Genomic DNA, 46642 nt, shown 5'->3' on the forward strand with positions numbered 1-46642 from the left:
CTATGCTGAGAGCTCGACACTTCAGACAACAGACAGGAGCATCACATGGCTACGCTAGCCACCGAGTCGCTCGACTCTTCAAATCGGGGCGCGAAGCGTCTTTCAGAACAGGAAATAAACGATCTACTGGTCGGATTGGCAGGATGGACCCTGGTAACCGTAGAAGGTGTGCCTCGAGTTGAGAAGGTCTACTCATTCAAGGATTTCCAGCAAGCTCTGACGTTTACCAACCAGGTGGGGGCTCTCGCTGAAGACGTCGGGCACCACCCGGCATTGCTCACCGAGTGGGGCAAGGTAACTGTCACCTGGTGGAGTCACGACCTGGGCGGCGTACAGCGCAATGACCTGATCATGGCCGCCCGAACCGAGCGGCTCAGGAACGGATAATCAGAACAGCGCGCCTTCGCATTCCTTCTGCAGCAGCAGCGGCGGTGGCGCAAAGCGCTCGCCGTACTGCTCGGCCAGATACCGTGACCGCGCCACGAAGCTGGATACCCCATACTGATTGATGAATTGCAGGGCACCGCCGGTCCAGGCAGCAAAACCGATGCCAAAAATCGACCCTACGTTGGCATCCGCCGTAGACAAAAGCACGTTTTCCTCCAGGCAGCGCACCGTCTCGATCGCCTGGATAAACAGCAAACGGTCGCGTACATCCTCGACCGCTATCGACGCATCTTCGCTTCCGAACCGCACTCCCAGCTCTGGCCACAAATGCTTTCTGCCCCCAGCAGGGTATTCATAGAAACCTTTCCCGGCGGCCTTGCCCGGACGCTGGAGCTCATCGACCATGCGGCTGATCACCAGGTCCGCAGGGTGCTCTGGCAATGGCTTGCCCTCTGCGGCAAGATCCTTGCGCGTTTGCTCGCGTATGTGGCTCATCAGGCTCATCGACACCTCGTCCGACACCGCCAGCGGCCCCACCGGCATCCCTGCCTGACGCGCCACATTCTCGATCAGTGCCGCCGGTATACCCTCACCAAGCATTGCTATACCTTCACTGGTAAATGTACTGAACACCCGGGAGGTAAAGAACCCGCGACTGTCGTTGACTACTATCGGGGTCTTGTTGATCTGCATGACAAAATCAAAAGCGCGAGCCAGCGTGGCATCATCGGTCTGATCTCCTTTGATGATCTCCACCAGGGGCATCTTGTCCACCGGGCTGAAGAAATGCAGACCAATGAATCGCCGGGGGTCGGCGATCGCGTTCGCCAGGCCGGTAATCGGCAGTGTCGAGGTATTGGAGGCAATCACTGCATCAGCCGCTGCCTGGTCCGCCGCTGCGCGGGTCACTTTGGCCTTGAGGTTGCGGTCCTCGAATACCGCTTCAATAATCAAGTCACAACCAGCAAAATCGGCATCATCTATCGTCGGCTTGATCCGCTCCAGAATGGTGTCGCGCTTGTCAGCGGACATCTGACCCCGGCTGACCTTCTTGTCCAGCACAGCTGTGGAGTAAGCCCTACCCTTCTCCGCCGCTTCCAACGACCTATCCTTGAGCACCACATCAATGCCTGCCACGGCCGACACATAGGCAATACCGGCCCCCATCATGCCAGCCCCGATAACGCCAACCCGGGTGGTTTGACGGGTTTCAAAGCCTTTGGGTCTGGAGCCGCCAGCCTTGATTTCGTTTAGCTGGAACCAGAACGTACCGATCAGATTCTTGGCTACCTGACCGGTAGCCAGCTCGGTAAAGTAACGCGTCTCGATGATCTGGGCGGTATCAAAATCGACCTGGGCACCCTCGACCGCAGCGCAGAGAATCTTTTCCGGTGCGGGCAAGCAGCCCTGAGTCTTGCTGCGCAGCACCGAGGGCGCTATTGGCAGCAGCTGCGCGAGCGCTGGACTGCTCGGCGTGCCCCCAGGCATCCGGTAACCATTGACGTCCCAGGGCTGGAGCGCTTGCGGAGCGCCAAGGATCCAGATCTTTGCCCTGGCCAGCAGGTCTTCACGGTCACTTGCCAGCTCATGGATCAGCCCTGCCTCCAGCGCTTTGGCCGGCCCTACCTGCTTGCCCTCGACCAGATAAGGCAAGGCCTTTTCAACGCCGAGCAGGCGCACCATGCGCACCACGCCGCCGCCCCCGGGCAACAGCCCCAGGGTGACTTCAGGCAGGCCAAGCTTGACCGCCGGCTGATCAATCGCAACACGGTAATGGCAAGCCAGAGCCAGTTCCCAGCCGCCCCCCAGCGCTGCACCGTTAATCGCTGCAACCACTGGCTTACCCAAAGTTTCCAACCGGCGCAATTGGGCCTTTAGCCCGAGCACCATATGATAGAAAGCCTCAGCATCAGACTGCGTTACCTTGATCAGTTCGTTAAGGTCGCCGCCGGCAAAGAAGGTTTTCTTCGCTGATGTGATAATAACACCCGCTATTTCCTCCCGCTCTTTCTCCAATCGATCCACTGTCTCTGCCATCGCCTGACGGTAGACACCATTCATTGTATTGGCGCTCTGGCCGGGCATATCCATGGTCAGGATCACGATGTTGTCCTGGCCCTTGTCGTAACGGATTGCGTTGCTCATGTTCGGATCCTCAGACGCGTTCAATAATGGTGGCGATACCCATGCCACCGCCGACGCAGAGCGTCGCCAGGCCAAAGCGCAAACTGCGACGCTCCAGCTCGTCCAGTAGCGTGGCAAGGATGATGCATCCGGTTGCGCCCAACGGATGCCCCATGGCAATGCTGCCGCCATTCACGTTGATTTTCTCCTCGGGTACCTGCATCTCACGCATGAAACGCATAACCACTGAGGCAAAGGCTTCGTTCACCTCCAAAAGATCAATGTCGTCTATGTTCATCCCCGCCCGTCCCAGCACCTTGCGTGTGGCCGGAGCCGGCCCGGTCAACATGATGGTGGGGTCGGTACTGGTCACTGCCGTGGCGACGATCCGGCCCCGCGGTTTGAGACCCAGGGCTTCTCCCTTCGCCTGCGAGCCGATCAGCATTGCCACGGCGCCGTCAACGATTCCGGAGCTATTGCCCGGTGTATGTACATGATTGATGCGCTCCACATGGGGGTAGCGCTGCAGCGCAGAGGCATCAAAACCCATCTGCCCCATGGCCTCAAAGCTCGGCTTCAACGCGCCCAGGCCCGCCAGAGTGCTGTCGGCACGAATGAACTCATCATTATCCAGTAGCCTGATGCCATTCTGATCCGTCACGGGCACCAGCGTGCGGGCAAAGGCGCCTTCAGCCCTCGCCCGTGCGGCCTTTTGCTGAGAGCGCAAGGCGAAAGCATCAACATCTTCACGACTGAAACCCTCAAGGGTGGCAATCAGATCCGCCCCTATGCCCTGGGGCACAAAACGTGTGTGCATGTTGGTTTCGGGATCCATGGCCCAGGCGCCACCATCAGAGCCCATGGGTACCCGCGACATGGACTCGACACCGCCAGCCACGACCAGATCCTCGAAGCCCGAGCGTACCTTCATCGCGGCCAGATTGACTGCTTCCAGACCAGAGGCGCAAAAACGGTTGATCTGCACGCCACTGACACACTCATCCCAATCCGCGGCCAGCGCCGCAGTCTTGGCAATATCGGCGCCCTGATCGCCCACGGGTGTAACGCAACCGAGCACGATGTCGTCGACCTGACTGGTATCCAGATCGTTACGTTGCTGCAGCGAGCGCAACACGCCCGCCATCAGATTGGTAGGCTTGACGCTGTACAGCGAGCCATCCTTTCTGCCCTTGCCACGGGGCGTGCGCACCGCATCAAAAATCATCGCCTCAGTCATTGTGTATTCTCCATTGTGACCATGATCCCTACCCTACCTTGCCAAGCTGCCGGAACAATGACCAAAACGCTCAATTGCGCTGACCAAAGCTCGAGCATAAAAGCATGTCAGTTTGATGGCTTATCCATTCCCGTTCGCGAATTACGCCACGACGCATGTAGCCAATTGGTCTAATGCCCCATTGCTGCAGCATCTATCATAAAGTCAGAATAGCGTCGCAGAAGGTAAGGCGGCGCAGGCGACAACGCAGGATCAGCCTATACCTGCATACAACAAGAATAATGGCGACAAGAAGGCGCTTGCGATGAAAAAGCCGATAAAAGCCCGCTTTTCAGCAGTTGGACTGGTATTTGTAGCCACATGGCTGCTCCTGATTTTGCCCAATATCAATTGGGGCGGAGCTGCCTGACCCGCAGGCAACGCCCTCGCGCATGCATCGCGGCGGACTGCTTCGCGGTACAATGCCCAAGCATTGCTTGTGCCATTGGAGACCATGTGACCCCGCCCCCCCTGCTTGCCGATCTTGAGTGGACTGATGACGGTCGTCCCGTTTCGTTGCGTTTCGGCGATATATACCCCTCCTCGCACCTTGATGCGGGAGAAGGCGGCCGATTGTATCTGCTGCATAACCGGCTGGAGTCTCGCTGGCGCGCACTGAATCCAGACGCCCGTTTTTGTATTGCCGAGACAGGTTTTGGTACAGGCCTGAATTTTCTCTGCGCCTGGCAACTCTGGGCTAGTACGGCGCCGGCCGATGCTCAATTGCATTTTATCAGTGCTGAACAGTCCCCCTTTTCCGCTGCAGACCTTCGTCGTGCGCAGGCGCTCTGGCCCGAGCTCGCAATCTGGTCTGAACAGCTCCTGGAGCAATACAGTTCTCCGACGCCGGGCTGGCACCGTTATGTTCTGAATGGCGGCAAAGTAACGCTCACGCTGCTGGTCGGCGATGTTCTGGATACGCTGAAACAGCTGGAGGCGGTGGTAGATGCCTGGTTTCTGAGCGACCTCGCACCACAAACAAACCTGTCCATATGGCAGTCAGAGCTATGCCGGCAGCTGACACGTCTGTCGCACCCGGGCACAACCCTGGCCACTGGCATTGTCGCTGACACCCTGCGCATGGGGCTCTTTCAGGCAGGTTTCACGGTAGCTGAGTTGAGCCAGGCGCAGCAAGGATCAGCCACGCTCGCCGGCGAGACGGACCGCCTGCCTCCTCGGGAATGGACCCCACCCTGGTACAGATCACCAGAGGTCGACTTACCTCCGCAACGCAAGGCAATAGTCATTGGTGCCGGACTGGCGGGCTGCAGTACCGCCTACGCTCTGGCACAACGGGGCTGGAAGGTCACCGTTATCGAACGTAACGCCGGCGAAGCTCGCGAAGCATCGGGCAATCCTCAGGGGATTCTGTACTGCAAACTCTCGCCCCATCAGACACCTCTCTCACGCTTCGTGCAGAGCAGTTATGGCTACAGTGTACGTCTTCTAAAACTGCTGCTTCCCCAGGATGGCAGTAACTGGTCAGCCTGCGGTGTGCTGCAATTAAGCGACAACGAAAAGGAGTCAGCGCGGCTCCGCGCTCTGGCCGGACAAGGCTATCCTTCAAATTTCCTGCACGGTGTAACTGCCGAACAGGCTAGCAAGATCGCCGGAGTAGGCGTGAGCGCCGGCGGGTTATTTTTTCCCGAGGGTGGCTGGGTACACCCTCCTGCCCTCTGCCGATCACTACTGAAGCATCCGGGTATCACCCTTGTCACGCACCAGGAAGCCCTTAAGCTAAGCTACCGAGAAACGCTCTGGCATGCCACCGATGAACAGGAACGGGATATTTGTGCGGCGCCCGTCGTGGTTATCTGCAGCGCCGGTGACAGTCAACGTTTTGATCAGACGGCTCATCTGCCCCTCAAGACCATTCGCGGTCAGATCACCCACCTGCCTGCCTGCCCTGAGAGTCAGGCTTTGCGCACCGTCCTCTGTGGTGAAGGTTACGTTTCTCCGGCTCGCGAGGGGGAACACTTCGTGGGCGCCAGTTTTCGCTTTGACCGGTCTGATACCGAGCCCAGTGAGGAGGAGAACATCAGCAACCTGGCCCTCCTCACCAGCCTGTCAGCGGAACTCGATCAGGCCATACGCCGCTCGCCGGACTGGAATCCGGACAACCTCTCGGCGCGAGCCGCACTGCGCTGCACCTCGCCTGATTATCTGCCACTAATAGGTCCGATCGCGGATGCCAAGCGATTCAGACAGGATTTCGCTGTGCTGGCCAAGGACGCGTCGAAGCGTCCCGACATTCCGGCGCCCTGGCTACCCGGCCTGTATATCAACACAGCACACGGTTCCCGGGGGTTGATCAGCTGTCCCTTAAGCGGCGAACTGATTGCAGCGATGCTCGAAAATGGACCTTTGCCACTGCCCCTCGATCTGGTCCAGGCGGTGCACCCGAGCCGCTTTATGTTGCGCCAACTGGTGCGCGGCAAATGACCAGACAGCCAGTCGGGCCTGCACACCAGCAGCCCAATCAAGGTACCCTTTTATTATCGCTGTGCTAGCATCAATGCAGGTCCGCCGGTAAAAAAACCCAAGATTCGGCGCACCCGCAAGGTATGCATCTGATGCTTTCGTCCCGGTGGCGGTCTCTTTGCTGTCTCTTCCTGCTGTCGTTGTCAGCACAGGCTGGTGCGCAAGCTGGTTTTGACAAGGATGGCTTGGTACTTTCAAGCATCACCGTTCTTGAGGATGCCAACCAACGCATCAATCTCTCCAGTCACGCGCGGATACTTGAAGATCCCGATCAGCGACATCGGCTTGCTGATCTGCTTGCCAACCCCCCGTTACCCTGGAAAACCGTATCAGGCACCCATATCAATATGGGCAAGAATGGATCGGCGTGGTGGGTTGCGGTAGCTCTGGACAACCGCACAGGCGACGATCTGGCGGGCGTTCTGGAAATCAATTACCCGATTCTCGACCGAGTCGAGCTGTTTCACATCGACCCACTGCAGAACCTCGAATACCAACGCAGCGGTGATCACCTGCTGCTTGAGCAGCGGCCCATGCAGGTGCGCAACCCTTGGCTGAGCCTCAACCTGCCCCCCGGCATCAACCGGATATACTTGCGAGTCGAATCCAGCAGTACCATCTTCGTACCTCTGTATTTTGCCACCTGGCCGGCAGCGGTTACTCGGCTGGAGATGGACTCCTTGGCACAGGGGTTGTTCTATGGCGTGATGCTCGGCCTCTTTGCCTACAACCTGTTCTTGTACATATCGCTTCGTGAGACCAGTTATCTCTGGTATCTGGTCTACAACTTGAACATGCTCCTGTTCATGGCGGCTTTTGATGGCTTGTTGTGGAAATGGCTGTCGATGGGCATTGCCTTTCAATCAGTATCGATTTACTGCCTGATGTACCTGCACTGTATCGTCGCCACCCAGTTCAGCCGGCACTTCCTGCACACAGCCGAGCATTTCCACCGGATCGACCGGCTGCTGCGCACCCTCATTCTGCTGGTCGGCATAACGCTGATAAGTCTTCCTGTGATTGGCCTCTCGCTCTACAACATGTTGGCCAGCTTGTATGTTCTGGGCACCTCGGCCCTACTGCTGGCAACCGGAATCTATGTCTGGAGACAGGGCTTTCGCTACGGCTCCTATTACACCCTGGCCTGGGGAGTGCTGCTGTGTTCGCTGATGCTATCTACAGCAGGATCATTGGGCTTTGAGCTGGGAGTGTCCTATGGCACAGACTGGGTCAAGCTGGGCATCTGCATGGAACTGTTCATCCTTTCCCTTGGCCTAGCCGATCGCATCAACGCTCTCAAGGAAGCACGCTTCAAGGCAGACGAGCAGGCTCGCCAGGCGCGCCTGGAGTCGCGCGCACAGGGCCGTTTCCTGGCCAAGATGAGCCACGAGATTCGAACGCCGCTAAACGGGGTGCTGGGCATGGTGGAGCTTCTGCGTGATACACCAATGAGTAGCGCTCAACAATTCTACGTGCGAACCATCAGCAATTCGGGTAAGACGCTGATGTCGGTCATCAATGCGGTACTGGACTACGCTCGTATCGAATCCGGGCATGTCCGTCTTGAGCGTATCGAGTTCGATATCGAGGAATTGGTCTCTGATACCTGCAGCCTGTTTACTGCCCAGGCATTGGCCAGGAATCTGGATTTGTACTGCAGCATCGATCCGGCAGTGCCCCGGAGGGTAATCGGCGATCCTACCCGACTCAAGCAGATACTCCTGAACCTGGTAGGAAATGGCCTCAAGTTTACCCACCGCGGCCACGTGACACTGCATGTGGATAGCGCAGAGATCGCTGACGCCAAAGGACATTACCGCATAAGCTTCGAGGTACGCGATACCGGCATAGGTATCGGAATCGACGCTCAGCGGGACCTGTTCGACTCCTTTACCCAGGCTGACAGCACAACCACCCGGCGGTATGGAGGTAGTGGTCTAGGGCTGGCAATCAGTCAAGAACTGGCATCGTTGATGGGCGGCCGGATCAAGGTATACAGCGCACCCGACGAAGGGGCGCAGTTTTCGTTCAGTCTGGCCTTGAGCGCTCCTGGCCAATCAGACGGTGCCGAACCTCCACTGCCCTGGGCCAATTGTGCAATGCTGGTTGGCTGCGACCAGGCGGCACTGGATTGCTACAGTGCGCTGCTACTGCGTTCAGGTCTGATGGTGCAGGTTCGCTCGGCAAGCATGCCGGTGACAGCCCCGCCGGATGACTGCCTGCTGGTTATCGCAACCGCCGGAATGAACGAAACAGAGCTTGAACGCTTTGCCCTCATGGTGGCCGAGCGTCGACCACCTTCACTTGTCCTGAGGTCGGTCAGCACGATGACTGAGGGCAAGACCACGTTCGGCGTCCAGGTAGTCACCTGCAATGCGCCCGTCACGCCGACCGATCTGCGAGCCGCTCTGCAGGGTTTGGCGCAACGCCCAGAGTTCGCATCGGAGCCAGACGCGCATCAGCTAATCGAGTATCCGCGCTCGCCCGCAGAGATCAGGGTCCTGGTTGCGGAGGACAACCCCGTTAACCAGATGGTCGTACGAGGATTGCTGGAACGCTATGGCTGTAAGGTGGTACTGGCCGCAGATGGCGCAGAGGCGGTAGCTCTCTACCAGGCAGAGCCAGATCACTATCAGCTGATACTCATGGACGGAGAAATGCCCAGGGTGGATGGATTCGAGGCTACAAGGCGCATTCGTGATTTTGAAAGCAGGCATGACTTACCCGCCGTGATCATAGTGGCGCTCACCGCCCACGCGCTGGACATTCACCGTGAAGCCGGTGCCAGTGCCGGCATGAACCATTATCTGGCAAAACCAGTAGAAGCCAAGGCCCTCTATGCAGTAATAGATAGCCAGCTCAACCGTGATAAAGACCTGTAGCGCCCTGATACAACAAACGCCCACCGGTTAGAAAAAGAAATACATAACACAACTGATAGATCAGCTTCTCATTGCTGCGTTGCAGGAGCCAGAAACCCATGCGCACGCCAATGGGCGCCAATGGCAGCAAGACCAATGCCGTCAACAAGTTGGTCTGGTCAAATTGCCCCAGATAGATATAAGCCGGTAGCTTGGCCAGGTTAACGACCGCAAAGAAAACGGCTATCGTGCCCATCAGCAGGGTCTTGTCGAGCTTTTGTGGCAACAGGTACACATTGATAGGCGGTCCGCCGGCATGGATGCCGAAGCTGGTAAAGCCAGCAACCATGCCCCAGAAACTGCCCCGCACACGACTTGCCTCCCGAGGTGCGGGTTCCCCGCGACGCAGCCATATATTCAAGGTGAAAACCAACGCGATAGCACCGATCATGAGCTGTATGTGCGCATCATTAAGTACCCGGAACATCAGTCCACCGAGCACTACCCCCACCAGTGAAGCCGGCAGAATAATGCGCAGATTGGCCCGGTCCCAACGGCCGCGAAAAGTGCGCAGGGCCATCATGTCCATCGCGATGAGAATCGGCAGAAGAATGGCGGCGGCTTGCTGCGGCGACATCACCAGTGCCATCAGCGGTACCGATAGAATCGCGATATTGCCGCCAAAGCCGCCTTTTGCAATGCCATAGAGCAATACCGCGGGAATGGCGCAGAGATAGAAAAGCGGGTCAGTAATCATGTCAGGCCAGCAGCTGCAAAACGGCTGCGCAGTGTATCATTAGCGCCACTGTCATCCGGGAAGTAGACATCATGCTGATACCCCATACCCTGCTGGAGCCGGAAACCCTGGCGCGCCTGCTCGAAGATTTCGTCACTCGTGACGGCACCGACAACGGCTACGAAGCCAGTCTTGAGCAGCGTACCGAACGCTTGCTCAGACAGCTTGACAAGGGTGAGGTGGTGATCGTCTACCATCCTGATACCGGTGACACCAGCCTTGCCCACCGACGCGATGTGCCGGCGGACATGCTTGAGCAATACGACGCTTAACGTAACATGTCAGCCAGGGCGGCAAGCGCCGGTCGGGTGATCGGGAAGGTGACGGCAGAGGTGGCAACGGGGTGGGAAGACAGTCGAACCACCACCAGACCCACTGCAGGGTTTACATGGATCATCTGGCCGTGCACTCCAAGTGCCTCATAGGCACCATCGGCATTGTGACTGATCCACCATTTGTTGCGATAAGAATAACCGGGCTGGTAGTCCCGACCCGATGCCTTGAAGGCTTCGCGGTCGGCGCCCTCACGAATACTCGCTATCACTGAGCTGTCGATGATCTGCTGACCATTGAATCGTCCGTTGAGCCGCAGCATTTCAGCGAAACGCCCCAGGTCGCGCAGGGTCGCATTCAAGCCGGCGCCTGCCCATTCAGTACCCTTGCTGTCGAGCAAAAGATAGGCGTCCTGTTCGGCGCCCAGCTTGCTCCAGATCCGCTCGCTGATCAGATCGGCAAGGTGCTTGCCAGTAGCACGGCGCAGGACCCATCCCAGGACTTCGGTATGCACAGTGCGGTAGATAAAGCGCTCACCGTGTTGGCCATCAGCAGGAATGGTCGGTAAATAGCTGTACAGATCACGTTCGCCGGCAAAATCTTCAGGGGTTGGCAACATGCCCGCCGACATCGCGTATTTCACCACATCCGATTCCTGGTCGGCATATACCTCGCTGTAATCGATATCTGCAGTCATATTCAATAACTGCTGGATAGTCGCGCCACTCCAGCCACTGCCCTTGAGCTCTGGCACATAATCCGTTATCAGGGCGTCTGCCTTGAGGATGCCCTCTTCCAACAGCTGCGTGGCAATGAGACCTGCGAAGGACTTGGTCACTGACCAAAGCATGTGCGGATTCTCTGCTGGCATCCCCTCGTGATAGGCCTCGTAAATCACCTTGCCATCTTTCATTATCAGCGTGGCATCGGCGTAGGTGGCTTCCAGATATTGGCCAAACGTCAGATCATTGCCCTCGGGCCCTACAAAGTTCAGAGCATCGATTCTGGCTCGCAAGTCCTCCCCGACAGACAAGACGGAGGGTGCTGACGCACCGCGCCGGATATTGCGTGAGGGCAATAGTTCGCGCATATGATGGAAGGCCCAACGAAGGTTGGGGAACTGCATCAGAAAGTTTTGCGCGGTAACCTGTTTGTCAGCCGGAGGTGGAAAGCCCTCCATTAATTTCAACTCGTCTAGACGGACTGTTTCGGGTGCGGGCATTGTCTGGGCCTGTATCTGTTGTGTCAGCAAAACCGTGAGTGCAAAGGCGAAACTGCGCGATAGGTTCATGGGTAACTCCCACTGATAACTCGCCGGAGCAGCGAAGGTTTTTTATTAAAATATTTCACTAATCCAAGATATCTGATCGAAGTACCGCTAGCTGCGCCTGATAGGCCAGAGGTGACGACTATTCAGTCACAACACGCCTCAGTATGCCGCGTAACGCTGGGTAATGAGCTCATAACGCCCATTACTTCTTATCGCAGCAAGCCCCTGATCGAAACGATCCCGAATCGCAGCATCGACGAACCCGACCCGATAGCCCGTAGGTGGGAAAAGGAAATGCTCGGTCACAGGCTGACTGACATCAACACGGTCAGCTATTTCGCTATTGAATGCGCGAATGATTCTCCGATCTCCAATCATGACGTCCACTCGCCCGGCATAAAGCAGCAAATTGCGGGTTATCTGCCGCGCTTCCTCACGGTACCGGGAGTTGGCTGCGGTCATCTTGCCAAACCGTGGGCCCAGAACGAATCTCGCACGCTGAAAAGCACTGATAGAATAGCCACCCAGGTCTTCAATCGCGCCTAATTGGATATTGCGATTCTGCAGGGTGACCGCAACGTTCTCGTACTCAATATAAATTTCGGAGTAGTGAGCATCCACACCGCTGGTCTGATTGGTTGTCGCCATGGCACCCAGCTCCCGATACTGCAACATGCGATGCAGGCGTTCCAGGGGAGAGTAATACGGCTCCATTTCAAGACCCACGTGCTCAAGGGCGGCCTCAATCAGCTCATACTCGAGCCCGGAGCCGTCATATTCGAATACATAGGGTGGTTTGTGGGTACCGAACCCGACTACAACGACCTCGGCAAAACTCCTGGGCGACAACAAGACTGCCATAAGGGTCAGAAAGGTGATAACAGGACGCGTCATGAGCGGCTCGATAATAAAATTGTGAACCAGTTTACTGACCGATGGCCAAATAGTAGCAACGCGTAATCTATTACTAAATTTAACGGCCAGCCATCTTCAGAGGCAACGGGGTAGGGCTAATTACCGCACCTACTTGGACACGCCAGGCAATGCCGCTAACATGCATATATCATCATCGTGATATCCGAGGTAGTAAATGAAGACAATTTCCAGCTTGATCATTGCCAGCGTGCTCAGCATTTCTGCGGTACCGGCATTTGCCGCTTGTACCACCGAGGAGGCCATAGTCAAGGCAGAAGAAGTTGCTGCCACCGTTCATCGTCTGGCCGATGGGGACCCGGTTAAAGCCAATCAGTTGTATGAGCAGCTGGTAGCCTTGCAACTACGTAACCCGACCACTGACGACCATGATCCTTGCCAAGCCTATGACCGCATTGTCGAGGAGCTGGAAAAGCAGAACTCACCAAAAGAGTGACGCCGCGGCACTTCCCAGCCAGAGCGCTGTAAACACCTCTTGACTGGCCGCATTCGGATAATGCGACCAGCTCCGTTTTCCAGCTGCCACCTAATCCGGTAACAACAATAGACCTATCGTAAAACCAGATAGGTTCACGGTGTTTTTTCCGCTTTTAATCATTATGTGTGGCAATAGAATGACCTCAAACGCATTTCAGGAGGTATCTCATGCCAACAGCAATCAAACGTGATCTGGCTGAGCTGGTCATAGGCCGCAACGCATCCGATGGTGACGGAGTGAAGTTGAAGCGCGTGTTCGGCGGCACCGGTGCCGAACGCTTCGATCCTTTTCTGATGCTGGACGAGTTCGGCTCTGATGAGGCAGCGGACTATATCGGTGGTTTTCCCGCGCACCCACACCGGGGCTTTGAAACTGTAACCTACATGCTCGAGGGGCGGATGCTGCACGAGGACCATCTCGGCAACCGCGGTCTACTCGAGCCAGGCGGAGTTCAATGGATGACCGCCGGGCGCGGCATTATTCACTCCGAAATGCCACAACAGGATTCAGGCCGGATGCGCGGCTTTCAACTATGGGTCAATCTTCCAGCTGCGGAAAAAATGCAGCCCGCCAGCTACCAGGACCTGCCCGCAAAATCGATAACCGAACATCCGCTAGAGGGTGGTGGGCTTGCCCGGGTCATCGCTGGCCGCCTTTCTATTACCACTCAGCCCGTGCATGGCCCGATCACCGGCAAGACCAGTGAACCTCTCTACGCCGATTTGCAGATGATCCCCGCGGAGCACTGCGACTTACCCGTGCCTGCCCACCTCAACGCCATGTTGTATGTCTACGAAGGCGCAATCGAATTGGATGGCCGAGAGAAGAGTGTCAGTTTGCAAGCAGGGCATCTCGGGCGACTTGGTGACGGTAACGGGATTTCGATTCATGCAGGCCCGGCTGGCGCAAAGGTGTTGTTGATTGCGGGCAAACCCCTGCGCGAACCAATAGTCCAGTATGGTCCTTTTGTCATGAACAGTCGGGAGGAAATCGAACAGGCCCTACGCGACTTTCGTGACGGTCAGCTTGCCTCTTGAGGTATTGACGCGAGCTGGCCGCATCAGAGAATTGGCGTTCTGCCAGCCAGCGCATGGGCCAATGTTCCTCCATCAATATATTCAAGTTCGCCGCCCAAAGGTACGCCATGGGCGATGCGAGACACCTTTATGCCTCGGGGTTTGAGCATACTTGCGATGTAGTGGGCGGTTGCTTCACCCTCGACAGTGGGGTTGGTGGCTAATATCACCTCAGCAACATCGCTGCGTTCAACCGCTTCCAGCAGCGCCGGTATTCCGATCTCCTCCGGTCCCATACCGTCGATAGGCGACAACTGTCCCTTGAGCACGAAATAGCGACCAGTGAAGCCTCCGGCCTGCTCGACTGCCCAGACATCGGCCGGACTCTGCAAAACACATAACAAGGTCGCATCCCTGCGTGGATCCGCGCAGATAGCACAAATGTCGTTCTCACTGAGCGTGCGACAACGGCTGCAGTAACCAACCCCGTCCATGGCGGTTGCCAGGGCACCGGCAAGATGCCGCGCCACATCTCGATCACGTTCAAGCAAATGCAACGCCATGCGCTGCGCTGTTTTGGGCCCAACGCCGGGAAGTCCGCGCAGCGCATCGATCAAATGACGAATCAGGGGACTGAAGCTCATGGCACCGCCTGAATTAGAGGAAGAAGGACTTTAAAAAGGCATCTTGAAGCCGTCGGGCAGATTCATACCCTGGGTCATGCCAGCCATCTTTTCCTGGTTGTTCTTTTCAATCTTGCGCACGGCATCGTTGAACGCTGCTGCAACCAGGTCTTCCAGAATGTCCTTTTCTTCGCTCATCAGGCTGTCATCGATGGATAACCGTTTGACATCGTGGCGCCCGGTCATGACTACCGATACCAGGCCCGCACCGGACTGGCCGGTAACTTCCGCGTTAGCCAACTCTTCCTGCATCCTGGCCATTTTCTCCTGCATTTCCTGCGCCTGCTTCATAAGCCCGGCCATGCCACCTTTCATCATGCTGTTATCCTCATTCAATGGGTCGTCGTATCAATGGGGCGGATACTACCTTCACAGATCTGTGCCGCAAATTCGCGCATGAGACCCAACACCAGCGGATCCTGCTGAATGCTCGCCTCCGCCTGCTCTTGGCGCTTGCGCTTGCGGCGGGCTGCAGCCACGGCAGGAGTCTCCTGGTCGGGAGCAGCAACGCGCACCTCCAGATCCACCGGCACACCAATATGCTCCACCAACGCCTGCTGCAGACGCAAGCGATGATTCTCGTTATAGAGGGCGCTGTGACCGGGATCCAGATGCAGTAACCAAACACTGTCACTACGATCCACGAGCTGGCAATGGGCCGCAATACTTTGCGTCAGGCCGCTGAGTCCCAACTGCAAAAATATGTCCAACCATTGGGCGGCCAGTCCGGTGGCCGGCGGTAGATCACCGGCTGCTGAGCTGGCATCCAGATTGTCTGCTTCGACTGTAGTCGCTGCAACTACCGCTTCAGCGGATTGCCAGTCACCGGGGTATTGACTCAGTTCGAGGCTGTCTTCCTCTTCGTCATCGCGGTCATCAGAATCACGATCAGTCACAGCCGTGGCCTGCAACCATTCCGCAGGGGGCTCGTCTTGGGGTGGCTTAACGGGCGTGGAGGTTTTCATGGGCTGGCCGGAACTGGGCTGACGCCAGGAATCATTGCTAACGTCGGACACATCAGTTGATGGCAGTTCGGACCCTGAAGCGTGATCGGAAGGCGCAGCAGCCACATTCGAGCCAAGGTCATTGGAGACCGCTGAAGACGCCCCGTGCTCCGGGGCTGGCCGCCCAGCGGGCTGGGCATCTGACCTTTGCAGCACGACTGCCTCGGATGCAAGATCCACCGAGCTGCTCACAGCCATTCCAGCTTCTGAAGAAACACCTTCCTGTGGGGTGGCTTCCGAAGTTGGCCTGGGAGTCCCGGATTCAGCCGTGGCCTGGCTGAGTCCCGCCGGCTTTCCCGGCGGAGCTTCAGGTGAAGCGACTACGGCGTCCTGTTCAACGCTGCCGGGCCTGAAGGCAAGCATCCGAAGCATGGCCATCTCGAAGCCGCCGCGCGGTTCGGGGGCCAGGGGCAGATCCCGGCGACCATGCAAACCCAGTTGGTAAAACAACTGCACGTCCTCGGCACTCACCCTACCGGCAAGGTCAATCACCCTCTCCTGGTCACCCAGACTGTTATCCACCGCCTGTGGTAGCACCTGAGCAATAGCCACGCGTTGCAAGACCGACAGCAGCTCACTCAACACGCCAGAAAAATCGGCACCCTGCTCCGCCAACTCGCCCACAGCAATCAACAAGGCCTGAGCGTCGCCCGCAGCCAGCGCATCAAGCAAGCCAAATACCTGACCGTGATCAATGGTCCCGAGCATGCTGCGTACGTCACTGACCTGTAATGCGCCATTGCCAAACGCAATTGCCTGATCAGTCAGGCTCAATGCATCACGCATGGAGCCGTCGGCCGCCCGCCCGAGCAACCACAAGGATTCTTCGTCAAAGCGGATCAGCTCTTCACCAAGAACGTGACGCAGGTGATCAACGATTTTTTCGGGCTGCATATTTTTCAACGAGAATTGCAGGCAGCGCGAGAGGATGGTGACAGGCAATTTTTGCGGGTCAGTGGTCGCGAGTAGAAACTTGACGTGTTCCGGGGGCTCCTCCAGGGTTTTCAGCAGCGCATTGAAACTGTGACTGGAAAGCATGTGCACTTCGTCGATCAGATAGACCTTGTACCGGCCCCGTGACGGCGCGTACTGCACGTTATCCAGAAGCTCGCGGGTATCTTCGACCTTGGTGCGACTGGCCGCGTCCACTTCAATCAGATCGACAAAGCGTCCCTCATCTATCTCCCGGCAGGCCGAACAGATTCCGCAGGGTTCGGAGCTAACTCCGGTCTCACAGTTCAGGCATTTGGCCAGAATACGCGCGATCGTCGTTTTTCCTACCCCCCGGGTGCCAGTGAAGAGGTAGGCATGGTGCAGCCGGTCGTGGTCGAGCGCATTAATCAACGCCTGGAGCACGTGGGTCTGGCCGACCATTTCACGGAACAGGCGCGGACGCCATTTGCGGGCAAGTACCTGATAACTCATTGGATGTGTGCTGTCCGGTAGGATCTGAAAGACAAGCGGGTACTGTAACCAAAGCAGGCTGACTTTGCGAGATATGCGGTGAGGCTTGGTGTTACTGAATAGGGTAGGTCGTCATGGGTGGCGACCCTACCAGCCACACCCCGGCACACGATGTAACCGCTGTGGCTGCTCCCTTCCGGGCCTGACCAGGTTAACGGCGAATCATTGCGAGGGGACCGGCAGGGTCACCATAACGAACCTGTACTGGACAGGCCGCGCTATTGTAACGGCTTGCCAACAACTTACAACCCATTGTTGGGCGCCTCACAACGCCTTTTTTTCGGACCAGGTACCATTTCAGGTTCTGAAACGCCCTACCTGTTGCTGCAAGCCGGCCGCAAGCCTCGCCATGGACTCACTGGCTTGACGGCTCTCGCTGGAATTTTGTGCCGCCTGATCAGAAAGATCCCGGATCCCACTGATATTACGGGCAATTTCTTCAGTGGTCTGAGTCTGTTCCTCACAGGCCGAAGCGATCTGTGCGGCCATGTCGTTGATTCGCACCACTGACTGTGCCGTCTCGCTAAGCGACCTCTCTGCGCCTTCTGCCTGCTCGACACTTTCTGCAGCCAGCGTGGCACCCCGCTGCATGACAGTCACTGCCTGCGAACTACCAGCTTGCAGGCTCTGGATCATCTCCTGAATGTCCCGGGTGGAGTCCTGTGTGCGCGCGGCCAGGGTCCTCACCTCGTCGGCTACCACGGCAAAGCCTCGACCTTGCTCGCCGGCACGAGCAGCTTCGATTGCTGCGTTAAGTGCCAGCAAATTGGTTTGCTCGGCAATCGCCTGAATGACACTCAGCACGCCACCTATCTTGTCACTGTCCTGCTCAAGCCGGTTTATGACGCCTGCCGCTTCCGCCACATCCTTGGCCAAGCGCCGCAGGGCATTCATGGTCTGGCCAACAACTTCGGATGTCGCTTTCCCCTGCTGGTCCGCCTGACGCGCAGCTTCGGCCGTACTGTGTGCGTTATCAGCCACTTCATGAATAGCTGCGGTCATTTCGGTTGCCGCTGTACTCACCTGATCGATAGCCAGGTGCTGGTCTGTCACCAACTGATCCTGGTTGGCGGCTATGGCGCTCATCTGCTCTGACGCTGAAGCCACCAGGAGTGTCGATTCAGCAACTTCGCGAATGAGCATCTGCAATTGACCGAGGAACTCATTGAAGCTCGCACCAAGCTGCCCCACTTCATCGGCCGAGCTGACCTCAACTCGCTTGGTCAGATCGCCACCACCGCCGGCAATATCCCGGATACGAGCAAGGATGTCCTGGATCGGGCGGACGATCAGACCAGGTAAAAAGGCAATGGTCAGCACACAGATAACGAGTCCGAGAATGACTACCAGAGCCAGATTGCGTGCATTGGCTGCCGTAAAGCTTGCTGCGTCCGTTAATTCAGTGGCAGCCTCGGCGTCCACAACTTGAGTCATCTGATCGATCAGATCGCGGGCCCGGCCAAACAACTCGGCAGACTGACCATAACTGAGCTGATTAGCTTCGCCCTTGTCCTGGAATGCTTCGCTCTGCGACAGCCGTACCACTTCCAGGCTGACCCGTTTCCAGTCGCCGAAAACCTGCACAAACTGCTGGCCCAAGGCCTTACTCTCTGGAGAAACCGCCAGCGAGGTGGATACCTTGACCCGATCCAGCGCCTGCTGCAGGTTATCTGCGTGTTCGGACACGAGCTTATCGCGCTCCACGCGCGCCACCCCCTGCACAAGTGACCGCTCGGCAACCAGCGCTTGGTACATGTCCCGATCAGCTTCAAGGAGATTGGTTGCCTGAGGCAACAAGCCGCTGGAGAAACGCTCCATGCGCGAGGACAAATCATTGGTGCCGATAAAGGCTACGGCGCCCAGCAAACAGAAAAGGCCGGCCAGCAGTACCATTGGAAGAGTTAACTTCCAGCGGAAACCCAGATTACGAAAAGAAGCCATTATTGTTTCCTCATATGGTTCGCGGCCTTGGCTCGATCGCAAAAGGCGCCTTTTTGTCAGAAAGAAGTTCTTACTGACATATTAGCTGCCATATCGGCCGTTTATCGAACAACATGAGGAAATTTTGCGACTGTGCATGCTGAATTATGTCTCAGCCCGCCCCGCGCCTGAACAATCCAGATGAGGGGGAAGCCGCCCCGTCGTGCATTCTGCATGCGTAGAACACCACAGGGCACCAGGATCATTATGAACTTTACGGGTAATGCGAGGTCGCCTATACACGACGAGCGAACAACCAGCCGGAATTGCTAAAATACCCAACTGCGTTGTTGACTTGCACGCTCCAGCGCCACCGCGACAGCATCAGGTTCTCCTGGCTTTTCGATAGTCGCTGTTGTGCGCATGTTCATTTGCCGCGCAACTGCCCGAGAGCTGGGATTGTCGTCGACCCAACTGCGCATCTCGACCTGCTGGGGCGCCTGGCGTGCAGAGGTATTAATGTCCGCCTCACCCGTAGAGAGCAGGAATGCCGCACCGAGCAGCATCCCCTGGATACTGACGAAAAAAGCAACGTCTCGACCTTTCATTCTGAAATTCCTCCCAATATCAATCAGAGTGATGAGCTCTAGTGCTGATGGCGACGCTATCGCCTATACAGGGAGAGTTGCAGAGGTCATGCCAGTAATTAAATATATTTAAATTCAATAAAATCAATATTTTACAATTTTTCGATCCCGATCCTCATTGCATTTTGCATGACCTGGTCAATTTTTGTCAGGCAGGATGCATGGAGGCAAAATGCTGTCATAGCGATGACATTACAAGGGAGACCATTACGGGTATGTAGATCAGCGCAAATACAGTACTCAAGAGCGTCGTTCCTGCCACCTGCTGGGGCTCGGTATCGAGCAGAGTAGCTATTACCACCGTATTGGCGGCAATCGGTGTGATGGAGATAAGAAACACCGCCTTGTACACAGCAGCGTCGTAAATGTGCAGCCACAGGCTATCGATACCCCAGAACCCCAGAGCCAGCAGAGGCCAGGAAATGAATTTGCCAAAAAATGCCAGGGCGGTAAAACGCAAATCGCCTGCCAGACCCCGAAAACTCAGAATACTCATACCAATAATCATCATGCCAAGGATGCTGTAGGCGCCCCGGAGATTATCGAACAGGGGTACAAGTACCCCTGGAATACTCAGGTCAGCAAGATTCAGCATCACGGCAAGACAGAAGGCGTAAATGGAAGGCAGACGCGCGACCTTCAGCAGACAGTCACGAATACCAAAACGTCCGCGCGCTGCCAGGTAGAAGCCTACTGAGTTCTCATACAGCGTTGTGCCCAGCAGACACACTATATAGATACCCAGACCCTCCTCGCCGAATATCAACAACGCGACGGGGATGCCAAAGTACCCTGTGTTACCGGTACCCACCGACAGTGGAATGAGGTTGGCACTGGCATTATTCAGCCAGCCACGGGCGACGATTAGATGAGCCACGCCAAGGAAGGTACAAAAGCCGAACACCAGGAATGGAAGCATGATGACGCTGGCTGACAAAGGCGCATTCATCACGCCCGAAAACACGACCGACGGTGTGACAATGTACAGCATGATCCCGGCAATGTGGCTACCACTCGCCTGGAGAAACCGGCCTGCAAGCCAGCCAAGCCCAACGGTTATGTAAAGCGGAAAAAGCTTGAACAACAAGGCAAGGGCGGCCGCCATGATAACTCCGGGCAGGAAACAGACCTGATATTACCAATCTCCCGAGCGCCCGTGATAGCGGCCCGCAGGAGCCGCTCACCGTGGCCATCGGGTCACTTTTCTTCGATGAGGTAGACCCGCTCGATCAGGCTGGTCAAGCCCTGGTCGCGAAATACAGGATGATCGCCGAGCACGTCGACCTCATGCAGAACCGACACCGAGCAACCGGAAAAAAGCGTCCTGACCTCCGCATCCGGCACGCTGAACGGCGGACCGGCGCGTTCTGACTGGCAATAGTCAAGCGTGATCAGCAGCATCTTCCAGCCACCTTCGAGGTATTCGCGCAGGTGCGCAACGTAACGCTGGCGCATCGGTGGCGGTAAGGCAATGAGGGCCGCACGGTCATATACCGCACTCACGCTGTGGAGTTGCTCGACCCCAAGTGCAAAAAAATCGCCACAATAAAGCGTCAGCCCATCGCCTTTGGCCACATCAAAGCCATCGCACACAAGCCATTCACATGGGAGCTGGTGTTCCGCAATAAAGCTATCCAGGGCCAACCGCGATAATTCGGCGCCAACCACCGCCAAACCCTGGTCGCGCAACCACAGCATGTCGAGGCTTTTCCCGCACAGCGGGACCAGTACACTCGCTCCCTGACTCAGATTCAGCATGGGCCACCAGCGCATCATCAATGGATTCGCCCGCGACTTATGAAATCCGATTTCTCCGAGCTGCCAGCGTTCTCGCCAGAATTCCGCATCCATCACACCTTCCCCCCGCTCGCAATTGACTGAGATTACAGCAAATCCTCCACCCACAAACGGCATCAGCCTATATAGTGAAGACGGATACGATACCTGAATGAGTTGCTCTGCCGCATGGACTATATCAACACGCTTTTTCTGATTGGCGCCTTGCTGTTATGCGCTAGCATCCTTGCCAGCTCCCTGTCCTCAAGACTGGGGATACCTTTGCTGCTGATATTCCTGATCATCGGAATGCTTGCAGGAGAAGATGGGTTCGGGGGGATCGCTTTCGATAACACCGGTACTGCCTTCATGATTGGCAGTCTGGCATTAGCGATTATTCTGCTCGATGGCGGAATGCGAACCCGGGTCGAGAACTTTCGTGTCGGACTCTGGCCTGCGGTATCGATGGCTAGTCTAGGCGTCGTGGTATGTGCGGGTCTGACCGGTATGGTAACAGCCTGGTTACTTGATATTCACTGGCTCCAGGGAATGCTTCTTGGCGCCATTGTCGGCTCAACCGATGCCGCTGCGGTGTTTTCCCTGCTTCAAGGCAAGGGACTCAACCTGAAGCAACGGGTAGGTGCCACCCTGGAAATCGAATCCGGCTCCAACGACCCCATGGCGATCTTTCTGACGATTACCCTGGTGGAAATACTCGCTTCCGGGGAGCAAAGCGTCAGTTGGGAATTTCTTGGCGTTTTCATCCAGCAATTTGGTATCGGCGGCATTTGCGGTCTGGCAGGGGGCGTGCTGCTGGCAAGCCTGGTAAATCGGGTCAAATTGGCAACCGGTCTTTATCCGCTTTTGATCACCAGTGGCGCGATTCTGGTGTTTGCATTTGCCAATACTATCGGGGGCAGCGGATTCCTGGCGATTTACCTGACCGGCGTGGTTCTTGGAAATCGCCGGGTGCACAACCTGCAGAATATTCTCCACGTGCAGGACGGAATGGCGTGGCTTAGTCAGATCGGCATGTTTTTGATGCTCGGCCTGCTCGTCACACCCAGCGAGATGATGCCTATCGCCGGGCCCGCCATTGGAATCGCCCTCTTTCTGATATTCATTGCCCGGCCGCTTGCGGTGCTGATATGCCTGGCACCCTTTGTGTTCTCCTGGCGCGAGCGATTATTCATCTCCTGGGTCGGCCTGCGCGGAGCGGTACCCATCATTCTGGCAATCTTCCCCCTGCTTGCGGGGCTCGAGCAGGCGCAGTTGCTGTTCAACGTGGCCTTCGTGGTCGTTCTGGTATCACTTCTGCTACAAGGCTCCAGCCTGCCATTGGCGGCCCGCCTCTGCAAAGTGGAAATCCCCCCTCAGCCAGAGCCCTTACAGCGAACGAGTCTCGATGTGGCAGTGGATGGCGCTTATGAGGTCATGATCTACCAGCTGGAAAATGCCAACTGGTGTGTCGGCGTCAGCCTGCGCGAACTGGCCATGCCCAACAACTCCCGCATAGCGGCGGTATTTCGCGGGAGCGAGCTATTGCATCCGCGCGGCAGTACTACCCTCGCGCTGAACGATGTGTTGTGCATTATCGGCAGGCAGAGAGACCTACCTGCCCTTTCGAAGTTATTCAGCAAACCCCATGCCGCCAGTTACCTGGAAACCCGGCGCTTCTTTGGCGACTTTATTCTTGAGGGCGATGCCGAACTGGGTGCGGTAGGCCGCTTCTACGGATTCGCGGTGCCCGAGTCTCTCCGCGACATTACCCTTGCGGTCTTTCTGGGCAAGCGCTTTGGGGGCCATCCCGTGGTAGGCGACAAACTGGAATGGGAAGGTCATACGTGGGTAGTGGCTGCCGTGGACAACGACACCATACTCAAGGTAGGCCTCAAGCTGGATGGCGACAAGCCACGAATCCCCTTGGGATTCTAGGCACCAATCCCATATTCAGCGCAGCAGGTTGAACAGACTCAAGCCACTGATTTTTACATAGCTTTGCTGGGCGGCCTGTAATACCACCGACTCCAGACTGAGACGGCTGAGTGCTTCTGCGTAATCCAGCTCCGACAGCTCCGCCTGCACCTTGGTATTGATCAGAGATACCTCGGCATTCTCGTTGCCAGTGGATTCTATAACGTTGAGCCGGGCACCGATGCTGGTCTGCACACTGAGTACGCTGTTCATTGCGTTATCGACGTTCTCCAGGCTGATTGCCAGCTTGTCGCGGCGTAGCAGTTTGTCTTCGGGCGAGTTGCCCGGGTCCTCCAGGGTTTCGCGCAGGAAGGCGATATTCTGCAGGATGCTGCGCTTCTCGCCTGTATCGTCGGTGTCACCGGGTTTGATGGTGAAGGTATCCCCATCCTGCAACGCGCCGTCGAGATTAACGACCACACCAGCAATACGTATCTGCAGATTATTTTCTTCATTCGGCTCAAATGTGCCGGATACCGGCACTGCTGAAGGATAGCCGGGATCACCAGGCCCAGGCACCGGAGCATCACCCGTAATGGTGTAAGTATTGCCAGGCCCTATAGAAATGGACAGGGTGTTATTCGGATAGAATTTGGTATCGTAAGTTGTCTTGTCTTCTACCACGCCAAGCGAGATGCGCGGAAAAGGCACCGCAGGGTCCGCAGGCAATGTTCTTTCAGTCACAACGCGATTGACGTTGCCCACGTCAACGAACAGATCCTTGCCGTTATCGTTGATCGCCAATTGCTTAGAGCCTGCGATCTGAATTGAACGCTGTCCCTGGTCCCCCTCGTAGGTGTAAGTGCCGTTGGGCTCCCGTACGAAGGGTGGGGTTTGGCTTTGAAAGCCGCCAAACAGGTACTCACCGCGGGCGTTGCGACTATTGAACAGACCAAACAGCTCCTCTTCACGTTCGGTCAGCTCCTGGGCAAGGGCCTGGCGGTCAGACGCATCCAGTGCACCATTACCCGCCTGCAGGGTGATTTCGCGCACCCGCTGCAGAATATTGGTCACCGAATTGAGTGTGGCCTCCTCCTGATTCAGGCTGTTGGTCGCGGCGCTCATATTCGATTTGAACTGTTCGAGACGACCGGCCTCCTGGTCAAGCTGCAACAGGCGTACGGTGGCTACCGGATCATCGGCTGGCGACAGCAGACGCTTTCCCGAGCTGACCTGCTCCTGGGTACGGGTTACCTTGGCATAGTTATCCTGGATACCCTGATTGCCATTATTGAAGGTCTGTATTGTCGAAATACGCATGGCCTGTCACCTATCAGCGGATGCTGCTTATCAGAGTATCAAACAAGGATCTTGCAACCTGTAGTACCTGCGCCGAGGCGTTGTAATACTGCTCGAACTTGATCAGATTCGCGGCTTCCTCATCAAGGTTGACCGCCGATACCGAGTCACGATTATTGGTCGCCTGCTTGAGTACAGCCGCACTTGAATCGCTATCAGAGCGGGCCTGTGCGGTAAAGGTCGCTACGCGTTGAACCAGGTCGCCGTAACCATCAACAAAGGAAAAACCACTGCGACCTCCCGCCTGCCCCAGAACGGCCTTGGTTTGGAGCTCGGACAATGCCAGGGCATTACGGTTATCTGACTTACCTTCGTTGAAATTGATATTGAAGGTATCACCATCCAGTGGTGTGCCGGTCATTTTCATGCTGAAACTGTAGCCATCCACTTCCCATTCCAGGGTGTTGGTCTGCCCCGGGACAATGCTCAAAGCTGTTGGGGTTATCACACCTGCGGCGCTGGAAAGCGTCAGTGTATTACTGCCCTGGGCATAGCTCATCTCGATTGGAAGAAAGTTCTGCATTACAGCAGGGTCAATCGGTTGCGGTCCCTCTACCAGGGTCGGCTGAGTAATTTTCGCCGTACCCCGATTTGCCAGGCTGCTATCGGCGCTAGCAGGAGCTGCAAAACCCAGCTCCTCCGGTTGCTGCATGACCGACTCCATGCCGCCAGAGCCGTAGCGTGTGGGAGTGACCAGGAAGCGGTCCCCTGCCGCCACACTGCCACCGGTGGGTAGCGTGATCGTAAAACCATCAACCTCGGGAGCAGTTGCAGCCGTAATATCGATAGGCCCGGTGACCGCGTTGTCGCTTACCCGCCGGATACTGTATTGCGTTGCACTGCTGAACAACACTTCATAATCCGAAGTGCTCAACTCTGAGGTGTCAGAAATGAACACATTCAGCTTGGTATTTGGGTCACTGTTGGTTGGACGTGCCTGGCTGCGCAAATCAAGCTGATCAGGACTGTTGATATCCTTGAACAGCTGGCCACCGGCCTGACCATTGACGTCCAGGCCTTGTCCCAACTGGCTGTTGACCTCGTCGGCAATCGACAAAGCCAGCCGACCTACCGAGTTCAATGCCTGATCAAGCACGTCCTGGCGATACCGTATCAGACCGCCTAGCTGACCACCGCTGATCAAGCTGGTAATACCCTGGGCAGATCCCCCGCTGACCAGCTGCACCTCCGCGCGTGAAGGATCTGCAGTCCCTTGTACCACTTGCAGGCTAGAAGCCTCCTTGCCAACTACCAGGGGCTGACCGGAACCAACGAACAGGTTGATGCTGTTATTGTCCTGCGGCACTACCGTCACACCGATCAGCTCACTGAGTTGACGCACCGCTTCATCACGGGCGTCGAACAGGTCATTGGGTTCGGAGCCGTTTGCTACGGCGCGGCCGATGGAGTCATTGTACTGGGCAATAGACTCCGACAGACGGCTGACCTGACCGGTAAGCGTTCCCATCTGCTGACCTATGAATTCAGTCTGGGTCGATAGACGGGTCTGCACGGTATTGAAGCGCGAGGCCAGGCCTTCGGATTCGGACAAAAATAGCTGACGAGCAGGCAGGCTTGCTGGATCCTCGACCGAAGTCTGCAGTGCATCGAAGAAGTTCTGCAAGCCGGGGGTGATACCTGTAGCGGTTCCCGACAAGAGGGTGTTGAGCTCTTCCATCTGCGTCTGGAAAGCGCCTACCTCTGAATTGATCGCGGTACTGCTGCGCACCTGATTGCTCAGGAACTCGTTATAGACCCGCTGCACATCGACAATACTGGTGCCGTTGCCAATGTACCCCGCACCGGTAAAGCTGGGGTCGCGCGCGGCTTGAACAGCAGTCTGGCGGCTGTAACCGGGCGTGTTAACGTTGGAAATATTCTGCCCGGTAACCGACAAATTGGTCTGGCTGGCCTTGAGGCCGCTGAGTCCAATACCAAAAAGATCTGCCATGGTTATGCCCTGCCTGTGCTGGAGTCAGCATCAGCCTGGGCGACCTGCGTGGCCTGCTGAGTGCTGGTTTCGCTCAGTAACTGCCGGGCTATCTGGGACACTTTACGGGCATACTGCGGGTCGGTAGCGTAGCCGGCCTGCTGCAGCTCGCGGAAGAAAGTATCCGGGTTCTCGGTACGCGCCAGCGCCTGCTTGTAACGACCGTTCCCCTCAAGGAAATTCACGTAATCGTCAAAGCTCTGCTCGAAGGAAGCATAGCTGCGAAAACTCGCACGCTCCTGGCCCTTTACGCCATCACGGTACTCATGGGTCATCACGCTCGCCGATTCCCCCTGCCAACCGCCATGGGCCTTGATACCGAAAAGGTTATGGCTGTTACTGCCATCAGGCTGCTTGATGATCGACTTGCCCCAGCCGGTCTCAAGGGCAGCCTGAGCCACCAGATAATGCGGATCAACGCCCAGTCGCGCAGCTGCCTTCTCGGCCATGGGCAGCATTGCCTGAACAAATTCACCAGAACTGGCAAAACGCGTGGGACCCGGACCCACAGGTGCGGCCTGGGCAATGGCGTCAGCGGTGGTTGGCTGACTGCGAGCCACGCCCTGCATTGCACGCAGCGGCTGCCAGGCCTGTGAAGGCTCAGACTGCAGCGGCGCGGAAGAGGCAGCAGAACCACCGGGGTTGCCTGCCAGAGCCATCTGTGTAGCCCCGTGACCCAGGGAAAAGCCCAGCCGACGCTTGGCCAACAGGGCAGAATGGTCGGGCAGATTGCCATTGCCATTCCCGCCTGGCGCAGCCGCAGACAAGTCAGATTTCAGCACCGGCCGCTCCAGGGCAGTACCTGACGTTGCAGGGGTCTTCTCCGGGGACAGTTGCCGCATCATCACGTCAGCCAGGCCTAGGCCCTGCTTCTCAGACAGATGAACGGACATCTGGTTGTCGTACATGTCCTGATAGAACTTGGTCTGAGGCGTGTTAAGCGGGTTACCTTCAGCAAAGGCCTGATTGGCATCGCGCATGCTCTTGACCATCATGTTCATGAACAGGGATTCGAACTGCTCGGCGACGCGCTGCATGTTCTCCGGGCTATTGGCCTTGGAACCGGCTTTCAACTCGCTCATGGAGTTGATGTCGGTATAGCTGATGCCGTTGGGGTTCATGATCGCGTCCTCGCTCAGATAACGACAAGTTCGGCGTTTAAAGCGCCGGCCTGTCTCAGGGCTTCAAGAATGGCCATCAGGTCGCCTGGGGCAGCGCCGACCTGATTGACCGCACGCACTATCTCGTCCAGTGACACGCCCGGATTGAACACGAACATGCGACTGTCACCTTCTTCGATATTGATCTGCGAGCTGGGCGTGACTACTGTCTGGCCGCCGCCAAATGGTGCGTCTGGCTGATCCACCTGGATGTTCTCACTGATGGTCACGGTCAGACCGCCATGGGTAACCGCCGCCGGCTGGACACGGACATCCTGGCCAATAACGATGGTGCCGGTACGCGAATTGATCACGATTTTCGCTGCGGCATTACCCTGATCCACCTGCAGATTTTCAACCATGGACATGTAGTCCACACGCTGATTTGGATCCAGCGGCGCGCGCACGGTAATAGAACCGGCATCCTGCGCCTGAGCAACCCCCGCGCCGAAGGTATTGTTGATCTGGTCCACCACTCGCTTGGCGGTCGTAAAATCCGGGCGATTAAGGTTGAACACCAGATGATCGCCACTGGCAAAGGGGCTGGTAACTGCGCGCTCTACAGTAGCCCCGGCAGGAATACGTCCCACGCTTGGCACGTTGACGGTTATGCGCGAACCATCGGCACCCTCGGCGCCAAAGCCGCCAACTACCAGATTGCCCTGGGCGATGGCATAGACCTGGCCATCAATACCCTTGAGCGGGGTCATTAGCAGGCTGCCACCGCGCAGGCTCTTGGCATTACCAATCGACGAGACGGTAATATCGATCGTCTGCCCCGGCCGCGCAAAGGGGGGTAGTTCGGCATGAATCGCCACTGCTGCGACGTTCTTGGTCTGGATGCGCGTACCCGGCGGCACAGTAATACCAAACTCAGTCAACATGTTGTTGAAGGTTTGCACGGTAAAGGGTGTCTGGCTGGTCTGATCGCCAGAGCCGACCAAGCCCACCACCAGGCCGTAGCCGATCAGCTGGTTGGTACGTACCCCGGCCACGCTGGCGATATCCTTCAACCGCTCGGCATGGACCAGGGGGGCAGCAAGCACAAGACATAGGCACATCAGCAGCTTACGCATACTCACTACTCCTAGAAGGGCCACATGGGGCTCATGAAGAACTGGCTGAGCCAACCTGGCTGACTTGCATTGGCGAAAGCACCGGTGCCCGAGTAGGCGATACGTGCGTCGGCAATACGGGTTGAAGGCACGGTGTTATCCGGCCCGATATCCTCACTGCGAACCAGACCGGAGACACGAATAAGCTCGTCGCCGTTATTCAAAGTAATCCATTTTTCGCCGCGCACGCGCATCACGCCGTTGGGCAGGACTTCGAAAATTGTCGCGGTTATCGAGCCGTTCAGACTGTTGGTCTGATTCGCCTCCGAGTCGCCGGCAAAGGTGCGATTTCCGCCAATATCCACACCCAGATTCAAGCCCTTGGCGCCGACCACATTCCCCAGCAGTGTGGGATTGGCGATCTGAGTCGAGCTGTTCTTGCTGATCTCGTTATCGGCACTCTTGCGTGCAGCAGTGCGCTCCTGCAGCGTGATGGTAATAATGTCACCCACCCGGTTGGCCTTGCGATCGTCATACAGGTTGGTCTCGAAGCCGGCCTGATAGATTGCGCCGTTGTTGAGCTCCGTCGGTATCGGGGTGCGCGGCATGATCGGCGCGTAGGACGGATCATTGGGGGCCGGTGGCATCTGCATGCAGGCCGCAAGACTCCCAAGGATCAGCACAACCAGTGCAAGACGCAGGAATTTCATCTTAGTCATTCCCATTAAAGGTTCTGGCTGACGTACTGCAGCATCTGGTCAGCCGTCGAGATCACCTTGGAGTTCATTTCGTATGCGCGCTGCGTCGTGATCATGTTGACCAGTTCCTCGACAACACTGACGTTGGAATTTTCCAGGGTGTTCTGCAGCACCGTACCCAAACCGTTCTGTCCTGGATTACCTGCCTGGGGGGCACCGCTGGCGGCGGTCTCCAGGAAGAGGTTATTGCCGATGGACTGTAGACCGGCCGGATTGACGAAGTTTGCAGTCTGCAGAATGCCCAGCTGCTGGGCTGCCGGATCACCGAAAACGGAAATGCTTACCGTGCCATCCTCACCCACGGTGAAGGACTGCACATCGTCGGGCAACTGGATGGCCGGCTCCAGGGGAAAGCCACTGGAGGTCACAATCTGGCCGTCCGCATCCAGGTGAAAGCTGCCATCGCGGGTGTAGCCAATATTGCCGTCGGGCATCAGAATCTGAAAAAAACCTTTGCCATTGATCGCCAGGTCCAGGGGTTGCTCGGTAGTCTGCAGCGTGCCTTCGGTGAAGATCTTCTGCGTGCCGGCAACACGAACACCGGTACCCAACTGCAAACCTGACGGCAGCTGCGTGTCCTGGGTGGTCTGGCCGCCCGGCTGGCGTTTGATCTGATACAGCAGATCCTCGAACTCGGGACGATCACGCTTGAAGCCCGTAGTCGCCACGTTCGCCAGGTTGTTGGAAATGGTGGTCAGCATGGTGTCCTGGGCGGACAGTCCGGTCTTGCTTACCCAAAGTGCTGCGTGCATATGCTTCTCCTAGCGCGTCACTGACTGAGTGAGGCGGCTGCTCAGGTTCAACTGATCTGCAGAATCTTGTTGGTGATTTGGCTGTTCTCTTCGGCCGTGCGCATCATCTTGATGTGCAGCTCGAACTGACGGGCCAGGGACAACATCGCCGTCATTTCTGACACGGCATTGACATTGCTGCTTTCCAGAAAACCGGACGCAACACGCACTGCCGCGTCAGCAGGCTGCTCGGCCTCGTTCTCCACGCGCATCAAGCCATCCTCACCCTTGCGAATGGTGGCCGGGTCGGGATTGACCAGTTTGATACGGTCCACCTCGGCCAACACATTGGGGGCCTCACCTTCTGCACGAATACTGATAGTGCCATCCTGACCGATTTCGACCTTGTCAGCCGGAGGCAGCGCGATCGGGCCGGCGTTACCCAGCACCGGCATACCACTACCGGTACGCAACAGGCCGAAGGCGTCAATTTTCAGGCTGCCTGCACGGGTGTAGGCCTCCGTACCGTCGGGAGCCTGGACGGCAATCCATCCCTGCCCTTCTACGGCAATATCCAGGTCGCGCCCGGTCTCCTGCATGCTGCCAGAGGCAAAATCGGTTCCAGGCCTTTCGGTCATTGCATAGGCACGTGTGGGATGGGCCTCGCCATACACAGGCATCGACCGCGCCTGTTCGAAGTCACGACGAAAGCCAGTGGTACTCACGTTCGCCAGATTGTTGGCATGAGCCTGCTGAGCCAGCATATTCTGGCTGGCGCCGGTCATGGAGATGAAAAGTGATTTGTCCACGCTGTACTCCCGTTGCGACAAGGAATTGCCGCTTTGCTACTATCACAGGAAAATAAAGCACGGTTCATGCCAAAAAGTGATTTATCGCACTTTTAGCATATAAAACAAACAGATAGAATCACCATAAAAAACAGGGCGGCAATACAAACGGGATAGACCCGCCGGTATTGCCGCCCTGCCATTGCCGGAATATTGCCGGAACTTACCTGAGGTTGATGATGGTCTGAGTAACCGCATCAGCTGTCTGGATCGTCTTCGCGTTAGCCTGATAGTTACGCTGGGAAATGATCAGGTTGATCAATTGCTCCGACAGGTCGACGTTTGACTGCTCCAGAGCCCCTGACTGGATACTGCCTTGCGTACCGGTACCAGGCGCACCTACCACCGGCTCACCGGAGGCAGAAGACTGGGCCCAGGCGGTTTTTCCCAGCGGCGTCAGCCCTTGCTGATTGGCAAAGTTGGCCAACACTACCTGGCCCTGGGTACGAGTCTGACCGTTGGTATAACGCGCAACCAACAAACCGGCGTCGTCAATTTCCAGACCCGCCAGATCCCCAGTAGTGAAGCCATCCTGGACTACAGCGGTGACCGCAAAGCTAGCTGCAAACTGGGTGCTGCCCGCCAGGTCTATATCAAAGGAGGCCGGGGATTCAGCACCGGTTTCACGTCCCGCGCTGTCCAAAGGGACCCAGTTCTGAATACTGCCAAGCGGCTGGGGAGTGGTCAGCTCGCCTACGCTGTTAAAAGTCAGTTCTGTAGGTGTGGGCGCAAACGCGGCATCCGTGGGCAAAGCGTTATTGGTGGCAGGATCGTTGGTAACCTGGCGCCCATCAATCATGGTAAACATGTCCCACTGATTACCGTCAGTTTTCACAAAGTACTTGGTCAGTGTATGAGCATTACCCAGACTGTCAAAAATGTTCACCGAAGTAGAGCTGTTGTAGGTCGCCGAGTTAGTCGGATCAAAAGTATCACGCGCGGCCGCAAGCGCATCTGCCGGCGTGCCACCTGCCGCAATTTCCGTATCATAAGCCTGCTGCCAGATGGCCGGACGAACGTTTGTTGAATTCAGGTTCAGGGTAGAATCGACTACCGATGTTGCTCTGGGATCCGCAGAACGAGTGTCCACACGCAGATCGGTCTGCACTCCCTGATTGATCTGACCCGTCACAGGATTAACGCCGAAGCCTTGCAGACGCTCACCGAAGTTATTGGAGATAAAACCGTCCCGGTCAGTACCGAAGTAACCAGCACGGGTATAGCTGAGCGCACCGTCGTTACTGGTGACAAAGAAGCCATTACCGTTGATAGCAAGATCCAGACTGTTCTCGGTAAAGTTGATGTTGCCCTGGGTAAACTGCTGGGCCACGTTCCCCAGCAATACACCGCTGCCCTGGGCATTGCTGCCCGAGCCAAGGACTGAGGCTGCATACACATCAGAAAATTCTGCGCGCGAACCCTTGAAGCCGACAGTGCCGGCGTTCGCGATGTTGTTACCGGTAATATCCAGATCGGATGACGCCGCCCGGATACCACTCAGACCGATATTGAAAGACATGGTTACTCTCCTAGCCGATGTAGATCGGACGACTGTTACTGACCAATGGAAACGATATTTGAAAGACTGATACTGCCGAGGCCCGCAACGTTGAGCATCATTTCGCCACCCTTGCCATTGCCCAGGGACACACTGTCCACGTTGGCAGGTAGCAGGGTGGCGAGTTGCTTGTTGTCACCTTCGATAGCGGCCTGAGCTTCGAATTTGTACTTACCGGGCGGCATCAGATTGCCGCTGCTGTCCTTGCCGTCCCAGACAAAATCGTGCATACCGCTAGCCTGGCTACCCAGGTTCAACCGGGTAACCACGCTACCCGCGGCATCGGTGACATTGACGTAGACATTGTCGCTGGCCGCGGGTAGAGCCAACTGCCCCTTGATCCCCTTGGTGGTATCTACCATGGCCTGATCCGCCGGCACGATGACCGTGCGACCTACCAGAGAAGAAGCCTGCAAGGCCTGTGAAGACTGGTAGCCGTTAAGCAGCGACTCCATCGAGGAATTCAGCGTTTCAATACCCTCAACCGTACTGAACTGAGCCAATTGAGCAATAAACTCGCCGTTCTCTTGAGGCGACAGCGGGTCCTGATTGTTCATCTGAGTCACCAGCAACTTGAGAAACTCGTTCTTGCCAAGCTCACCGCCCTTGGCGTCACGGCTCTGGTCCACCTTGTACTGATCCAGAACGCCTTCACCTACACTCAGTGCACTAGAAATACTCATTGTCTTGAAGCTCCTGTCACTGACCCAGTGTGAGAACGCGCTGCAACATGGTCTTGGTTGCGTTCATGATTTCTACGTTGGTTTGATATGCCCGTGAAGCGGCCATCATGTTGGCCATTTCTTCGACAATGTTGACATTCGGATAGAACACATAGCCCTGCTCATCCGCCATCGGATGATCAGGTTCGTACCGTGATTGCAACTCGGCATCGGACTCAACCACACCCAGAACCTCAACGCCCTGCCCTGCCTGCTCCTGAGAGGCAAAAAGCGATTGGCCCATGCCCTGCTGCTGCTCGTTGAACATGGTTGCAAAAACCGGGTGCCTGGCCCTGTAGGTCTCACCAGTGCTGCTGGAAACCGTTTCAGCATTGGCGATGTTACTGGCCGTGGTGTTCAGTCGCAGCGACTGTGCGCTCATACCGGAGCCGGAGATGTTGAAAACGTCATTGAGAGACATGGCTTATTCTCCGCGCAGGGCTGTCATCAGCCCCTTGAATTTGCTGTTGAGAAAAGTAAAGCTGGCCTGCAGTTCGATCGCATTCTTGGCGAAAGCGCTTTGCTCGACGTCAGCGTCAACAGTGTTGCCGTCCAGTGATGGCTGCAAGGGCGTGCGGAAGCGCAGACCTGCAGCCTGGTCGAGCAGGCTTTCGGTATTGATATGCCGGGAATGTGTGGTACTGGCGGCAAACCCCTTGTCATCTCCACTCTGCTGAGCAGCCAGCACCGCCTGGAAATCCAGGTCACGCGCTTTGTAATTTGGGGTTTCCGAGTTGGCGACATTATTGGCTAGAACGGCCGCACGCTGACCGCGGAAAGTCAGTGCTTTCTCATGGATACCCAGAGCATTGTCAAAATTGATCGTCATTTGCGCATTCCTCTTGTGGCAATAAATGGCCACACAGTTCTCTCTGCGCAATAACAAAGCAGGTTCCGTGCCAAAACACGAAACCCTTTATATTCAATGAGTTGAAAGGAAGAACAATTCAGAGCGGCAATGGATTACCGTTGGACGGCATTCCGTTGGACGGCACTTCCCTGGACGGCAGGTCACCCAGCGGCAAGGAGGCCCGAAGCTTGCGGCTTGTAGCTATTTTGCCTTGTAGACAATACCCGGACTGCACTGAACCATCTGATAGAGATCAGGGAGGCCATTCAACGCCTCGGACGCACCAAGCATCAGATAACCGCCGGGCTTGAGGGTCCCGTGTATGCGTTTGAGGATATCTTTCTTGAGATCAGCAGAAAAATAGATAAGCACGTTGCGGCAGAAAACAATATCGAACTTGCCCAGCATCGAATAACTGTCTAGCAAATTCATGGCGCGGAACTCGACCCGACTGCGGATCGGTTGCTTGACTGTCCAGCGACCCGGACTGCCCTGGTCGAAATAACGCGCCAGGCGCTCGGAGGAGAGTCCGCGGGCGATTGAAAGACTGTCGTACTCCGCCGATTTTGCGGCGGTCAGGATACCCCCGGACAGATCGGTGGCGACAATTTGACAGCCACCACGCAGCTGACCGGGATTGCTGCGCTCAAACTCATCAATGGCCATGCTCAATGAGTAGGGCTCCTGTCCTGACGAGCATGCTGCAGACCATATTCGCGGTCGCTGACCGGGGTTGGCCTTCACGAATTCGGGTAGCAATCGGTTTTTCAACACGTCGAATGGATAGACATCTCTAAACCAGAGTGTCTCGTTGGTGGTCATTGCATCCACGACCAACTCTCGCAGCCCACTGCGGGGCTGCGTCTGAATCCGCGTTACCAGCTCGCCCAGGCTTTTGATGCCCTGCTGCTCGAGTAACCGGTTCAGCCTACTGGCTACGAGGTACTGTTTATTGTCGCCCAGCACAATGCCGCACGCTTTTTCCAGAAACTCCCTGAAAACATGAAAATCTTGGTTTGCCGAGGTCACGCAGCCCATCCTGTAATCAATTGAATTGCTTCCCCATGCGGCGATCTACTCACGCAGTGCGTGCAGGCGATCAATCACCCTTTGTGCCAGCTCATCCGGCTTGAACTTGGCGAGGAAATCGTCTGCACCCACCTTTTTTACCATTGCCTGATTAAACACGCCCGAAAGCGAGGTGTGCAACAGGATATGCAAACCGGCCATACGTGGATCACCGCGCACCTCGGCGGTCAGCGTGTACCCATCCATTTCCGGCATTTCGATGTCTGAAACCATCATCAACAGATCAGATACACCCTGGCCATTTTCGACCAAGTCACGAAGCCAGTTGAGCGCCTGACGTCCATCGTTGAGCGCGACCACTTCCACACCCACTTCCTGCAGACATCGGACGACCTGTTTGCGCGCCACCGATGAGTCATCAACGATCAGCACCTTGCGCGCCAGAGCTTCGGTATGGGTTACCTCATCGATCACACCTGCGGTGATGGTCTCCACAGTTGGCACGACTTCGGCAAGAATCTTCTCGACATCGATAATCTCGACCATCTTGTCGTCGACGCGGGTCACCGCTGTCAGGTAATGGTCGCGACCGGTGCCCCGTGGCGGCGGGTGTATTTCTGACCAGTTCATATTGACGATTCGTTCGACTGAACGCACCAGAAAGCCCTGAACACGGTAGTTATATTCGGTGATGATCACGAACGCCGTACTCAAATCATCGAGCCCCGGCCCACCAGTGGCCTTGTTGAGGTCGATGATGGGCAGGGTACCTCCGCGAATATGCGCGACCCCCCGCACGACCGGATTCAACCGCGGCAAGATAGTGAGCTTGGGACACTGCAGCACCTCCTTCACCTTGAAAACATTGATGCCGTACAACTGCGGTCCTGCAAGGCGAAACAGCAAGAGTTCCAGGCGGTTCTGACCGACCAGCTGGGTACGTTGGTTTACCGAATCCATTACGCCAGCCATGGACGACTCCTCAAATATCTTGAATGAAACGGCATGCATCTTGCTGCGCTGTTAGGGTAGTGCTCGTTACGGCGTTTTTTTGACATGCGCCAACCCACTCGTCATCAAGGTTCATTGTATGCGTTTTCTCACAGGGTGCGCGGTATTGCCGCTATTTTTTTGCGCAGGCGTTTCCGCCAATCCACTGATTGATCAACTTATCGGCGCGACCACCTCTTTTCTTGAGCAAGAAATCGAGAGTCACCTGCAGCGCAGTGCACGGGACGCCCGCTACGAGGTCACAGTCAATCGCCTGGACAACCGGCTACGCTTGCCGTTGTGCCCGGAGGGAGCGCTGCATGCCGAACTGGAAAGCCCGGCCGAACCTGTCGGCCGGGTCACCGTGCGACTCAGTTGTGACAGTGAGGTGCGCTGGCGGCTCTTCGTGCCGGCCCAGGTGAGTCTGTACCAACCCGTTCTTGTGACCACTCGGCCACTGTCGCGCCATGCCGTGATTACCATGCAGGATATCACCCTGCTCGAGCGTGACGTGGGTCTTTTGAACAACGCCTATCTGACCGACATTGCTCAGGTAGCGGGCCTGCGCCTGAGACGCCAGGTGGCGGCCGATACGGTTTTGGCGCCCAATCAGCTGGAGCAGCAGGAGGTCGTCAAACGAGGCGACAAGGTGGTGATCAGTGCTGCCAACAGCCATGTATCGGTGCGCATGCCGGGCGAAGCCCTGGAAAACGGAAATATGGGCAGTCAGATACGTGTGCGAAATTCGCGCTCCGGTCGCGTGGTCAAGGCCAGAATCACCGGCCCCGGGCAGGTTGAAGTCGCAATGTGAAGTTATTGCTCATTTGCTCTATAATCGGATCGTGAAATTCGGCGAAGAAACGTGACCAGATTCACATAAATTTTTCCTAAAGTTTTGACTGCATCGGCCGTTACAGGTGTTAGTAAAGCATTCAGGTTCTGAGGAAAACAGAATGGTTATTGACTTCAACGCATCAAACAGTGCCAATCGGGGTGCCCAGACAGGCGCTACCATGGGCAAGCGTGATGCCGCGGCCGAAGGCACCCGTCCTGCCGCGCAAGGAAACGCGCAAAACACACCTGCGGAAGATGGACAGGTCAAATTGAGCCCACAGGCCCAGCAGTTACAAGCAGTGGAAGAGCGGCTGCGTGAACTGCCAGTGGTCGATAGCGAGCGTGTAGCCCAGATTCGGCAGGCCATCAGTGATGGCAGCTATAATGCTGACAGCGGCCGCATTGCTGACAGACTGCTGGCTCTGGAATAACCCTGCGGAGCCGTGTCCGGACTCCTTGCCGGTATAGCGATTAGCGGAGAAAGCGGATGGAACAGTTGGAGAAGGTGTTCTTGCAAGCGCAGCCGGACTGCGAAGCTTTCGCCGAACTTCTGGACCAGGAGCAACAAGCGCTTATCAACCGTGACATGGATGAGCTTGAGAAACTGCTGTCTGCCAAAGCCCCCTTGGTCGACGCCCTCGCTCATCATGACCTCGCTATTCGAACTTGGTGCTCGCAGATTGGTATTGCGCCCGGAGATGGGCTCGAAGCACACATCAGATCCTCAGGAGCCGCTACGCTACTGGAGGTCTATTCTGCATTTCAGAACGCGTTGCAACGCTGCCAGGCAGCCAACCTGCGCAACGCGCGACTGGTCCGGCATAATCAACAGGCCACTGGCCGCTTACTTGATCTTCTGCGTAATCAGGGTGAGGCAAGTCAGAGCGTATACGATCGTCAAGGTGTTGCCAGCCGTTCCGGTAATCAACGCAACCTGACCAAGGCCTGAACGGCGTGTCAGATAGCCAGCATACTGTAGTAGTATGCCTGACCTTTTGAACTCGAGAGCCTTCAGTGTCCAGCTTATTCAACCAGGAACCAGGACCGCAGCCACCGCGGGACGTCCGTTCTCCAGTAGAGATTCTCTCGCTGCTGAAAAATATCCAGCAGCACCGTGATCATCTGCGCGTTACCTTCGCTGACCGTCCGCAAAAGTTTCAGAGCTTCATTGTGCAGATAGACAATGCCACCAAGACCCTCTGGATTGACGAGATGATGCCCCGCGATGGCGACCGGTTTGCCACCGCGGGAGAAGCATTTCGAGTAGACGCCTGGCATGAAGGCGTACACATGCGCTGGCACTGTCCCGGCGTGCAAAGGTTGATGCTTGATGGAGTGCCTACCTATTGCGCTCCCCTTCCCGAAGAGATGGTCTATCACCAGAAGCGTGGGGCCTTCAGGGCTGCCGTGCGACGCAGCATGGAACTGTCGGTGCATCTGGGTCACTCAGAGCGCAATGTGGCCCTGGATGGCACCCTCATTGATATCTCCGCAACAGGCTGCAAGGCCCGTTTTAGCGGAGACTGCACACACCAGTTGCCGCCGGGAGACCTGTTTGAGCGTTGTTCTCTGGAACTTCCGGAAAGCGGGCGCCTCAACCTGAGCATCGAGATACGGCATGCCCAGTACGATTCGGGCAGCAACGAAACCCAGGTCGGACTGGCCTTTCGTCAGAATCAGGCGAATGTGCAACGCCAGATAGATCGCTTCGTGAACTATCTGCAGCGCGAGGCACGTCGCCTCGAAAAGGAAGATCTTTTCTAGCTGACCCCTACCTGACTAGCCCCTAACCGGGGCGATGGTCGTCCTGGTCTTCATCAAGGTCCGCGCCAGCACCCGGCGCAACATCATCGCGCATCTGTTCTTCCACCTGTTGTTCGTCTACTCGTGGATCCATTGCAGCCGACAACGAAGAGGTTACAAGGTTACCCCCCGATGGCAGAAAGTGAATTGGTGCGTCCAGCGACAGATTCTCTCCGGTGACCCGTTCGGGCCTGACCCGCATTACCAGCACCAGCGTGCAAAGTGCCATGAACACGTAAAGCATATTGGGCCCTAGCAACTTCATCAGTATGGACCCCAGCAGCGGCCCGAAGCTCGCCCCCAAACCAAAGGTCACCAATAGCATGGCTGAAAGCGCTACACGATCATCCGGATCGATGTGGTCGTTAGCCAAGGCAACAGCAATTGGATACAGGGTAAATGCCAAGACGCCAAACATACTGCTCATCACGAGCAACCCGAAAGGAGGTAAGGGCACCAGCGCGATGATCAGAACCACGCCCGTCAGGATAATGGCGTTGATCTGGATCATCCTGCTCCGGTCCAGTCGATCGGAAAGCCATCCAGCCGGCCATTGTGCGACCAGGCCCGCGCCAATGGTAACCGCCATAAAAACACCGATTTCCGATGTCGCCAGCCCAACACCCGTGGCGAATACAGGTGCCATACCGTAGAACGACCCAAGCAACAACCCTGACACCGCCACCGTGGTGAGCGCCAGAGGAATACGACTCAAAAACACGCGTACCTTCATAGGTGCAGGGTGCAGAGGCGCAGGGTGGATTCTGTTGGTAACGGCAACAGGCACTAGGCACAGGGAGAAGCACATAGAGACAATCAGCAGATGACTGAGATCCAGCTCTGGCATCACCGTCAAAATCCCCTGCCCCATTGCCAGGCCCAGAAAGGTCACAGACATGTAGCTGGCGAACACCATGCCCCGCTGATGAGGCTCTGCCTGTTCGTTGAGCCAGCTTTCCAGGACCATGTACTGGCACATCATAGCCACACCAACAACAATCCTGAGAACGAACCAGATCTGAACGTCCGCAGTCATCGCATGCCCAAGTACAGAGGCAGTCACCACTCCCGCGCTGGCCACAAACGCACGAATATGTCCCACCTTGGCAATCAACCGGTGACCTACGGACGCGCCAGCAACCAGACCAATGTAATAACCAGTCATAAGCAGGCCAATCCATATCTCGTTGACCCCTTCGGCAGCCAGACGCAGGCCCAGGTAGGTACCGAGTAGACCACTACCGACAAGCATCAGGAAGGTAGCAAAATACAACGAGGAAAAGGCCATGATACTTCTGGGCATTCAAACTCCGATGTGGCTGAAGGGTGCAGTGGACAGTCTAGGACAATACTGAAAAAAAACAGGGAAATTCAGGCCAGCAGAATTGGTCAATGACAGGCAGGCGCGCATATTAGCAGCTCGCGAGCATGCTTCCCATCGGCGCCTGAGGAATTGCCACAAACTGCTCTTTCACACAAAATCCCTGCATCAGGATGAACGCTTGTGTGTCCGAAAAGTCCACTGAAAGGGAGTATACGGAGCGTGCGCAGGAATCTGACCATGAGGAGTTGTCCATGACCACGGGTATTCTCGCAGTCGACATAGGCGGGCTCAGCATCAAAGCCGCGGTGCTGGATATAAAGGGCCACATGCTGACGGAGCGTTTGCGGATCGTGACACCCCATCCTTGTCCGCCCGACCTGCTGCTTGACCTGGTGACCAGCCTCACGCGGGACATGCCCGCCTTCAACCGTATTTCCGTCGGGTTCCCCGGGGTCGTGCGCCAGGGCCGTGTACTCACTGCGGCCAATTTACAAAGCGATGAATGGATTGATTTTGAACTGGCCAAGCAGTTATCGGTACGCCTTGGAAACTATCCAACTCGCGTCATCAACGATGCCGATATGATCGGATTTGCATTGATCGACGGGGTTGGCCTGGAAATCGTGGTCACTCTCGGGACCGGCTTTGGTACTGCCATTTTCCGCGACGGTGACTTGATGCCACATATGGAGCTCGCGCATCACCCTATCGCCGAAGGTCGGACCTATGACCAGTACCTGGGCGATGCCGAATTAAAAAAAATTGGCAGCAAGACGTGGAATGAACGACTGGCCCTGGCCCTGGCCCTGCTCAATACACTTTTCCATCCTGACCAGATCTTGCTGGGCGGCGGCAATGCGCGTTACGTCAGCACAAGCCTGCCTGCCAACACTCGGATCGTTTCAGAGGCCAGGGGAATCTCAGGCGGTGCGGCACTGTGGCGTGAATACCCGCCTCTGCCTGACCTGTCGCACAATTAGCCTCCGGTAACCGTCCATCGGGCGCTTCACCACTGGGATGATGACCAACACTAGCGCCACGCCAATACCAACCAGCCGCAATATCAGAATGACTACGGTGGACAGCTATGCCTCTAGCACCGCCTTGCGGTTCCCATCCTGGTCGATGTCGCGAATGAATTCGGCGTCGGTGGTTTTATTGGACGGTATCTCAGGGGCTGGTAGAGTCGAAACCCAGAACGTGATGGCCAATTGGGGCCAATCCGTCGAATGACTGCGTCAATTGAAACTGAACACCACAGAAGACCTATTCAAACAGCTATGCGGAAATCCAGTATGCACGCAACAATCAATGCGCGCACCAGCGCGCCTGACCTGAGCCAGATCGATCTGGACGCGCGTTACACACTCGCCCAAGAACTTGCTCTCGCAGCCGCAAGACAAGGCAAGACCCGCTACAACGAGCGCGCCAAACTGACAATCGAGCACAAGAACAATGATTTCCAGGATGTAGTCAGCGAGGTAGACCGGCAACTGGAGGATCTGATTCGTCAGACACTGGCCAAGCGTTTTCCGGAGGATGGTTTTGTCGGCGAAGAAAGCGGCGCTGCTCAACTGAGCGCGCGCTGCGTTTGGGTAGTCGATCCCATTGACGGTACGGCGTGCTTCGTTAACGGCCTGCATTCATGGTGCGTATCCATTGGCATGATGATTGATGGTGTGCCTTGCGTGGGAGCCATCGCTGACCCGAACCACGACGAGTTGTTTCATGGTTGCATTGGCCGCGGCGCCTTCGTCAACAACACGCCCCTGCGGGTCAGCCAGGCGTCCGATATAAGGGAGGGATTGACAGGTGTTGGCACCTTCCACCCAAGTGGCAAGGAGAACTTTCTGCCTTTTCTACAAAAGCTGCTGGCCGACGGTGGCATGTTCATTCGCAATGGGTCAGGAGCCCTGACCACGGCCTACGTCGCAGCTGGGCGATTGATCGGTTACTACGAGACGCAGCTCAAAAGTTGGGATTGCATGGCTGGATTGGTTCTGGTTGCCGAGGCCGGAGGAAGGCGGAGCGACTTTCTGCGTGGAGAGGGTCTGCTGCAAGGCAACCCTTTTCTGGTAGCCGCGCCGGGTGTGTATGACCAGTTGGCGCGCATGATCGGACCTTCGCTGGATGAGGACTGACGTCGCCAGCCTTACGCCATCATTGGGAGTCGGTAGCCACCGTTCCGGCTCCCCCGCCCAGGGCGATATACAGGGCCACCAGATTCTCCATTTTTGCCCGCTGGATCTGCACCAGCGCCTGCTCTGCTTCAAATAGGGTACGCTCGGCGTCCAGCACCTGTAGAAAATTGACAACTCCCTCATCGTAGCGATCACGCGCCAGCTCTGCGATATTGCCCAATGTAGCGACGTTGTCCTCCTGGAGGGCCAGTTGCTCGGCCAGGTAACGGCGGCCCGCCAGCGCATCGGCCACTTCGCGGAAGGCCGCCTGAATGGTGCGCTCATATTCGGCTATAGCGATATTTTCCCGAGCTTGTGCCACCGTGAGGTTGGCATCGCGTCCACCGAAATCGAATATCGGTAAGGTGACGCTCGGACCGATGCTCCAGAACTTGTTATCACCACTGATCAGGCCATCCAGTTCGCCGGAGGCGTAGCCGGCATTGCCAGTCAGGGAGATACTGGGGAAGAATGCTGCCCGGGCCACCCCGATGTTGGCCCTCGCCGCGCGCAAACGTTCTTCTGCGGCAATGATGTCTGGCCGGCTGTAAAGCAGCTCTGAGGGTAAGCCTGCCGCCAGGGCGCTAGCGGGTAGCTGGCGGTCCAGCGGATACGGCTCCGGCAAGGGTGACGACGTCGCAGCCCCGGTCAACAGCGTAAGGTAATTCTGTTGTTGAGCCACCGTCAGGCGCAGCTCCGCCAATTGCGTCTGCGCCTGTGCCAGCAGAGCCTCTGCCTGATTGTATTCCAGCGCCGAAGCGATACCTGCGTCCAGGCGAACCCTCGATATGCGCACCTCGTCACGCCGGTTTGCGACGGTGGATTGCGCTAACTGCATACGCTGCTCGGCCCCTCTGACTGAGAGGTAGGTAGCGGCCACATCGCCGACCAATGACAGCTGAAAAGCCCGCTGCGCCTCCAGGGTCGCCAGGTACTCGGCTCGCGCGCCCTCGGCAAGATTGCGAACCCTGCCCCAGAAATCGAGTTCGAAGGCGGCCACTCCTACCTCTACGGTATAACGCTCGGTCACCCCTCCACCCGACAAACCCGCTGCAGGCGCTGCCGAGCCGCCCGTACCGGAGGCTCCAGCACCCGCTGAGGGAATCGCCGAACGACTGCGAACCGCACTTGCCCCCAGCGCCAGCGTCGGATAGCGGTCGGCATCGCGCACCCGGAACTGCCCGCGCGCTTCCTCTATTCGTGCGACTGCTATTTGCATATCGCGGTTATGCTCTAGCGCCGTGTCAATGAGAAGCCGTAAACGCGGGTCGAGAAAAAACCTGTTCCAGCTTACCTCACTGGCGATCAACTCCCCCTGACCTGGCTGGAGCGACGCGGGATATTGTTGGTTGGTCGGCAGCATGGGCCGTTGGTGTTCCGGAGCAAACTGGCAACCGACAAGCAGAAACCCCACCAGTACAGGTAGCAAGATATTACGCATCACCGGCTCCCTGTATTGATCCCTTTTCACCATCCGAGTTGTCGTCATCTTCGTGCTGGCGGCTGGGTGGGCGGCGGCGGCTCAACCAGCGTCTGACACAAAGATAAAACAGCGAAATATAAAACAGTCCGAAGATAGTGGCGGCCAGCATCCCGCCAATCACGCCAGTGCCCACCGCAGCGCGACTGGCAGCGCCCGCCCCGCTGGACATGATGAGCGGCAACATGCCAAAGATGAAGGTTAGCGAGGTCATCAGTACCGGGCGAAAGCGCATGCGGACCGCGCTCATGATCGCCTCGTGAATGGATTTGCCGCGCCCCTCTTCTTCAATCGCAAATTCGACGATAAGAATCGCATTCTTGGCCGACAAGCCGATGATCGCCACCAGCCCCACGTTGAAATACACATCAGCCGGCATCCCGCGCAACATGGCGAACAGAATCGCCCCCAGCGCCCCTAGGGGAACGACCAGCAATACCGCGATGGGCATTACCCAGCTTTCGTACAGCGCCGCCAATACCATGAGCACCACGAGCATCGACAACCCCAGCAGCAAACCCACCTGACCGGATGCCTGCTGTTCTTCGTATGACGCTCCTGACCATTCAAAATCAAAGCCGCGCGGCAGGTCCTGGGCCAGACGCGCCATCTCGTCCATCGCCTCGCCACTGGTATAACCGGATGCGGCGTTGCCCGATAGCGTAATGGCCGGGTAGCCGTTGTAGCGCTGTAGCTGTATCGGTCCCCGTGTCCACTCGGCTGTGGAGAACGCACCAAAGGGGACGTTGTTACCCATTTCATTGGGTATCTCCAACTGCAGCACATCTTCGGGGGTGATCCGGTAGGGCGAATCGGCCTGCAGCAACACGCGCAGCACCTCGCCGTCCATATTGAAATCATTCACGTAGGCACTACCAAATGTCGTACTCAGGCTGGCGTTGACTTCAGCTATCGAGAGGCCGAGCGCCCTTGCCTTGATACGATCGATATCTACCTTCAGTTTAGGTGCCTGATCCGCGCCCTCGGGCCGCACGCCTTCAAGCATCTCACTTTCACTTGCTGCGCCCAGTAATTGGTCCCGGGCTTCCAGCAGCGCCTCATAGCCGTTATTACCGCGATCTTCCAGCTTGAACGTGAACCCGCCTGCCACGCCGAGTGCCGGGATGGATGGCGGATTGAGGGCAAAGACACGCGCTTCACGTATCTGCGAAAAGGCCCCGGAGGCCTCATTGACCAGCTCCGGCGCACGCTGCTCGCGATCCGCCCAGGGAAGCAACCTGACAAATGCCATGCCGTGGGCCTGACCCTGACCAAAAAAGCTGAATCCATAAACCGCCAGCGTGTGTTCGACTGCCGCACTGTCAGCATAGAAGTCCTTCACCTGATCCATAGCGGCGGTGGTGGCATTGATGGTTGACCCAGGCGGCGCCTGCACCACGGTCATGACCGAGCCCTGGTCCTCCTGGGGCAGGAATGCTGTGGGCATACGCAGGTAGAGCACCGCGACCAGCGCCAGCAGGGCCGCAAACCCCAGCAGGAACCACAGCGGATGGGCAAGCACGTAACTGACCGCGCCATGATATCGATCGGTGGTGCGCTTCATGCCGCGGTTGAAGGGTCCGAAAATACGGTCGCTCCAACGCTGTTTTTTATCCTGCTCGTCGTCACGGGGCTTGAGCAGGGTAGCGCAGAGCGCCGGAGTCAGGGTCAAGGCCAGGAAGGTCGAAATCCCCACTGCTATGGACAGGGTGACCGCAAACTGCCGGTAAATACCCCCACTGGAGCCCGGAAAGAATGCCAAAGGGACGAATACCGCGATCAATGCCAGGGTCGTGCCGATGATCGCGGCGCTAACCTGTCCCATGGCCTCCACCGTAGCCTCGTAGGGCGCCATGCCCTCCTCGTCGATCAGTCTCTTTACATTCTCCGTGACGACAATCGCATCATCCACCAGGGTGCCGATTGCCAGCACCATGCCGAACAGACTCAGCAGATTGATCGAGAAGCCGACCAGCCAGAGACCCAGGCAGGTGCCTACCAGTGCGATAGGGATCACGATGGTAGGAATCACGACCGTGCGCCAGTTCTGCAGAAACAGCAGCATGATCAGCACCACCAGCCCGATGGCCTGCGCCAGGGTCAACAGCACCCGCTCGATGGAACTGGAGATAAAGGGAGTAGAGTCGTAGGGAACCATCCATTCGATATCGCCCGGAAACGCTTCTTCCAGTTCACCCATGCGCTTTTTCACCGCCGCGGCGGTATCCAGCGCATTCGCGCCCGGCGCCAGTTGCACCGCCAGGCCCGCATTGGGCTGATCGTCCAGTTCGCTACGCGAGGCATAATCCTGGGCGCCTAACTCGATTCGCGCCACGTCCTCCAGCCGCACCACAGAGCCATCCGGATCAGCGCGCAGGATAATTTCGCCGAACTCTTCAGGTGAGCTCAGTCGCCCGCGGGTTTCCAGGGGTGCGTGTATCTCGATACCCTCACTGAGCGGCAGGTCGCCCAGTGCGCCGCCGGCAGCCTGACTGTTCTGGGCTCGCACCGCAGCCAATACATCGCTGGGGGACATGCCGAAGCTCGCCAGACGATCGGGGTTAAACCAGATGCGCATCGCATAGAAAAAAGCGTCGCAGTTCATTGACAATATTGGTGGTGGCGTAATGGCCCAGCTCGAGACTGCTCATCTCACCGCTTTCAGACA

General features: G+C 56.8%; 41 protein-coding genes and 1 other RNA gene. 13 read left to right on the forward strand and 29 right to left on the reverse strand.

Translation table 11 applies throughout. The annotated features are described in order from the left end of the window. Positions 1-45: 45 nt before the first annotated feature. The gene (locus tag FZF01_RS07035; RefSeq protein ID WP_150277431.1) at positions 46-387 is read left to right on the forward strand and encodes a 4a-hydroxytetrahydrobiopterin dehydratase; all 342 of its coding nucleotides are present in this window, start codon (positions 46-48) and stop codon (positions 385-387) included. On the opposite strand, the gene FZF01_RS07040 is transcribed toward FZF01_RS07035, so the two are convergent. Continuing rightward, positions 388-2532: a 3-hydroxyacyl-CoA dehydrogenase NAD-binding domain-containing protein gene (locus FZF01_RS07040; RefSeq protein WP_150277432.1), complete on the reverse strand. Its 2145-nt coding sequence runs from the start codon at positions 2530-2532 to the stop codon at positions 388-390. It lies immediately after the preceding gene. A 10-nt stretch (positions 2533-2542) separates the two neighbouring features. Further along, complete coding sequence (locus FZF01_RS07045; RefSeq protein WP_150277433.1) at positions 2543-3748, reverse strand: acetyl-CoA C-acetyltransferase; 1206 nt, start codon at positions 3746-3748, stop codon at positions 2543-2545. Between the two features lie 495 nt (positions 3749-4243). Between FZF01_RS07045 and mnmC the strand changes: the two genes are divergently transcribed. Together mnmC and FZF01_RS07055 are read left to right on the forward strand one after the other, a co-directional pair. Then, positions 4244-6229: a bifunctional tRNA (5-methylaminomethyl-2-thiouridine)(34)-methyltransferase MnmD/FAD-dependent 5-carboxymethylaminomethyl-2-thiouridine(34) oxidoreductase MnmC gene (gene mnmC, locus FZF01_RS07050; protein WP_223825427.1), complete on the forward strand. Its 1986-nt coding sequence runs from the start codon at positions 4244-4246 to the stop codon at positions 6227-6229. A 224-nt stretch (positions 6230-6453) separates the two neighbouring features. Then, the gene (locus FZF01_RS07055) at positions 6454-9150 is read left to right on the forward strand and encodes a hybrid sensor histidine kinase/response regulator (protein WP_188434295.1); all 2697 of its coding nucleotides are present in this window, start codon (positions 6454-6456) and stop codon (positions 9148-9150) included. Here FZF01_RS07055 and FZF01_RS07060 read toward each other — a convergent pair. Next, positions 9128-9886 (reverse strand): sulfite exporter TauE/SafE family protein, encoded by a 759-nt coding sequence (locus FZF01_RS07060; protein ID WP_150277436.1) that lies wholly within the window; start codon positions 9884-9886, stop codon positions 9128-9130. The genes FZF01_RS07055 and FZF01_RS07060 overlap by 23 nt on opposite strands. A 71-nt stretch (positions 9887-9957) precedes the next feature. Between FZF01_RS07060 and FZF01_RS07065 the strand changes: the two genes are divergently transcribed. Beyond that, positions 9958-10197 carry a YheU family protein gene (locus FZF01_RS07065; protein WP_150277437.1) on the forward strand — a complete coding sequence of 80 codons (240 nt, stop codon included), beginning with the start codon at positions 9958-9960 and terminating at the stop codon, positions 10195-10197. Here FZF01_RS07065 and FZF01_RS07070 read toward each other — a convergent pair. Further along, complete coding sequence (locus FZF01_RS07070; RefSeq protein ID WP_150277438.1) at positions 10194-11489, reverse strand: serine hydrolase domain-containing protein; 1296 nt, start codon at positions 11487-11489, stop codon at positions 10194-10196. The two genes, FZF01_RS07065 and FZF01_RS07070, sit on opposite strands and share 4 nt — an antisense overlap. Before the next feature lie 138 nt (positions 11490-11627). Further along, positions 11628-12362 carry a substrate-binding periplasmic protein gene (locus tag FZF01_RS07075; RefSeq protein ID WP_223825428.1) on the reverse strand — a complete coding sequence of 245 codons (735 nt, stop codon included), beginning with the start codon at positions 12360-12362 and terminating at the stop codon, positions 11628-11630. Between the two features lie 196 nt (positions 12363-12558). Here FZF01_RS07075 and FZF01_RS07080 point away from each other — a divergent pair, with 196 nt between their 5' ends. Both FZF01_RS07080 and FZF01_RS07085 read left to right on the forward strand, forming a co-directional pair. After that, positions 12559-12837, forward strand: coding sequence for a hypothetical protein (locus tag FZF01_RS07080; RefSeq protein ID WP_150277439.1), 279 nt, complete (start codon positions 12559-12561; stop codon positions 12835-12837). Between the two features lie 209 nt (positions 12838-13046). Further along, positions 13047-13916 (forward strand): pirin family protein, encoded by an 870-nt coding sequence (locus FZF01_RS07085; protein WP_150277440.1) that lies wholly within the window; start codon positions 13047-13049, stop codon positions 13914-13916. A gap of 23 nt (positions 13917-13939) precedes the next feature. On the opposite strand, the gene recR is transcribed toward FZF01_RS07085, so the two are convergent. From recR to FZF01_RS07125, 8 genes are all read right to left on the reverse strand, one after another. Then, positions 13940-14539 (reverse strand): recombination mediator RecR, encoded by a 600-nt coding sequence (gene recR, locus FZF01_RS07090; protein WP_150277441.1) that lies wholly within the window; start codon positions 14537-14539, stop codon positions 13940-13942. A 30-nt stretch (positions 14540-14569) separates the two neighbouring features. Then, positions 14570-14896 (reverse strand): YbaB/EbfC family nucleoid-associated protein, encoded by a 327-nt coding sequence (locus FZF01_RS07095; RefSeq protein ID WP_150277442.1) that lies wholly within the window; start codon positions 14894-14896, stop codon positions 14570-14572. A gap of 14 nt (positions 14897-14910) precedes the next feature. Then, a complete protein-coding gene (gene dnaX, locus FZF01_RS07100; RefSeq protein WP_150277443.1) occupies positions 14911-17007 on the reverse strand; it encodes a DNA polymerase III subunit gamma/tau in 2097 nt (698 codons plus the stop codon). A gap of 124 nt (positions 17008-17131) precedes the next feature. Next, positions 17132-17228, reverse strand: an RNA gene (gene ffs, locus FZF01_RS07105) — signal recognition particle sRNA small type. 115 nt (positions 17229-17343) lie between these two features. Beyond that, complete coding sequence (locus FZF01_RS07110; RefSeq protein WP_223825429.1) at positions 17344-18987, reverse strand: methyl-accepting chemotaxis protein; 1644 nt, start codon at positions 18985-18987, stop codon at positions 17344-17346. Between the two features lie 308 nt (positions 18988-19295). Further along, positions 19296-19574, reverse strand: a complete 279-nt coding sequence (locus FZF01_RS07115; RefSeq protein ID WP_150277444.1) for a hypothetical protein — start codon at positions 19572-19574, stop codon at positions 19296-19298. A gap of 217 nt (positions 19575-19791) precedes the next feature. Further along, on the reverse strand, positions 19792-20718 hold the full coding sequence (locus tag FZF01_RS07120; RefSeq protein WP_150277445.1) for an AEC family transporter: 927 nt from the start codon (positions 20716-20718) through the stop codon (positions 19792-19794). Positions 20719-20810: 92 nt separating this feature from the next. Then, the gene (locus FZF01_RS07125; protein ID WP_150277446.1) at positions 20811-21464 is read right to left on the reverse strand and encodes a thiopurine S-methyltransferase; all 654 of its coding nucleotides are present in this window, start codon (positions 21462-21464) and stop codon (positions 20811-20813) included. 114 nt (positions 21465-21578) lie between these two features. Between FZF01_RS07125 and FZF01_RS07130 the strand changes: the two genes are divergently transcribed. Further along, positions 21579-23324: a potassium/proton antiporter gene (locus FZF01_RS07130; protein ID WP_150277447.1), complete on the forward strand. Its 1746-nt coding sequence runs from the start codon at positions 21579-21581 to the stop codon at positions 23322-23324. Positions 23325-23339: 15 nt separating this feature from the next. Here FZF01_RS07130 and flgL read toward each other — a convergent pair whose 3' ends face one another. The 13 genes from flgL to FZF01_RS07195 all read right to left on the reverse strand — a co-directional run bounded on the left by flgL (position 23340) and on the right by FZF01_RS07195 (position 36335). Beyond that, on the reverse strand, positions 23340-24623 hold the full coding sequence (gene flgL / locus FZF01_RS07135) for a flagellar hook-associated protein FlgL (RefSeq protein WP_150277448.1): 1284 nt from the start codon (positions 24621-24623) through the stop codon (positions 23340-23342). A 13-nt stretch (positions 24624-24636) separates the two neighbouring features. Beyond that, a complete protein-coding gene (gene flgK, locus FZF01_RS07140) occupies positions 24637-26613 on the reverse strand; it encodes a flagellar hook-associated protein FlgK (RefSeq protein ID WP_150277449.1) in 1977 nt (658 codons plus the stop codon). Between the two features lie 2 nt (positions 26614-26615). Continuing rightward, on the reverse strand, positions 26616-27773 hold the full coding sequence (gene flgJ / locus FZF01_RS07145) for a flagellar assembly peptidoglycan hydrolase FlgJ (protein WP_150277450.1): 1158 nt from the start codon (positions 27771-27773) through the stop codon (positions 26616-26618). A gap of 14 nt (positions 27774-27787) precedes the next feature. Beyond that, positions 27788-28888 carry a flagellar basal body P-ring protein FlgI gene (locus FZF01_RS07150; protein ID WP_150277451.1) on the reverse strand — a complete coding sequence of 367 codons (1101 nt, stop codon included), beginning with the start codon at positions 28886-28888 and terminating at the stop codon, positions 27788-27790. Positions 28889-28899: 11 nt separating this feature from the next. Next, on the reverse strand, positions 28900-29577 hold the full coding sequence (gene flgH / locus FZF01_RS07155) for a flagellar basal body L-ring protein FlgH (RefSeq protein WP_150277452.1): 678 nt from the start codon (positions 29575-29577) through the stop codon (positions 28900-28902). Positions 29578-29591: 14 nt separating this feature from the next. Beyond that, the gene (gene flgG / locus FZF01_RS07160; RefSeq protein WP_150277453.1) at positions 29592-30377 is read right to left on the reverse strand and encodes a flagellar basal-body rod protein FlgG; all 786 of its coding nucleotides are present in this window, start codon (positions 30375-30377) and stop codon (positions 29592-29594) included. A gap of 47 nt (positions 30378-30424) precedes the next feature. Then, entirely contained in the window at positions 30425-31165 is a 741-nt protein-coding gene (gene flgF, locus FZF01_RS07165) for a flagellar basal-body rod protein FlgF (protein WP_150277454.1), read from the reverse strand. 202 nt (positions 31166-31367) lie between these two features. Continuing rightward, the gene (gene flgE / locus FZF01_RS07170; protein ID WP_150277455.1) at positions 31368-32723 is read right to left on the reverse strand and encodes a flagellar hook protein FlgE; all 1356 of its coding nucleotides are present in this window, start codon (positions 32721-32723) and stop codon (positions 31368-31370) included. Positions 32724-32758: 35 nt separating this feature from the next. Continuing rightward, entirely contained in the window at positions 32759-33445 is a 687-nt protein-coding gene (flgD, locus tag FZF01_RS07175) for a flagellar hook assembly protein FlgD (RefSeq protein WP_150277456.1), read from the reverse strand. Between the two features lie 16 nt (positions 33446-33461). After that, positions 33462-33905, reverse strand: coding sequence for a flagellar basal body rod protein FlgC (gene flgC / locus FZF01_RS07180; RefSeq protein ID WP_150277457.1), 444 nt, complete (start codon positions 33903-33905; stop codon positions 33462-33464). A gap of 3 nt (positions 33906-33908) precedes the next feature. Then, the gene (gene flgB, locus FZF01_RS07185; protein WP_150277458.1) at positions 33909-34313 is read right to left on the reverse strand and encodes a flagellar basal body rod protein FlgB; all 405 of its coding nucleotides are present in this window, start codon (positions 34311-34313) and stop codon (positions 33909-33911) included. A 222-nt stretch (positions 34314-34535) separates the two neighbouring features. After that, a complete protein-coding gene (locus FZF01_RS07190) occupies positions 34536-35363 on the reverse strand; it encodes a CheR family methyltransferase (RefSeq protein ID WP_188434294.1) in 828 nt (275 codons plus the stop codon). Positions 35364-35408: 45 nt separating this feature from the next. Continuing rightward, the gene (locus FZF01_RS07195; RefSeq protein ID WP_150277460.1) at positions 35409-36335 is read right to left on the reverse strand and encodes a chemotaxis protein CheV; all 927 of its coding nucleotides are present in this window, start codon (positions 36333-36335) and stop codon (positions 35409-35411) included. Positions 36336-36453: 118 nt separating this feature from the next. On the opposite strand from FZF01_RS07195, the gene flgA reads away from it, so the two are divergent. From flgA to FZF01_RS07215, 4 genes are all read left to right on the forward strand, one after another. Further along, positions 36454-37164, forward strand: coding sequence for a flagellar basal body P-ring formation chaperone FlgA (gene flgA, locus FZF01_RS07200; RefSeq protein ID WP_150277461.1), 711 nt, complete (start codon positions 36454-36456; stop codon positions 37162-37164). Between the two features lie 142 nt (positions 37165-37306). Next, positions 37307-37618, forward strand: coding sequence for a flagellar biosynthesis anti-sigma factor FlgM (gene flgM / locus FZF01_RS07205; protein WP_150277462.1), 312 nt, complete (start codon positions 37307-37309; stop codon positions 37616-37618). 56 nt (positions 37619-37674) lie between these two features. Beyond that, positions 37675-38136 carry a flagella synthesis protein FlgN gene (locus tag FZF01_RS07210; RefSeq protein WP_150277463.1) on the forward strand — a complete coding sequence of 154 codons (462 nt, stop codon included), beginning with the start codon at positions 37675-37677 and terminating at the stop codon, positions 38134-38136. A 65-nt stretch (positions 38137-38201) separates the two neighbouring features. After that, positions 38202-38951, forward strand: coding sequence for a flagellar brake protein (locus FZF01_RS07215; protein WP_150277464.1), 750 nt, complete (start codon positions 38202-38204; stop codon positions 38949-38951). A gap of 22 nt (positions 38952-38973) precedes the next feature. Here the strand turns inward: FZF01_RS07215 and FZF01_RS07220 are convergent, their stop codons facing one another. Beyond that, positions 38974-40293 (reverse strand): MFS transporter, encoded by a 1320-nt coding sequence (locus FZF01_RS07220; RefSeq protein ID WP_150277465.1) that lies wholly within the window; start codon positions 40291-40293, stop codon positions 38974-38976. Between the two features lie 272 nt (positions 40294-40565). Between FZF01_RS07220 and FZF01_RS07225 the strand changes: the two genes are divergently transcribed. Both FZF01_RS07225 and FZF01_RS07230 read left to right on the forward strand, forming a co-directional pair. Then, a complete protein-coding gene (locus FZF01_RS07225; protein ID WP_150277466.1) occupies positions 40566-41294 on the forward strand; it encodes an ROK family protein in 729 nt (242 codons plus the stop codon). 315 nt (positions 41295-41609) lie between these two features. Then, positions 41610-42455 carry an inositol monophosphatase family protein gene (locus FZF01_RS07230; RefSeq protein WP_150277467.1) on the forward strand — a complete coding sequence of 282 codons (846 nt, stop codon included), beginning with the start codon at positions 41610-41612 and terminating at the stop codon, positions 42453-42455. A gap of 19 nt (positions 42456-42474) precedes the next feature. On the opposite strand, the gene FZF01_RS07235 is transcribed toward FZF01_RS07230, so the two are convergent. Next, a complete protein-coding gene (locus tag FZF01_RS07235) occupies positions 42475-43935 on the reverse strand; it encodes an efflux transporter outer membrane subunit (protein WP_150277468.1) in 1461 nt (486 codons plus the stop codon). Beyond that, complete coding sequence (locus FZF01_RS07240) at positions 43928-46579, reverse strand: efflux RND transporter permease subunit (protein ID WP_223825430.1); 2652 nt, start codon at positions 46577-46579, stop codon at positions 43928-43930. Before FZF01_RS07240 ends, FZF01_RS07235 begins: the two co-directional genes overlap by 8 nt. Positions 46580-46642: the final 63 nt, after the last annotated feature.

The organism is Halopseudomonas salina (assembly GCF_008641105.1).

Excerpts from the sequence above, each read along its gene's own strand:
- FZF01_RS07235 (WP_150277468.1), bottom strand. The coding sequence starts at position 43,935 with ATGCGTAATATCTTGCTACCTGTACTGGTGGGGTTTCTGCTTGTCGGT.
- flgJ (WP_150277450.1), bottom strand. The coding sequence starts at position 27,773 with ATGAACCCCAACGGCATCAGCTATACCGACATCAACTCCATGAGCGAG.
- FZF01_RS07095 (WP_150277442.1), bottom strand. The coding sequence starts at position 14,896 with ATGATGAAAGGTGGCATGGCCGGGCTTATGAAGCAGGCGCAGGAAATG.
- FZF01_RS07230 (WP_150277467.1), top strand. The coding sequence starts at position 41,610 with ATGCACGCAACAATCAATGCGCGCACCAGCGCGCCTGACCTGAGCCAG.
- flgD (WP_150277456.1), bottom strand. The coding sequence starts at position 33,445 with ATGAGTATTTCTAGTGCACTGAGTGTAGGTGAAGGCGTTCTGGATCAG.
- FZF01_RS07210 (WP_150277463.1), top strand. The coding sequence starts at position 37,675 with ATGGAACAGTTGGAGAAGGTGTTCTTGCAAGCGCAGCCGGACTGCGAA.
- recR (WP_150277441.1), bottom strand. The coding sequence starts at position 14,539 with ATGAGCTTCAGTCCCCTGATTCGTCATTTGATCGATGCGCTGCGCGGA.
- flgG (WP_150277453.1), bottom strand. The coding sequence starts at position 30,377 with ATGCACGCAGCACTTTGGGTAAGCAAGACCGGACTGTCCGCCCAGGAC.
- flgK (WP_150277449.1), bottom strand. The coding sequence starts at position 26,613 with ATGGCAGATCTTTTTGGTATTGGACTCAGCGGCCTCAAGGCCAGCCAG.
- FZF01_RS07035 (WP_150277431.1), top strand. The coding sequence starts at position 46 with ATGGCTACGCTAGCCACCGAGTCGCTCGACTCTTCAAATCGGGGCGCG.
- FZF01_RS07195 (WP_150277460.1), bottom strand. The coding sequence starts at position 36,335 with ATGGCTGGCGTAATGGATTCGGTAAACCAACGTACCCAGCTGGTCGGT.
- FZF01_RS07115 (WP_150277444.1), bottom strand. The coding sequence starts at position 19,574 with ATGAAAGGTCGAGACGTTGCTTTTTTCGTCAGTATCCAGGGGATGCTG.
- flgL (WP_150277448.1), bottom strand. The coding sequence starts at position 24,623 with ATGCGTATTTCGACAATACAGACCTTCAATAATGGCAATCAGGGTATC.
- flgC (WP_150277457.1), bottom strand. The coding sequence starts at position 33,905 with ATGTCTCTCAATGACGTTTTCAACATCTCCGGCTCCGGTATGAGCGCA.
- FZF01_RS07130 (WP_150277447.1), top strand. The coding sequence starts at position 21,579 with ATGGACTATATCAACACGCTTTTTCTGATTGGCGCCTTGCTGTTATGC.
- flgH (WP_150277452.1), bottom strand. The coding sequence starts at position 29,577 with ATGAAATTCCTGCGTCTTGCACTGGTTGTGCTGATCCTTGGGAGTCTT.
- FZF01_RS07085 (WP_150277440.1), top strand. The coding sequence starts at position 13,047 with ATGCCAACAGCAATCAAACGTGATCTGGCTGAGCTGGTCATAGGCCGC.
- flgB (WP_150277458.1), bottom strand. The coding sequence starts at position 34,313 with ATGACGATCAATTTTGACAATGCTCTGGGTATCCATGAGAAAGCACTG.
- FZF01_RS07065 (WP_150277437.1), top strand. The coding sequence starts at position 9,958 with ATGCTGATACCCCATACCCTGCTGGAGCCGGAAACCCTGGCGCGCCTG.
- FZF01_RS07070 (WP_150277438.1), bottom strand. The coding sequence starts at position 11,489 with ATGAACCTATCGCGCAGTTTCGCCTTTGCACTCACGGTTTTGCTGACA.
- FZF01_RS07075 (WP_223825428.1), bottom strand. The coding sequence starts at position 12,362 with ATGACGCGTCCTGTTATCACCTTTCTGACCCTTATGGCAGTCTTGTTG.
- FZF01_RS07040 (WP_150277432.1), bottom strand. The coding sequence starts at position 2,532 with ATGAGCAACGCAATCCGTTACGACAAGGGCCAGGACAACATCGTGATC.
- flgM (WP_150277462.1), top strand. The coding sequence starts at position 37,307 with ATGGTTATTGACTTCAACGCATCAAACAGTGCCAATCGGGGTGCCCAG.
- FZF01_RS07220 (WP_150277465.1), bottom strand. The coding sequence starts at position 40,293 with ATGCCCAGAAGTATCATGGCCTTTTCCTCGTTGTATTTTGCTACCTTC.
- flgA (WP_150277461.1), top strand. The coding sequence starts at position 36,454 with ATGCGTTTTCTCACAGGGTGCGCGGTATTGCCGCTATTTTTTTGCGCA.
- FZF01_RS07080 (WP_150277439.1), top strand. The coding sequence starts at position 12,559 with ATGAAGACAATTTCCAGCTTGATCATTGCCAGCGTGCTCAGCATTTCT.
- flgE (WP_150277455.1), bottom strand. The coding sequence starts at position 32,723 with ATGTCTTTCAATATCGGTCTGAGTGGTATCCGGGCGGCGTCATCCGAT.
- FZF01_RS07150 (WP_150277451.1), bottom strand. The coding sequence starts at position 28,888 with ATGCGTAAGCTGCTGATGTGCCTATGTCTTGTGCTTGCTGCCCCCCTG.
- dnaX (WP_150277443.1), bottom strand. The coding sequence starts at position 17,007 with ATGAGTTATCAGGTACTTGCCCGCAAATGGCGTCCGCGCCTGTTCCGT.
- FZF01_RS07045 (WP_150277433.1), bottom strand. The coding sequence starts at position 3,748 with ATGACTGAGGCGATGATTTTTGATGCGGTGCGCACGCCCCGTGGCAAG.
- FZF01_RS07120 (WP_150277445.1), bottom strand. The coding sequence starts at position 20,718 with ATGGCGGCCGCCCTTGCCTTGTTGTTCAAGCTTTTTCCGCTTTACATA.
- FZF01_RS07225 (WP_150277466.1), top strand. The coding sequence starts at position 40,566 with ATGACCACGGGTATTCTCGCAGTCGACATAGGCGGGCTCAGCATCAAA.
- FZF01_RS07240 (WP_223825430.1), bottom strand. The coding sequence starts at position 46,579 with ATGAACTGCGACGCTTTTTTCTATGCGATGCGCATCTGGTTTAACCCC.
- FZF01_RS07110 (WP_223825429.1), bottom strand. The coding sequence starts at position 18,987 with ATGGCTTCTTTTCGTAATCTGGGTTTCCGCTGGAAGTTAACTCTTCCA.
- FZF01_RS07125 (WP_150277446.1), bottom strand. The coding sequence starts at position 21,464 with ATGGATGCGGAATTCTGGCGAGAACGCTGGCAGCTCGGAGAAATCGGA.
- FZF01_RS07060 (WP_150277436.1), bottom strand. The coding sequence starts at position 9,886 with ATGATTACTGACCCGCTTTTCTATCTCTGCGCCATTCCCGCGGTATTG.